Raw genomic sequence first — 46,682 nt, 5'->3', positions numbered from 1 at the left:
TGCGCAACCGAGCGGGAGCAAGCTCCCTCGCCACGACAGTGTCACACCCAAGCATTTCTTGAGCCGCGACAAATCTCACCCCAACATCAACAACTGCCGGATCAGCTTCGGCGTACTGCCGGTCCAGCGCTTGAACGAGCGCCGGAAGTTCGCCGTATCGTTGAAACTCAAGTACTGCGCCACTTCCTCGTTGCTGAACCCCTTGACCTGATACAAATACAACGCCACATGGGTGTGCACCCGGTCGACCTGTTGCTGGAACCCGGTGCGGTGCTTGTGCAGCTTGCGCTTGAGGGTCGCCGGGCTCATGGCGAAGGCCTGGGCGGTCTGTTCCAGGCTCGGCGTCTGTTGCACCTGGGCGTGCAGGTAGTCGTAGAGGCAATCCAGGAAGCTTGAAGCGAAGCCCAGTCGCTCGAGCTGGTCCCGGGCTTCGGTCCGCGCCACCTGGCCGGCGGTGGCCGAGACGTTGGGCCAGGGCTGGGCGAGGCAGTGGCGGGGCAGGCGCATCAGGTCCAGGGGGCGGTCGAACTGGGTGTGTTCACCCAGGTGCACCCAATATTGCTCGACGTAGCGTGGTTCGCTGTGGCGAAAGCTGCACTGCCAAGGCAGGCGTTCGCCGCTGAGCCAGGTACTCATCGCCACCATCGAGGTCATGCTCGCTTCCAACACGAAGCGCCATTGTTCGCCGGCGCCGCAGCTGTCCAACCAATGGACGTAGGCGTAGTGCTCGTCCAGCAACAGACGCGGGGCCGCCAACGGGCTAAGCAACGTCTGCTGGTCGATCAGGGTTTGCAGGGCCTGGTGCAGATTCTGCGCATGGCGCAAGGCATGGCTCGCGGGACCGTAATGCCCCGGCAACAGCCGCTGGCCAAACAGGAAACTGCTGTCGCTGGCGTCCAGCAGGCGCCGGCTGTTGTCGATCAGGCCGAGGAACTGCTGCGGGCTGATGCGGCTCTGCCCGGCGAGGATATCGTCGTGGAACAGCCCGGTGCCGCGCAGGAGGCGATGGCTGTCGATGTCCCGCGACAGCGCCAGGTCGATCAGCGCGGCAGGCTGATAGTGCCCCGGAATGAAGCGGCTGTCGGTTTCGTACCAGCACGTCTTGAGCGTCATGCGCTTTTCGCCAACGTGGTCCGGGACTGGGCCAGCGCCAGGTTCAGGCGTTTGAGCAAGGCCTCGGGGGACTCGTCGAACGCCATCACCACCGCCGTACTGGCGACCAGTTGCAACCGTTCGCTGTGTTGCCGGGTCTTGTGGGCCAGGCTGCGCACCGCAATTTCCAGCTCCAGGGCCAGGCGTCGGGCCTGGCTCTCGCCGGTGTCGGGCAGCAGCACCACGAAGCGATCACCGGCCAGGCGGCACAGCAGGTCCTGGCGGCGCAGGTTCAAGACCAGCAACTGGCTGACCGCCTGCAACACCGCATCGCCTTCGCCGTGGCCGAAGCGCTGGTTGATAGCGGTGAAGTTGTCCAGGTCCAGGGCTAGCAGCGACAAGGGTTGCTGGCGGCGTCGACTGTCTTCCAGGCTGGCGGACAGTTCGTGCTTGAGAAAGTCGGCGCCGCCCAACGGCGTGAGTTTGTCGAACAGACGATGCTCACGGAACAACCGCTCGCGCTTTTCCATTTGCCCGTTGATTGCCAGCTGTTCGCGGTGCCAGTGATAGATACCCAGGGTCAGCAGGATCATGCCCACCGGCATGGGCCCGGATTCGAGCCAGTGATCCCAGGTGATGCTGTCGGGCAGGCGGATGAATTCATCGAGGCTGTCGATCCACCAGGAAAAGAAGATGCAGCCCAGGCCCAGGATCAGGTAGTTGGTGACCCGTCCGGCCGGGCGGCTTTTCAGCACCAGCCCCAGCCAGACCAGCGCCAGCAGCGCCGAACCACCTTCGCCGAGGATGTCCAGCCAGACCCATTCGGCGACGGGTTTGAGTTCGCCGCAGGCCAAGTGCAGGATCAACCCGAGGTTGGCCGCCAGCAGGAGCAGGGCGAGTTTGAGGCGGTGCGGGCGCAGCACGGAGAACATGGCCGGAATCCTTTGCCAGAAGCGGAATGCGGCCCAGCACAGCAGATGGATGTGACAGTGCGGTGACGGCGGGTAATGGGGGTGGGGAGGTCGAATCAGCTCATCGGTCATTCGGATTTTTTTGCGGCAACACCGCCCTGTGGCGAGGGAGCTTGCTCCCGCTCGACTTTGTAGGAGCTGGCGAAGCCTGCGATCTTTTGATTTTTCGCTTGAGATTCAAGTGACTGGGGAAAGATCGCAGCCTCGTTGCACTCGACAGCTCCTACGAACGCACCCCAGCGGGAGCAAGCTCCCTCGCCACGAAGTTTCCGAGCACGGTTCCAGTAGGTCATTTCAGCTCATTCCGGCTCGCGAGCCCCCCTAAATCGGCCGATTGCAGCCCCTCCAGCCAAACCCTGTCACAGAACCGTCATTCCCCACCCCTAGCGTGCCCTCCCAGTTGCCGGGCCATTGCCTGGCGGATTTGCGGATTCCTGGGGAGGACCACCATGTACCACCGCACAAGCACTGCCGGGCTCGTCGGTTTCACCTTTACCGCGTTGGCCATGGCCATTGCCAGTGAGCGACTGAGCGCCGCCGAGCAAGCGTCCGGCGCCACTGAACACGTTGAAGTGGTCGGCCAGGCGGCGAGTATCGATCAGGCCCTCAAGGAGCAGCGTAGCGCCGACAGCATCAAGAGCGTGGTGCATGCCGACGGCGTGGCGCAGTTGCCGGATGAAAACGTCGCCGAAGCGGTGCAGCGCCTGCCCGGTGTCAGCGTCGAGCGTGACCAGGGCGAAGGCCGGTTTGTCAGCGTGCGCGGCCTGGGACCGGACCTCAACAGCGTGACCATCAACGGCACCCTGGTGCCGGCCCCGGAAAGCGAGCGTCGCGCCGTCGCCCTGGATGTGTTGCCTTCGGAACTGGTGCAATCGTTGTCGGTGATCAAGACCCTGACGCCGGACATGGACGCGAACTCCCTGGGCGGTACGGTGGATGTCAAAAGCCTCTCGGCCTTCGATCACAAGGGCCTGTTCTATACCGGCAGCAGCGAAGCCAGCTATGACAAGAACACCCGCCAGACCAGCCCTAAATTTTCCGGCGCCATCAGCAACCGTTTCAGCCTCGGCGACGGCATCGACAACTTCGGCGTGGCCGCGGCACTGAGCTGGCAGAAGCGTGACTTCGGTTCGGACAACGTCGAAACCGGCGGCGCCTGGGATTTCGAGCAGGGCTCACGCCTTGAAGAGTTCGAACAGCGCGACTACGACATCCGCCGGGAGCGGGCCGGTGGCGGCTTGAACTTCGACTACAAGCCCGATGATGTCAGCAGCTATTACCTGCGCACGCTCTACAGCCGCTACAAGGACAGCGAAACCCGCAACGCCGCCAGCCTCGCCTTCGAAGACCCACAGGCCGTCGGCGAACTGGGCGACGCCGAGGGCGAGCGCAAACTCAAACAACGGGAAGAAACCCAGGAAATCCAATCCTACGTGCTCGGCGGCGAGCGGATGTTCGGTCTGTGGACCCTGAGTGGTCAGGGCGGCTACAGCCAATCCAGCGAAGACAGCCCCGGCCACATCGCCGGTGCCACCTTCGCAGGCATCGATGGCTTCGACGGCGGCTTCTACGGCAACGACAAACCTCGGCCGATCATCGGCTCGGGGTTCTACGATCCGGCCAACTTCAGCCTCGACAAGGTGGACTGGGAAGAACAGAAGACCACTGACACCGAGAAAAACCTTCGCCTCGATCTGGCCCGGGATTACGACCTCAGTGGTTATGCCTCCCAGGTCAAGTTCGGAGGCAAAGTCAGCCGACGCGAAAAGGACAACGACTTGGACGCCTGGGTCTACGGGGATTTCGATGATTTGGGTTTCACCGACGAGCAGCTGAACCTCGGGCAGTTCCAGAAAGGCAACGTCGACTACCGTCTCGGCCGCTTCGGCCCGGGCATCAGCGCCGATGCCATCAAGCAGTTGTTGGGCGGCCTCAATCGCGATGATTTTTTTGACGAGCAAGAGTCGCGCGTCAACGACTTCAAGATGAGCGAGGACATCAACGCCGGGTACTTGATGAACACCATCGACATCGATGACTGGCGCTTCATCGCCGGCATGCGCTACGAAGGCACCGAGTTCGAAGCCAAGGGCACCGGTGCCACCGACGGGGTATTTACCGGTACCGAGACTCGCCGCAAGTACCATCACTGGTTGCCGGGCCTGCACGCGCGCTATCAACTGGACAAGAACACCCAGGTGCGTGCGGCCTGGACCAAATCCGTGGTGCGTCCGACCTTCGGGCAATTGGCGCCAGGCTTTGTCATCGACGATGACGAGGCCACCTTCGGCAACCCTGACCTCAAGCCGCTGGAGTCGAGCAACCTGGACCTGGGCATCGAGCACTTCATGGGCCACGCCGGCACGGTTTCGGCCTTCGTGTTCTACAAGGACATCCAGAACTTCGTCTACAACACTGACCTGGCCGGCACCGGCGCCTGGACCAATTTCGCCGAAGCCCACAGCTACGCCAACGGCGACAGCGCCAAGCTGTATGGCCTGGAATTGGCCTACTCGCAGAAGTTCGACTGGCTGCCGGCGCCCTGGAACGGGCTGCTGTTGGGCGCCAACACCACCTTCAGCCGTTCGGACGCCGAGATCGAGGGCTTCGACCAGGCCAGTGGTACCCAGCGCAAGCGCAGCATCGATCTTCCGAACCAGTCGGACACGGTCGGCAACCTGATGCTGGGTTGGGAAAACGACAAGCTGAGCCTGCGGCTGTCGGCCAACTACAAGTCCGCATACCTGTTCGAGCTGGCGTCCATCAGCGACCGCGACCATGACCTGCACGTCGACGCCCAGACCTTCGTCGACTTCAGCGCGCGTTATTCCCTGACCAAGAACCTGCAAGTCAGCCTCGAGGCGCAGAACCTCACCGACGAGTCGTATTTCGTCTACACCGGCCACCGCTCCTACAACGGCCAGTACGAAGAGTACGGCCCGACGTACAAGCTGGGGCTGACGTTTACCCATTTCTGATCAGCGATGCCAATCCCTGTGGCGAGGGAGCTTGCTCCCGCTTGGGTGCGTAGCACCCACAACAGAGGTCTGCTACGCAGCCCAGCGGGAGCAAGCTCCCTCGCCACAGAAATAATGGACCTGCGATTTGTGAGTTCGGCCCAATGACAAGGATTTTCCCGTTGAACACGATGTTGTCTTTACCCAAGTGCGGCCTGCTGGCGATGCTGATCAGCCTGGCATCGGCCGCTGCCCTGGCGGCTTCTCCGACGCCCAAGCTGAAGCTGCAACCTTGGTCTCATCCCCAGCAACTGTCGTTCAACGCTCTGGGGTTTCTTCCAGGTGCTGCAACCACCGAACGACTGGCCAGTGCCCGGGAGGGCTTGTTTTTGCTCGATGAGCAGGGTCGCGAATTGACGCGCCTGGAAGGCGCTTTCGACGGCCTCGACAGCCGTGCCCTGGGCGCCAACGTACTGGTCGCCAGCCTCGACAACACGCGGCAGCAAGCCACGCTGGTCAGCCTTGATCCAAAAAAACGCCAGTGGGGCAAGCCACTGTACCTGCCCCCGCGGGACTTCCCGGTAAACGGCCTGTGCCTGTACCGCGACGAGGCGAGCAACCTGTTTGTGTTCCTGGTGGGTGAAGAAGGCAAGGGTGAGCAATGGCTGGTCGGCGCGGGCGAGCACCTGAGTGCGGCTGCCCAACGAGTACGTGGCTTGCCGCTGCCACCCGATGCGAAGACTTGCCAGGTGCAGGACGACAGTCAGCAATTGTTCGTCAACGAAGAGCGGGTCGGCTGGTGGGCCTACCCCGCATCCTCCGAGGCCGAGACTGTTCGGGTGCCCGTGGCGATGCACGCACCATTCGGCGACATCCAGCACACGGCCGGCGCCCTGGCAACGGTGTCCGGCGGCGTGCTGGGCCTCGACCCGAAGGCCGCGCAGTTGCACCTGTATCAGCCGGACGGCGAAACCTGGACACCACGCGCCAAGCTATCGCTGCCGGGCCTGAAGGAGCCGGAAAGCCTTGCGACACGCCGGACGAAAACCGGCATCGAAGTGTTGCTGCGCGACGATGACGACGGACGCCTGTACCAGGGTGAACTCGACTGGCAACCCAGCCCCGTGCCATTGGCGCCGGTCCTGCCGAGTGTCGCCGCCATCGCCCAGAGCGAGCCGGTGGCCCGTCAGGGCGACGCCGCGGATGACCCGGCGATCTGGGTGCATCCGACCACGCCCGGGTTGAGCCGGGTGCTGGGCACCAACAAGAAGCAAGGCCTGCTGGCCTACGACCTGCAAGGCAAGTTGCTGCAGGAGCTGCCGGTCGGACGCCTGAACAACGTCGATGTGCGGGCGAATTTCAAGCTGGGCACGCAGACCGTCGATCTGGCAGTGGCCAGCAACCGTGATCGCAACAGCTTGAGCCTGTTCAGCATCGACCGCGCCAATGGCGAATTGCGCGAAGCGGGGGAGATTGCGACGTCCTTGCAGGAAATCTACGGCATCTGCCTGTTCCAGCCGGCCGACGGTGAACTGTATGCCTTCGCCAACGGCAAGGATGGGCGCTTCGAGCAGTACCGCCTCAGCGCGCCGGGCGGCGTAGTGCAAGGCCAGTTAGTGCGCCAGTTCAGCGTCGCCAGCCAGCCCGAAGGTTGTGTGGCCGATGAGCAGCGCCAGCGTTTGTTCCTGGGTGAGGAAGACGTGGGCGTCTGGGCAGTGGATGCCCGGGCCGACCAGCCGGCGACCTTGAGCGCTGTGATCAAGGTCGGTCCGCCGCTGCACGCTGACGTCGAAGGCATGGCGCTGTATCAGGCCAAGGGCCGCGACTATCTGGTGATCTCCAGCCAGGGCAACGACAGCTACCTGGTGCTCGACGCCGAGCCGCCCTTTGCCGTGCGCGGTGGCTTCCGGGTCGGCCTGAACGCGACCGCGGGCATTGATGGCGCCTCGGAAACCGATGGCCTGGAGGTGACCTCGGTGAACCTCGGCGGGCCGTGGAGCCAAGGCATGCTGGTGGTCCAGGATGGTCGCAAGCGCATGCCCGAGCAGACCCAGAACTTCAAGTTCGTGCCTTGGGCCGACGTGGCGAAAGCGCTCCATCTGCCTTGAGCGTCGCTGTCATCAACCGGTCACGAACATTTCATCGAATAACCGCCAGACAGGAGTTTCAACCATGCAAGCCACTTTGGAACACATGACGATCTGGGGCCTGATCAGCGACGCGAGTCTATTGGTCAAGGCGGTCATGCTCACCTTGCTGCTGGCCTCGCTATTGAGCTGGTACCTGATCATCCAGCGCAGCGCCGTGTTGCAACGCAACGAGCGTCAGCTAAACGGTTTCATGCAGCGCTTTCGCAGCAGCCAAGACCTGTTGCCCCTTTATCGGGAACACGCGCAAGTGCGTGAAGAGGAAGGCGGTGTCACACCGATTTTCCAGGCCGGCCTGCTGGCGTTCACTCAGCTCAACCAAACTTCCAGCACGCCGGAGGTGGTACTTGAGGGCGTCGAGCGTTCGCTGCAGGTGGCGATCAGCGAACAGGAAATCCAGTTGGAGAAAGGTTTGCAGTTTCTCGCCACCGTCGGCTCGGTCAGCCCTTACATCGGTTTGTTCGGCACGGTATGGGGGATCATGAATGCGTTCCTCGGCCTGTCCCAGGTGCAGCAGGCCAGTCTTTCGACGGTAGCGCCGGGCATTGCCGAAGCGTTGATCGCCACGGCCATCGGCTTGTTCGCGGCGATCCCGGCGGTGATTGCCTATAACCGTTTCGCGGCCCGTGGCCAGACCTTGCTGACTCGTTACTACGCGTTTGGCAATGAACTGCAGGCGCGTCTGCATCGCAAGCTGCACGGTGCCCCGGTGACCCTGGCCACGGCCGCTTGAAAGGAGAGGGCAGATGCTCGTCAAGCCACAACGCAAGCACGGCCCCAAGGCCGAAATGAACGTGGTGCCCTACATCGACGTGATGTTGGTGCTGCTGGTGATTTTCATGGTCACCGCGCCGATGCTGACCCAGGGTGTGAAGATCGAACTGCCCAAGGTCGCGAGCGAAGCGCTGGCCACCGACAGTCGCCAGCAAATCCTCACTCTGTCGGTCAAGGCCGAGGGCGGTTACTACTGGAACCTGGGCGCTGAACTGGACACCCGGCACCAGACCGACAGCGCCGTGGATCTGGAACAGATGCGCGCCAAGGTGGCGCAGGTGGTGGCCGAGCGCAGCGATACCCAGGTGTACATCCGAGCCGACGATCACGCCGATTACGGTCGGGTCGTCGCGGCCATGGCTGCGTTGCAGCAGGGCGGCGTGACCAACCTGGGGCTGGTGACCGAGGCACCGCAATGACGGCGATGATCATGCACAGTCCTTCCTTGAGTGCGCCTGCGTTGGGTCGCAGCTTCTGGAAAAACAGCCTGGCGGCGGGGCTCGCCGTGGCCCTGCACGTGGGTGTGGTGGCGTTGTTGGTGCTGGGGTGGAGCGTGGAGAAGCCAGTCGCCGAGGCGCCGCGGGAGCTACGCACGCAACTGGTGATGCTGCCGGCGGCACCGGTGCCCGAAGCGCCTGCTCCGACGGCTGTCATCCCGGTTGCACCACCAGCGGTCGAGCCCGCCTCGCCGCCCAGGGAAGCGCCGCGTCCCGCGCCCACCAAGCCGGTCGTGGACCCGCGCGTCCAGGCGCAGAAACTGGAACAGGCGGCCCTGGCCCGCAAACGGGTCGAGGAGCAAAAGCGTGAGCAACAGGCCCAGCAGCAGCGCGAACGCCAGGAAAGCGAACGACGCCTGCAAGCCGCCGAGCAGCAGGCCGCCGAACAACAGCGCCAGGCCAGGCAGGCGCAAGCACTCGCCGAGCAACGCCACGCCGAGCAGGCGCGCCAGGCCGCTGCCGACAGCCGTAGCTACCAACCGCTGAGCAAGCAAGCCCCGGATTATCCGCAACGCGCCTTGGACAAGGGGCTGGAAGGCGATTGCACGGTGGAATACAGCGTGACGCCGGACGGGCGGATCGATAACCCCAAGGTCATCGACGGTTGCCACCCCTTGTTCATTCGACCGTCCCTGGCTGCCGCCCAGACGTTTCGTTATCAGCCACGGGTCGTCGATGGCAAAGCGGTGACGGTGCCGGCGGTGCGCAATACGTTTCACTACCGGATCAAGTAAGCGCCGTATCACGACATTGGCCAAGAACCCCATTGTGGCGAGGGAGCTTGCTCCCGCTGGACCGGGCTGGCGCTCCAGCGCGCAGCGGTCCCAAAAATCTTGCGGTCGCTGCGCAACCGAGCGGGAGCAAGCTCCCTCGCCACACGGGATATGTTGTCCTTACTTGCGGTAATGACTCGGCGCCACGCCCACTTCACGGCGGAAGATCTGGGAAAAGTGACTGGCGCTGCCATACCCGACTTCCAGGCCGATATCGATGACGCTGCGCTCGGTTTCCATCAACAGTTTCCGGGCCCGGGCCATTCTCAGTTGGATGAAGTATTGCGAGGGTGAGCGCCCGGTGGCGCGCTTGAATTGGCGACTGAAGTGGTATTCGCTCAGGTCGATGGCCTGGGCCAGGTCAGCGAGGCAGAAGGGTTCGGCCAAGTGTTGTTCCATCAGGCCGATGACGCGCTTGAGCTTGAAGGCGGGCAGCGCGTTGCGTCTGGACATGTCCTCGGCCCCGGCATCCACATAATGCCGCGCCAGGTGCACCGCCACGCATTGCCCCACACCCTGGATCAGCAAGGCGCTGGTGCCGCCGCGTCGGGTCAACTCTGCCCGGATCTGTTCGAGCAAGGCCGAAAGCACGTCGTCCCGCCCACCCGAGACCTCCCGCAGCTGAATCGCACCGCTACCGCCGGCTTCGGCAATGGCGCGTTCCAGCAACGCCAGGCCCAAGTACACATGCATGACCACGAACGGCTCAGGGCTGGTCACTTGCCAGCGCATCTCATAAGGATCAGGGGAGGTGGTCAGGAAAAAATCCGCACGGCGCACCGTATTCGCTTCCCACTCGCCGTGGGCGGCGCGTTCCTCGACAATGGCTTCCCCCGACAGCACCCAGACGAGCAACGGCTCGGCCACCGCCGGCACGACGATGTGGGCTTCGTTGCGCTCGCGGACAAAGATCTCCATCAGGATCTCCTTGCTCGATACGCCGTCAGAGGTGGCCAGGCGTTCGCCGCGGATGTGCGCTTGCAGGCCGTTTGCCGATGTTCGTTCGGTGACTTCCATGGGTCGATGACCTCGATGAATCGGCCGCCAGGCTAGGCCGGGTCGACGGCGGGACGGTGCTGGCGCAACAGTTCGATCTGCTGGGACGGGATCAACTCGCGCAACGCCTTATAGAGCGCACGGGTTTCCAGCAGGTTCCAGATGCGCAGCATGGTTTCCAGCGCATCCAGGGGTTTGCTGATGAAATCCCGGGCACCGAGGGCCAGGGCCCGCAGGCGCGTGTCTCGGGTCGCGTCGGCGGTCAGCACGAGGATCGGCAGGTAGTCGTTGGCCGGGATGCGTCGGTTCAGTTGCTCCAGCACGGCAAAGCCGTCGAACGCCGGCATGTGCAGGTCGAGGATGACCAGGTCCGGCTCGAAGCTGTTGAACAGGTCCAGCGTGCGCAAAGGCTCGGTGCTGCTCAGGACGTTGTGCAACCCTTCGCGGGCCAGCAGTTGTTCCATCAGGTCCAGGTTGGGGCGCTGATCGTCGACGATCAGAATGCGCAAATCGCGATTCATGCGGGCTCCGGTAGATAGTGCTCGAGGTGGCCGAGGAAGGCCTGGATATGGATAGGTTTGGTCAGGATCGCCGTGGCCCCGGCGTCGCGCAGGGCACGATGGGTCAAGTCGCTGGCATCGGCGGTGATCATCAGCACCGGCGTGGCTGCGGTGGCCGGGGACTGGCGCAGGCGCCGCAAGACTTCCAGGCCTTCCAGGTCCGGCAGGGTGACGTCCAGCAGGATCAGTTGCGGGCTGTGCTGGCGGGCGAGGTCCAGGCCCATCTGGCCTTGCATGCTCGACAACAACTGGATGCCGGGCCGGCGCTGCATCAGGGTTTCGATCAGTGCGAGGCTCGACAGGTTGTCTTCGATGCAGAGGATCTTGCCGTGATAGTCCACGGGGGCACGCGTCACGGCCAGGGCGGCGATGGGCGGCAAGTGCGTGCCGACCACCTGGGTGCCAGGCAATTGCAGGGTGAAACAGCAACCCTGTCCAGGTTCGCTGTGCACTTGCAGGTTGCCCTGCATCATCTCCAACAGGTTTTTGCTCAAGGACAAGCCAAGGCCGGTGCCTTCGACCTGCGGATCGGCGCCCAGGCGTTCGAAAGGCTTGAACAGTTGGCCCAGTTGTTCCGGGGCGATGCCGTGGCCGGTATCGTGGACAGCGATGCTCACCTGATGGGCCTGGACGCTCACTTCGATGCGCACCTCACCGCCGGGCCGGTTGTACTTGATGGCGTTGGACAACAGGTTGAGCAACACCTGCACCAGCCGCTGGCGGTCGGCAAGTACACCGCTGTCGTCGGGCAGTGCCGGCAGGTCGACCAAGTGGATCCCGGCGTCGGCGGCCATGGGGGAAACCAGCGTCAAGGCTTCGTGCAGCACGCTCGCCAGGGCGATCGGCTCGATGTTCAGCGGCAGGCGCCCGGCCTCGATCCGGGCGATGTCCAGCACCTCGTTGATCAATGCCAGCAAGTGCTGGCCGGCCCGCAGGATGTGACTGACCTGGGGGCGTTGGCCGGCGGGGGAGTCCATGTCCAGCAATTGAGCGAAACCGAGGATGGCGTTCAAGGGCGTGCGCAGTTCGTGGCTCATGCGCGACAGGAATTCGCTCTTGGCCCGGCTCGCGCTTTCCGCTTCCTCGCGGGCGGTGCGCAGGGCGATTTCAGCGGCGCGTCGGTCGGTGATGTCGCGGGTGATCTTGGAAAACCCGCGCAAGGCACCCGTGCCATCGTATTGAGCAGTGATGACCACGCTGGCCCAGAAGCGGCTGCCGTCCTTGCGGCAACGCCAGCCTTCCTCCATGTAATGGCCGTCGCGGGTGGCTTCGCGCAGGGCCATGTCCGGGTGTGCGGGGCATTCCTCGGGCAGGTAGAACAGGGAGAAGTGCTGGCCGAGGATTTCCTGCTCGGTGTAGCCCTTGATCCGTTGTGCGCCGGCGTTCCAGGTGGTGACGTAGCCCTGGGCATCCAGGGCGAAGATCCCGTAGTCCTTCACCCCGTCGATGATCAGCCGCAAGCGCTCTTCGTTATCGCGCAGGGCCCGCTCGCGTTCGGCGAGCAACTGCCCGGCCTCCACCAGGCGTGTGCCGAGCTGGCCGATTTCGTCCTGCTCCGGCGGTTGTGGCAACAACGGCTGGCCCAAGGCCAGGCGCTGGGCGTTGCCTTGCACCTGCTGGACTCGGGCGACAATGCCCTTGGACAGGAACAGCACCGCGACAATAGCCCCGAGCAACCCGCACACTGCCGCCAGCAATGTGGCGAACAACAGGCGCATGCGTGTGGCCGAGGCGGCGGCGCTGCGCTCGGCGAGCAAGCCATCCTCGCGTATGCGCATGGCACTGATCTGCTCGCGCAGCACGTCCAGCACCTGCTTGTTTTCGATCAGGATCGCAGTGATGGCCTCGGGGTCGTCACGCTTGCCGTTGCGCAAGGCGAGCAAACCGTCGAGCTTGTCGGCGATCAGCGGGGTGATGGTCTTGAGGTGCTCGCGCATCCTGGCGTCGCGAATATTGTGGTCCAGGCGCTGCAACGCAGCCTGGATCAGCGGTGTCGCCTGTTCGTAGCTGGGCAGGAAATCTTCGCGCCGGGTCAGCAGGTAACCGCGCACGCTGGCCGCGGCCTCGGCCAGCAAGGTATGGACCGTCTGGATGTCACCTTGGACGAGCAGTACCCGGCGCACATCCTCTTCGGCCCGTGCGGTCTGGCGTTCGGTGATATAGATCAGCACCAGCGACAGCAGCAGCACCACCAAGGGCAGGGAAATCACCACCAGGGCCTTGCCTCGCAATGGCAGGTCGGCCCAGCGGCGGGCGGCGAGAAACCTCATGGCCATTGCCCGCCGGGTTGCGCCACCAGGCCCAGGGCCACACCGCGCACGGCGGCCTGGGTCCGGTCGGCGGCGCCCAGCTTGCCGATGACGCGCTCGACGTGGGCCTTGGCCGTGCCGGGCGCAATGCCCAGCTTCTCGCCGATTTCACGATTGCTGAAACCGCCGGCCACCAACCCCAATACCTGGCGCTCGCGGGCGGTCAGGGCCTGGACTTGGCTGGCGCCACTCGCACTGCGTTCGGCCATGCGACGCAACAGGCGCGCACTGACCGAACTGTTCAGCGCCTCGTCGCCCTGGGCGACCCGCTTGAGCGCGTCGAGCATTTCATTGCGGCTGGCATCCTTGAGCAGATAGCCGACCGCGCCCGCACTGATGGCGGCTTCGAGGTGATCGGGGCTGTCGTCCATGGTGAAGATCACCACTTTGATCCCGGGCTGGCGCTGCTGCAGGATCCGCGCCGCGCCAAGCCCATTGAGGACCGGCATGCGGATGTCGAGGATGGCGATGTCCGGTTGTAGCCGCTCGCACAGGTCGAGGGCCTCCTGGCCGTCCCGGGCTTCGCCGACGACTTCAAATCCCGGGTTGCCGGCGAGCATGCTGATAAATCCGGTGCGAGTGACTTCGTGGTCATCGGCCAGCAGCAGGCGTAATGGGCGATTCATGGCTGTACTCCGGGGGCCGGTAGCGGCACGCTGGCTAGCAGGCGGGTGCCACCGCCGGGTTGGCTGCAACAGGCCAGGTGGCCGCCCAGCAGGTTGGCGCGCTCCTGCATGGCGGCCAGTCCCAGGTGACAACTGCCGTTGGTCTCGATGGGTTGTTCCAGGGCAAAGCCACGCCCATCGTCTTCCACCCGCAGGCTGGCGTGGCCATCTTCCACCGCCAGCCCCAGGCCGACGTGGCGGGCCTGGGCGTGCTTGAGAATGTTGTTGATGCCTTCCTGGGCAATGCGAAACAGGGCGATCTCGGTGTGGCCCGGCAGGCGCGCGCTGCTGTGTTCGGCCCAGCTTACGCTCAAGCCCGCGTCACGCAGGCGATCGGCTTCCTTGTCGACGGCTTTGTACAGGCCGAAATCATCCAGCACATGAGGGCGCAGGCCGCCGATCAGTTGCCGACCCTCGCCGACGCAGCCTTGGGCCAGGTCGAGGATGGCCTGCAACTCGCTCGCCAATGCAGGCGGCAGCGACGGGCAGCGACCGGCGAAACCCTGCAAGCGCTGATGCAGCCCGGCGAGGTTTTGCGCCAGGCCATCGTGCAGGTCGTAGGCCACGCGCTTGCGTTCGTCTTCCTGGGCGCTGAACAAGCGGTGGACCAGCTCGGACATGGTCCGCTCCCGGGCCTGTAGCGCTTCGAGCAGGCGGCTGTTCTCCAGGTGCGCCGCCAACAGCGTCGCCAGCAATTGCAGCGACTCGATGTCTTCGTTGTCTGGCGCGCCGAGAGCGACGCTGTTGCCCAGCAGCAACGCCCCGAACGCCGCGCCATCGGAGCTGCGCAGCGGTATGCGAAGGACCTGGGGCAGGGCGCTGCCGGGTGATTCCAGCCAATTCGGGCCAAGCGTCTGCGGCTGGGCCAGGTTGGCGAGGAAGTCGACGCGTTCCGCGCTGCCGTGGCTGGCGAGGGTGCGCAACGTGTTGTCCGGCGCCCACTCCAGCAGCAGGCCATGGTCCATCGCCATGAACGCGCACGCCCGTTGCAGCGCTCGCTGACGCATGGCCGGCAGTGGCAATTGCGTCAGTTCATGGCCGGTGCCCAGCAGCAGTCCCAGGCGCGCGGCACGGCTTTGCGACTGGCGATACTGGCTGCGGATGGCCAGGGCACTGCCGGGGTCATGGGGTGGGCTTTGCATGGGGAGCTCCAGCGTGAATAAGATCGGACGGTTCGCGGTGACGTCATTAGAGCGTGTCACCGGCACCGGGCCTATCTGCCGAATGGCATAGGCGATTGGCACCGGTTGGCCGATGGCGAAGGTTGGGAAGGCCGGCAAAGTGGGCTCATTGAAACCCAAAGGTGCCTTCCGATGAAAATGAAAACCTGTGCCATCGCAGCTTTTTTCCTGCTGAGCGCGCCGCTCGTCCAGGCTGTCGAGGCCACACCCTACGTGTATCGCACCGTGGCCGAGCAGCCCAAGAACGTGAATGACCGGGAAATCGCCGCACTGTTCGACCGCTGGAACGCCGCGCTGCAAACCGGTAGCGCCACCGCCGTGACCGGTCTCTACGCCCCGGATGCGATTTTGCAACCGACCGTTTCCAACAAGGTGCGCAACACGCCGGCGCTGATCCAGGATTACTTCGAGCACTTCCTGGCGGCCAAGCCGGTCGGGCAAATCAACTACCGGGAAATCCGCCACCTGGGGCCTGACGCGGCGATGGACAGTGGTGTCTATACCTTCACCCTGACCCAGGCTGACGGTTCCAAGCGCGAGGTCCAGGCGCGCTACACCTTCCTCTATGAGCGCCTCGATGGCCAGTGGAAGATCATCAACCACCACTCTTCGGCCATGCCGGAAGTGCCGAAGACGTTGCATGCCAGTCACTGACGGCACCGCTTGCAAAAGACCTAATGTGGGAGCGAGCTTGCTCGCGATGGCGGTGTGACAGACCGCAGAGATATTGACTGGAAGGGCCTCATCGCGAGCAAGCTCGGCTCCCACAAAAGCTCCCACAGGTAGGTGTCTCTGACTTCACCTGTGGCGAGGGAGCTTGCTCCCGCTGGGCTGCGTAGCGGCCCCCAGCAATCTCTTTTTAGACCTACTCTGCACAAACAACTTGGATTCATGCGCGAACATTAATTAGAATCAGTCTCATTTAAGACCTTGCGCAGGCTTCTGGACATGTGTGATGCAGTTACGCCGACGGAGCAATCCCTCCATGCGTTGTACCGTGACCACGGCAGTTGGCTGGAAGGCTGGTTGCGACGGCGCATGGGCAATGCCTGGGATGCGGCGGACCTGCGCCAGGATACCTTCCTGCGGGTGCTTTCCAGCGCCCAGCCATTGGCTGACCTGCAAGAGCCCCGTGCTTACCTGTTGACCGTCGGCAAGCGCCTGCTGAGCAATTTCTACACCCGGCGCAATCTGGAGCAGGCGTACCTCGACGCTTTGGCGCACCTGCCTGAAGCTTGCGCACCGTCTCCGGAACAGCGTTGGCTGCTGCTGGAAACCCTGCAAGCCCTGGACGAACTGCTGGATGGCCTGCCGCCTCTGGTGCGGCGGGCTTTTCTCTGGAGTCAGCTCGAAGGCCTGGGCTATCGCGAGATCGCCGAGCGTTTGCAAGTCTCCGAGCGCACCGTGAAACGCTACATGGCCCAGGCCTACGAGCATTGCCTGTTGGTGGATTTCTGATGTCTTCGACGCCATCAGCCGAGGCCCGTGAAGCGGCACGGGCAGCTGCCCGCTGGTTGACCTTGATGGAGTTCGATGGCGACGCGTTCGACTCGGCGGCCCTGCAACGCTGGCGCGACAGCAGTGCTCACCACGAGGCGGCCTGGCAGAAGGCGCAACGATTGCGCCAGCGCTTTGCCGGGGTGCCAGCCTCCCTGGGCATGGCCACCCTGGACCGTCCGGTGCTGGCCCGGCGCGCGGTGCTCAAGCGCGCATTGGGCGTTGCTGCATTGGTCCCGGCTGCCTGGCTGCTGGGGCGGGAGCTGCCGCTGGAGGTCTGGCGCGCTGACCTGCACACCGCCACGGGCGAGCAACGGCGCTGGACGCTGGTCGATGGCAGCGCGTTGCAATTGAACACCGACAGCGCCGTCGACCTTGACCTCAAGGCGCGGCGCCTGGTGTTGGTGCGCGGTGAGATGGCTATCAAGCTCGCCGGGCGCACGCCGCTGTCCGTTCAGTCTCCCTATGGGCTCATCACCATCAATCGTGGTGAAGTCTGTCTGCACTTGGGCAAGGACGATTGCCGGGTGTCGGTGGTTAGCGGTTCGGCGCAATTGCAACCGCTGCGCGGGCCATCGCTGAGTTTGGAAGAGGGCCAGCAGGTCAACGTCCAGGCCTCAGGCGCGGGGCCGGTGCGGGCGTTCGACGTGGCCCAGCTGGGTTGGCGTGATGGGGTGCTGGTTGCGCAGGACCAGCCGCTGGGGCATTTCCTACGGGAACTGAACCGCTACCGCCCCGGCGTGCTGCGCTGGGATGAAAGCCTGGAGCCGCTGCGGATCACCGGCAGCTTCCGCCTGGACAACACTGATCGAATCCTCACGCTGCTTGCGGCCAGCCTGCCTTTGGACGTGCACATGCGCACTCGTTACTGGGTCACGTTGACGCTTCGTAAAAATCTGGCCTGAGGCCGGTACGCAATAAAGACGAGTAGTCATACCCCTGTGGCGAGGGAGCTTGCTCCCGCTGGGTTGCGCAGCAACCCCAAACCAGCCCCCGTGGTGTGTCAGGTTGACGCTATTCGCTTCATTTTGGGGGCGCTTCGCACCCCAGCGGGAGCAAGCTCCCTCGCCACAGATGGGGGTGGCTTTGCACGTTTCGCCAGGAATCGAGCCTGAGCCCTGTCCCCTTTTTTTGTCTCGCTTGTCATTCAAGGCAACTGAACAAAAACGAGAGCGCTTTCCAATGTCCGCAGTTGTACCTTTGCGTTTGCGCCCGGCCTTCGCCGGCTGGCGTCCGCTGCTGAACCTGAGTCTCATGCTGAGCCTGGGGGCCAGCCCTTTCTTCATCTCATCGAGCCTGGCCGAAGAAGCCACCCGGCGCAGTTATCAGGTGCCGGCCGGCAGCCTCAGTGCGGCGTTGACCCGGTTTGCCGGGTTGGCGGGGGTCAACTTGTCCGTGGATCCGGCCTTGGTGAGCGGGCGCAACAGCACAGGGCTCTCGGGGGAGTTTGGGGTGGAAGAGGGGTTTGTCCGGCTGCTGCGCGGCTCCGGCCTGCAATTGCAGCCAGTGGGGGAGCAGGCCTACATCCTGATGCCAGCGCCGGACGGCAGCAGCCTGCAACTGGCACCCACCTCGATTCTTGGCGCCACGGCGTCGACGGACAGCCCGGTGTATGCCGGCGGTCAGGTGGCACGGCGTGGTTCCCAAGGCTTGCTGGGCTCGCGGGATTTCATGGAAACCCCGTTCAGCATGACCACCTACACCAGCACGACGGTCAAGAACCAGCAAGCGCGCACCCTGGGCGACCTGATCGCCAGCGACCCTTCGGTCCGCGCCACCAACCCGGCGGGCGGACGTTATGAGCAGTTCACCATTCGTGGGTTCAGCCTGTTCAACAGCGATGTCGCCTACAACGGCCTCTACGGCATCCTGCCGACCTACACCATCGACATGGAGATGGCTGAACGCGTCGATATCCTCAAGGGCCCGAGCCAGCTCATCAACGGTATCTCGCCGCGAGGCAGCGTGGGCGGCGGGATCAATGTGGTGCCCAAGCGCGCCACCGACAAGCCCATCACCTCGTTCACCGGCAGCTATGCCTCCAATAACCAGATGGGCGGGGCGGTGGATGTCGGTCGGCGCTTTGGTGAAGAAAACAAGTTCGGTATTCGCTTCAATGGTGTGAAGCAGGCGGGCGACACCGAATGGGATCACCAGAGCGTGGACCGCGAGATGGCGGTGCTGGGCCTGGATTTTCGCGGTGAGCGCTTGCGGCTCTCGACGGATATCGGCCACACCGAGCGCAACACCGACGCCCCCCAGGAGCGTGTGCAGGTCGGCGCCAACGCGCAGGTTCCTCACGCCAGCGATGTGCGCGACAACTATGCCCAGCCTTGGAGCAAGGCGCGTACCCAGGATACCTTCGGTACCGTGAACGCTGAGTTCGATCTCAGCGACTCCGTCATGCTGTATGGCGGTGTCGGCGCGCGTAAAAGCGACCATGACTTCCTTCGGCACAACGTTTCGGTGACCAACGACGCGGGTGACTTCACCGTCCAGCCCCGTGACTTTACCCGGGAGGAAAATGTCCGCACGGCCACGGCCGGGGTGCGCAACTGGTTCCATACCGGTCCGGTGAGCCATGAGGTCAACCTGGCGGCCAGCTATTTCTATATGGATTTCGAGAATGGCGGCGCCCGTTACGCCAACGGCCGCAGCAACCTGTATGACCCGGTGCCGACCCCGACGCCAAGCAACCCGACGCGGCAGGACGACAAGGTCTACACCGAGAACCGCTTCAGCGGCGTGGCGTTGTCCGACACCCTGGGGCTGTTCGAGGATCGCTTGCTGCTGACCCTCGGCGCCCGCTGGCAGCGGGTGAAGGTTGATGACTGGACGAATAACGTCAAGGGCGACACCGCCTACGATGAGGAAAAGGTTTCGCCGTCGGGCGGCATCCTGTTCAAGGCGACTGACAAGCTGTCGCTGTATGCCAACTACATGGAAGGCCTGAGCCAGGGCAAGATCGCGCCGTCGACGTCGGTGAACGAGGATGAGATTTTCCCGCCGTTCATCAGCCGTCAGGTCGAGGTGGGCGCCAAGTATGATGCCGGCCCGTTCGCTGTCACCGCCGCGGTATTCCGGATCAAGCAACCGGCCTACGCGACCGACGCCACGACCCGTGTATTCGGCCCGAACGGCCAGCGCGAAAACACCGGCGTGGAGTTGAGTGTGTTCGGCGAACCGCTGAAGGGCACCCGCTTGCTCGGCGGTGTGATGCTCATCGACAGCGAACTGACCCACACCACCAATGGCACCTTCGATGGCAACCGAGCACCGGCCACACCGAAGTACAACGTAAACCTCGGTGCCGAATGGGACGTGCCGACCGTTCAGGGCCTGACATTGACCAGCCGTGGCATCTACTCCAGCTCACAGTACCTGGATCAGTCCAACACCAAGGAAATCGACGCCTGGACGCGTTTCGACGTGGGTGCTCGCTACGGCTTCAAGATCGACGAGAAGAACATCACCCTGCGGGCCAACATCGAAAACGTGGCCGACAAGCGCTACTGGAGTTCGGCGGGCGCGTCGGATGACAGCGAGCCAGGCTTGACGCTATCGACCCCGCGCACCTACCTGCTGTCCGCGACGGTGGATTTCTAGGCCGAGGTGCCGCTCCAGGGAAGGAGCTGCCCGGGTTTCAGGTATCGCGAAACAGGTCGTGGGCATCCAGCAGTCGCCAGGCGATCTCCGGGCGTTTTTCAAGCCCTCGGCGGATGGCGGCGGGGATGGACTGGCGAATCTTTCGGCACAGGCCGGGCTGGTCCTGGAATTCGATGGCGATGCCGCGCATGGTCCGCACTTCGTTGTAGCCAGGCTCGACGCTCAGGCCGATCCCCAGGTTTTCATACAGGCGTTGTTGCAGGCGCTGGAGTTCGTCGAGGCTCTGGATGTTCTCCAGGCGCTCAAGCAGGCGTTTTTCTTCCTGGCGGTTCAGGCACAGGATACGCAGGTCGCTGCCAGGCGCTTGCAGCAAGGCATCACGCCCGCAATCGCAGACGCCGGGCGGGCAGGGGGGGCGGATCGGGATCGACGCAGTCATGGGCTCCACAAAGTCTGCTGCACAACGAAACAGCGAGCTTATCGCCGGCCCAGGCAATGTGATGCCTGGCGGCATGTGGGTCAAGCCTGTTGGAGGGGCCGCTGGTCTGGCGCTGCTGTGGGGGGCAGCTTGCATCTCTGTTGGATTTACCATCGCCATCGCGAGCAGGCTCGCTCCCACAATGGGTCTGTGGTGAACACAAGACTCCTGAACACCCAAGATCCCCTGTGGGAGCGAGCCTGCTCGCGATAGCGGTGGTTCAGCCGAAAGCGTTACAACCCCAACTCAGACAACCCCGGATGATCGTCAGGCCGACGGCCGAGCGGCCAGCGGAATTTGCGCTCGCTTTCCTTGATCGGCATGTCGTTGATGCAGGCGTAGCGGTTATACATCAGGCCTTGCTCGTCGAACTCCCAGTTTTCATTGCCGTAGGAGCGGAACCAGTTGCCCGAGTCGTCGTGCCATTCGTAGGCGTAGCGCACGGCGATGCGGTTATCGGTAAAGGCCCAGAGCTCCTTGATCAGCCGGTAATCCAATTCCTTGGCCCACTTGCGAGTCAGGAATGCCTTGGCTTCTTCGCGGTTATGGGCGAATTCCGCGCGATTCCGCCATTGAGTGTCCAGCGTGTAGGCCAGGGATACTTTTTGCGGGTCGCGAGCGTTCCAGCCGTCTTCGGCCAGGCGAACTTTATCGATCGCCGATTCACGGGTGAACGGCGGCAACGGCGGACGAACTTCAGAAGAGGCAGACATGGCGAATCTCCAATGAGTTGATGAAGGGCTCAGGTTCAACGGTCAGGCATGTAGCAATATCTTCAGCATGTCCTGGGCGTGGTCGGCCGCGCTGTGGTCGCCCATGACCAGCGCCACGGTAATGGCGCCGTCGATCAGAATCAGCAGCTGGCGGGCCAGGGCGTCCGGGTCTTCGACACCTTGTTCGACGCACAGCCGGGTCACGTAATCGAGCAGCTTCTGTTTGTGCATCTTCGCCACCTGGCGGACCGGATCCTGTGGGTCGCCGGTTTCGCCGCTGGTGTTGATGAAGGCACAGCCGCGAAAACCTTCGCTGTCGAACCAGCCCTTGAGTACGGTGAACAGGTTGAACAGCCGCTCAGTCGGTGACGACGCCTTATCCACTTCGCTGCTGAACCAGTGCATCCAGCGCTCGTCCCGCCGCTTGAGGGCGGCCACGATCAGGTCGTCCTTGTTGGTGAAGTAGCGATAGACACTTTTCCTGGAGACGCCGGCGGTTTTCACCAAAAGGTCCATGCCGGTGGCGGCGATGCCACTTCTATAGATCAACTTTTCGGTGACATCGAGGATGATGTCTCGTGTTTCATTACCAGTGATTTCGTTCATGGGGATGAAAGTAGAATGACCGTTCTCCTTGGTCAAGTCTTTTTTTCTTGACGACGGGAAGACCCAAGCCCATCCATGGTGTAAGCTCATCCGTTCTTCGGAATCGACCTTTTGCGAGCCCTATGCCGTCGCTCTTCAAACGCTCCCTGCTGCCTAAGCTGCGCAGCTTTGCACTGACCGCCGATGCGGTGACCATCCTCGATGGCGCTGCCCAATTTCGCCGTTGCCTGCTGGAGAAAATCGCCCAGGCCACCCAGCGCATCTACATCGTCGCCCTGTACCTGCAACAGGACGAGGCCGGCCAGGAAATCCTCGATGCCTTGCATGCCGCCAAAGCGGCGCGTCCGGAACTGGACGTGGTCGTGGTGGTGGATTGGCTGCGGGCCCAGCGTGGGCTGATCGGCGCCAAGAAGCAGCCGGGCAACTCGGCGTGGTATCAGGAGCAGACCCGCAGTCATGCCAGCGAAGTGCCGATCTACGGCGTGCCGGTGCAGACCCGCGAGTTGTTCGGCGTGCTGCATTTGAAAGGTTTCGTGATTGACGATTGTGTGCTCTACAGCGGCGCCAGCCTGAATAACGTCTATCTGCACAAGTTCGACAAGTATCGCTACGACCGTTATCACCTGTTGCAAAACGCGGCACTGGCCGATTCGATGCATCACCTGGTGCAGCATGGCCTGGTCACGTCCAGGGCCGTGCATCGCCTGGACCTGCCGAACCTGCCCAGCACCCGCAGTTTGCGCAAGGACATCGGTGACCTGCGCAGTCGCTTGAAGTACGCGACCTATGACACCAGCGCCGGCAGCCTCGACAAGAGTGGCCTGTCAGTGAGCCCATTGCTGGGCGTGGGCAAGAACAATCCGCTGAGCCGAGTGATCGGTGAACTGATCGCCAGCAGCCGCCAGCAACTGACCATCTGCACCCCGTATTTCAACCTGCCCCTGGCCGTGACCCGGGAGCTCAACCGCGCGCTGGCCCGCGGGGTCAAGATCGACATCATCGTCGGCGACAAGACCGCCAACGACTTCTACATCCCGCCAAGCGAGCCGTTCAAGATCATCGCGGCGCTGCCATACCTCTACGAAATCAGCCTGCGCCGCTTCGCCAAGCGGCATCAGCGCGCGATCGACAGCGGTCAGTTGAACCTGCACCTGTGGCGTGACGGGGACAACACCTATCACCTCAAGGGCATGTGGGTCGACGAGCGCTACACCTTGTTGACCGGCAACAACCTCAATCCGCGGGCCTTTCGCCTGGACCTGGAAAACGCGCTGCTGCTGGACGATCCCAAGGGCGAGCTGCTGGCGCCGCGCCAGGCCGAGCTCGAACAGATCTACCGCCACACCCACCGGATCGAGCGTTACCTGGACCTGGAAACCCTGCCGGATTACCCCGACGCAGTGGCCAGGTTCCTGAAACGGGTCAGCCGGGTGCGGATCGAACGGCTGCTTTACCGGATCCTGTGAACACCCGCGCCATGTCGGAAAAAGACACCATCTCCATCCAGCTGGTGCGTGAGGCGTTGCTGCAAAGCTGCGCGCCTGGGGCGGCTACCGATGAGGTCCTCAGCAAGGTCGGCATAGCCCCGGCATGGCTCGACGATCCCCTGGCGCGGGTCCCGGCCCATGCCTACGCGCGGCTCTGGCGTTTACTCGCCCGGCGTCTGGATGACGAGTTTTTCGGCATGGACCCGCGCAAGCTCAAGTCCGGCAGCCTGGCGTTTCTCTGCCAGTGCGCCATGGCCCAGCCCACGTTGGCGAGCGGCCTGACGGCAGGGCTGGGGTTTCTGTCGCTGATGCTCGAACACCTGCCGGCCCAGTGGGTCCGCCAGCAAAGCCTGGCGGAGATCGTGCTGCTGGAAGATGACCAGGCGCCGCGCCGGGCCTTTACCTATTTCACCTACTGGATGATCGTCCATGGCGTGGCCTGCTGGCTGGCCGGGCGACGGATTCCCATTCTGTCCGTCGAACTGCGCTGCCCAGCGCCGGATTTCTGCGACGACTATCGGGTGATGTTCTCCCAGAACCTGCGTTTTGACCGGCCCCGTACGCGGATGATTTTTTCCGCCGAATGCCTCGACCTGCCCATCCGGCGCAACGCCGATGAGCTCAAGCGCTTTCTGGCCCAGGCCCCGGCCAACATCCTGGTCAAATACCGCAACCCGCAAAGCCTGGCCAGCCGTATTCGGCACGACCTACGGCAGCTGCCCGCCGACCAGTGGCCGGAAACCGAGGCCCTGGCCCAGCAGTTGTGCGTGTCCGCCTCGACCCTGCGTCGACGCCTGGCGGAAGAGGGCCAGACTTACCAAGGCCTCAAGGACAGCGTGCGCAAGGACCTGGCGATCACCTGGCTGGCCGAGCCTTCCATCAGCTTCGTCGAAATCGCCTCGCGCCTGGGCTTTGCCGATGCCAGCTCCTTCTACAAGGCGTTTCGCAAGTGGTCCGGGTCCAACCCGGGGCATTATCGCAGCCTGATTCTCAACGACCCTGACTGATCACGCTGAGTCCGCCACCGAAAACCCCTGTGGGAGCGAGCTTGCTCGCGATAGAGCCATTCCAGGCGACACATTCCCCCCAGACCATGGCCAAACCAGTCAAGCAACTTGATGGCTTTGACCATTGCCGCCACCGCCCTTCGGCGCGAGTATTTGCCTGCTCTTCACGGTTCCCCCACCCAATAAAAAGTACAGAGGGATTCTGGTCATGCGCGATTATTCGTCCGCCACGTCGCAGTTCGATTACCTGCACACCGTCAACGCCGCGCTGCACGGCTCGCTCGAGGCGCTCAATGCCTGCGTCGAGTGTTGCGACCGCCATGCGTTGCCGGGGCGCATCGCCTTGTTCTGGGAGGGCCGTGACGGCAGTGAAGCCACCTGGACCTACCGTGACCTGCAGGACAACGCCGCGCGATTCGCCAATTTCCTGCGTGCCCAAGGCGTCGGCAAGGGCGATAAAGTGGCTGGCCTGTTGCCGCGCACCGCTGAACTGCTGATCGTGGTCCTCGCCACCTGGCGCATCGGCGCGGTGTATCAACCGCTGTTCACTGCGTTCGGGCCCAAGGCCATCGAGCACCGTCTCGGCAGCTCAGGGGCGCGTATTGTCGTTACCGACGCCGTCAACCGTCCCAAGCTCAACGAAGTCGCTGGTTGCCCGACGGTCGTTACGGTCGGCGGCGAAAAGGGCCAGGGCATCGTGCGCGGCGACTACAGTTTCTGGGCCGAAGTGGCGAATCATTCCAACCAGTGCGAACCGCTGATGCTCACCGGCGAAGACCCGTTCCTGCTGATGTTCACCTCTGGCACTACGGGACCGGCCAAGGCGCTGTCGGTGCCGCTCAAGGCCATTGTGGCGTTCCAGAGCTACACCCGTGACGCGGTGGACCTGCGCCCTGAAGACGCCTTCTGGAACGTCGCCGACCCGGGTTGGGCCTACGGCATCTATTTTGGCGTGACCGGGCCGTTGGCCATGGGGCATCCCATTACCTTCTACGATGGCCCGTTCACCCTCGAAAGCACCTGCCGGATCATCAACAAATACGGCATTACCAACCTGACCGGCTCGCCCACGGCCTATCGCCTGTTGATCGCCGGCGGCGAGCAGTTCGCCCGCTCGATCAAGGGCACGCTGCGCATCGTCAGCAGCGCCGGCGAGCCGTTGAACCCGGAGGTGATCCGTTGGTTCGCCGATAACCTGAACGTGGTGATCCACGACCATTACGGCCAGACCGAACTGGGCATGGTGCTGTGCAACCATCATGGACTGGAACACCCGGTGCACCTGGGCGCAGCCGGTTTCGCCTCGCCGGGGCACCGGATCGTGGTGCTGGATGAAAACCAGCGCGAGCTGGGCGTGGGCCAACCGGGCATTCTCGCGGTGGACCGCCGCCAGTCGCCCATGTGCTGGTTCGCCGGTTACGAGGGCGCGCCAACCAAGGCTTTCGTCGGCGATTACTACCTGAGCGGCGACACCGTCGAGCTGAACCCGGATGGCAGCATCAGCTTCGTGGGCCGGAGCGACGACGTGATCACCACCTCCGGCTACCGGGTCGGTCCGTTCGACGTGGAAAGCGCGCTGATCGAGCACGCGGCCGTGGTGGAAGCAGCGGTGATCGGCAAGCCTGACCCGGAACGCACCGAACTGGTGAAGGCCTTCGTGGTACTCAGCGCCCAATACCGTGCCTCACCGGAGCTGGCCGAGGAATTGCGCCTGCACGTGCGCCAGCGCTTGGCGGCCCATGCCTATCCCCGTGAAATCGAATTTGTCAGCGACTTGCCGAAGACCCCAAGCGGCAAATTGCAGCGCTTTATCTTGCGCAACCAGGAAATCGCCAAGGCTCAAGAGGCCGCAGCGCACAACGTTTCAGCTTGAACCCAAGGAAACCATGATGCAGATCGACAACAAGATTTTCCTCGTCAGCGGCGGTGCTTCCGGCCTCGGCGCGGCCACCGGTGAAATGCTGGTCAAGGCCGGCGCCAAGGTGATGCTGGTGGACCTCAACGCCGACGCCGTGGCCGCCCAGGCGCAAAAACTGGGTTGCCAGAGCGTGGTGGCCGACATCAGCGACGAGGCAGCAACTGAAGCGGCGGTCAAAGCCACGGTCGATGCGTTTGGTGGTCTGAATGGCCTGGTCAATTGCGCGGGTATCGTGCGCGGCGAGAAGATCCTCGGCAAGAACGGCCCCCACGCGCTGGCCAGCTTTAGCCAAGTGATCAACGTCAACCTGATCGGTAGCTTCAACCTGCTGCGCCTGGCGGCTGCGGCCATTGCCGAAACCGAGGCCAACGCCGACGGCGAGCGCGGGGTGATCATCAATACCGCCTCGGTGGCAGCCTTCGACGGGCAGATCGGCCAGGCGGCTTATGCCGCATCCAAAGGTGCTATCGCCAGCCTGACACTGCCGGCCGCCCGTGAGCTGGCGCGCTTCGGTATCCGCGTGATGACCATTGCGCCGGGGATTTTCGAAACCCCGATGATGGCCGGCATGACCCCGGAGGTACGCGATTCCCTGGCCGCCGGCGTGCCGTTTCCGCCGCGCCTTGGGAAACCTTCCGAGTACGCGGCGCTGGTCAGGCATATCATTGAGAACAGCATGCTCAACGGCGAGGTGATCCGTCTCGACGGCGCCTTGCGCATGGCAGCCAAATAAGTCAGGAGGATTCATGATGTCCAACGATCCTATTGTCATCGTCAGCGCCGTCCGCACCCCCATGGGCGGCTTCCAGGGCGAACTGAAAAGCCTCACCGCGCCGCAACTGGGTGCCGCCGCCATCAAGGCCGCCGTGGAGCGTGCCGGCATCGCGCCGGGTGCGGTTGAAGAAGTGCTGTTCGGTTGTGTGCTCGCCGCCGGCCAAGGCCAGGCACCGGCACGTCAGGCTGCGCTGGGCGCCGGGCTCGACAAGTCGACCCGCTGCACCACGCTCAACAAGATGTGCGGTTCGGGTATGGAAGCGGCGATTCTCGCCCATGACATGCTCATCGCCGGCAGCGCCGAGGTGGTGGTGGCCGGTGGCATGGAGAGTATGTCCAACGCACCGTACCTGCTGGACCGTGCCCGTGGCGGTTATCGCATGGGCCATGGTCGGGTGCTTGACCACATGTTTCTCGACGGCCTGGAGGACGCCTACGACAAAGGTCGGTTGATGGGCACCTTCGCCGAAGATTGCGCCGAGGCCAACGGTTTCAGCCGAGAGGCCCAGGATGCCTTCGCCATTGCGTCCACCAACCGTGCCCAGCAAGCGATCAAGGACGGCAGTTTCGACGCCGAGATCGTGCCGTTGCAGGTCATGGTCGGCAAGGAACAAGTGACCATTCGCCACGACGAGCAGCCGCCTAAAGCGCGGATCGACAAGATCGCCTCGCTCAAACCGGCGTTCCGCGAGGGCGGCACGGTGACGGCGGCCAACGCCAGTTCCATTTCCGATGGCGCCGCGGCGCTGGTGCTGATGCGCCAGAGTCAGGCAGCCGAGCGTGGTCTCAAACCTTTGGCGGTGATTCACGGCCATGCCGCGTTCGCCGATACCCCAAGCCTGTTTCCCACCGCGCCGATTGGCGCCGTGAAGAAACTGATGCAAAAGACCGGTTGGTCGCTGGATCAGGTCGATCTGTTCGAAGTCAACGAAGCCTTTGCCGTGGTGGGGCTGGTGACCATGGACAAGCTGGAAATCGCCCATGACAAGGTCAACATCCACGGCGGCGCCTGTGCGTTGGGTCATCCGATTGGCGCGTCTGGGGCGCGGATCCTGGTGACACTGTTGTCGGCCCTGCGTCAGAAAGGCCTGAAGCGCGGCGTCGCGGCGATCTGCATCGGCGGCGGCGAAGCCACGGCCATGGCAGTTGAATGCCTGTATTAAGGAACCACCATGCTCCCGACTGAAGAACAGACCCAAATCCGCGACATGGCCCGGCAGTTCGCCCAGGAGCGCCTGAAACCGTTCGCTGCCGAATGGGACCGTGAGCATCGTTTCCCCCGGGAAGCCATCGGTGAAATGGCCGAACTGGGCTTTTTCGGCATGCTGGTGCCGGAGCAGTGGGGCGGTTGTGAAACCGGTTACCTGGCCTACGCGATGACGCTGGAGGAAATCGCCGCCGGTGACGGCGCGTGCTCGACCATCATGAGCGTGCACAACTCGGTGGGTTGTGTGCCGATCCTCAAGTTCGGCAACGATGAGCAGAAGGCGAAGTTCCTCACGCCCCTGGCCAGCGGCGCGATGCTGGGTGCTTTTGCCCTGACCGAGCCCCAGGCCGGGTCGGACGCCAGCAGCCTCAAGACGCGGGCGCGGCTGGAGGGCGATTATTACGTGCTCAACGGTTGCAAGCAGTTCATCACCTCCGGGCAGAACGCCGGGGTGGTGATTGTGTTTGCGGTGACCGATCCGAGCGCCGGCAAGCGTGGCATCAGTGCGTTCATAGTGCCAACCGATTCGCCGGGCTACAGCGTGGCGCGGGTGGAAGACAAACTCGGACAGCATGCTTCCGACACCTGCCAGATCCTCTTTGAGGAGGTGAAGGTGCCGGTGGGCAATCGCTTGGGCGAGGAGGGCGAGGGCTACAAGATCGCCCTGGCCAATTTGGAAGGCGGCCGGGTGGGTATCGCGGCGCAAGCGGTGGGCATGGCCCGCGCTGCGTTCGAGGCGGCCCGGGACTACGCGCGGGAGCGTTCCAGTTTCGGCAAGCCGATCATCGAGCACCAGGCCGTGGCGTTCCGCCTGGCGGACATGGCTACCCAGATCGCCGTGGCTCGGCAAATGGTGCATTACGCCGCTGCCCTGCGGGACAACGGCCAGCCAGCGTTGGTGGAAGCGTCCATGGCCAAGCTGTTCGCCTCGGAGATGGCCGAGAAGGTCTGCTCCATGGCGCTGCAGACCCTGGGCGGTTACGGTTACCTCAACGACTTCCCGCTGGAGCGCATCTACCGCGACGTGCGGGTCTGCCAGATCTACGAAGGCACCAGCGACATTCAGCGCATGGTCATTTCGCGCAATCTTTGAACAGGAGTCCTGCATGAGCTACGAAACAATTTTATTGGAGATCAAGGACCGCGTCGGCCTGATCACCCTCAATCGTCCCCAGGCGTTGAACGCCTTGAATGCGCAGATCGTCAGCGAGCTGAACCAGGCGCTGGATAGCCTGGAGGCGGATCCGAAGATTGGCTGCATCGTGCTGACTGGCTCGAAAAAAGCCTTTGCCGCCGGGGCCGACATCAAGGAAATGGCTGAGCTGACCTACCCGCGGATCTACCTGGACGACCTGTTCAGCGACAGCGATCGCGTGGCCAACCGCCGCAAGCCGATCATCGCCGCGGTGAACGGTTTTGCCTTGGGCGGTGGCTGCGAGCTGGCGTTGATGTGTGATTTCATCCTGGCCGGTGATAATGCCAAGTTTGGTCAGCCGGAAGTCAACCTTGGCGTGCTGCCAGGCATGGGCGGCACCCAGCGGCTGACCCGGGCGGTCGGCAAGGCCAAAGCCATGGAAATGTGCCTGACCGGGCGTTTCATCGACGCGGTGGAAGCCGAGCGTTGCGGCATCGTCGCGCGGATCGTACCGGCCGATGAATTGCTGGGCGATGCGTTGAAAACCGCAGCGCTGATTGCCTCCAAATCGCTGCCTATCAGCATGATGGTCAAGGAAAGCGTCAACCGCGCCTTCGAGGTCAGCCTTTGCGAAGGCGTGCGTTTCGAACGCCGGGTATTCCATGCGGCGTTTGCGACGCAGGATCAGAAGGAAGGCATGGCGGCGTTCGTGGCCAAACGGCCGGCGCAATTTCAGGACAAGTAATGCAGAGTCCTCCCCGTGGCGAGGGAGCTTGCTCCCGCTCGACTGCGCAGCAGTCGCAAAACAGGCCCCTGCGGTTCACCTGAAGAACCGCAGGGGCCTGCTGCGCAGGCCAGCGGGAGCAAGCTCCCTCGCCACAGGGGATTTGGTTACACCAGGTAGTGCTTGAGTTCCCGGGCGATGACCATGCGTTGTATTTCGCTCGATCCTTCATAGATCTGGGTAATCCGCGCATCGCGGTAGTAGCGCTCTACCGGATAATCCTCGAGGTACCCGTACCCACCGTGAATCTGTATGGCCGAGGAGCAGACCTTCTCGGCCATCTCCGAGGCGAACAGCTTGGCCTGGGAGGCTTCTGACAGGCATGGCTTGCCGGCGCTGCGCAGGCGGGCGGCGTGGAGGATGAGCAGGCGGGTGGCGTTGATACGGGTGTGCATGTCGGCCAGCAGGTTGGCGATGCTCTGGTGCTCGATGATCGGCTTGTCGAACTGGACCCTATCACGCGCGTAAGCCAGCGCCGCTTCAAATGCTGCACGGGCGATGCCCAGGGCTTGCGCCGCGATGCCGATGCGGCCGCCTTCCAGGTTGGACAGGGCGATGGCCAGGCCTTTGCCCCGCGCACCCAGCAGGTTGGCCTCGGGGACGGTGCAGTTGCTCAAGGTCACCGCACAAGTGTCCGAGGCGCGGATGCCCATCTTGTGCTCGGTGCGATCGACGATGAACCCCGGCGTATCGGTGGGCACCAGGAACGCCGAAATGCCTTTTTTACCCAGCTCCGGGTCCGTCACGGCAAACACGATCGCCAGTTTCGCCCGCTTGCCGTTGCTGACGAACTGCTTGGCGCCGTTGATGACCCACTGACCATCGCGCAGTTCGGCCCGGGTGCGCAGGTTGTGGGCTTCGGAACCGGCTTGGGGCTCGGTCAGGCAGAAGCAGCCAATGGCCTGGCCACTGGCGAGGTCGGCCAGCCACGTCTGCTTCTGTTCATCGGTGCCAAAATTCAGGACCGGTCCACACCCCACCGAGTTGTGGATGCTCATCAGGGCCCCGGTCGCACCGTCGCCCGCGGAGATTTCCTCCACCGCCAGGGCATAGGCCACGTAATCGACGTAGGTGCCGCCCCATTCTTCCGGCACCACCATCCCCAACAGGCCCAGTTCGCCCATCTTCGCCACCAGGCCGTCGTCAATCCAGCCGGCCTTTTCCCACGCCTGGGCATGGGGGGCGATTTCACCACGGACGAAGTCCCGGGCCATGTCGCGGATCATCACTTGTTCTTCGGTCAGTTCGAGGTCGTGCATGGCTCAGTTCCCGTGGTCGTCGAAGCCGTCGAAGAAACTCGCCACATGGTCGGCGTCCAGCGCCTCCAGGGTCGGCGGGTTCCAGCGCGGGTTCTTGTCTTTGTCGATCAGCAAGGCGCGCACGCCTTCGATCAGGTCACCGCGTTCGAACCATTGCCGGTCCAGGTGCAGCTCCAGGGCAAAACAGTCTTCCAGACTCAGATGCCGGCCGCGCCGGAGCATTTCGACGGTCACGGCCATGGCCAGGGGAGAACGGCTGTCCAGCACGTCGGCGGTCTTCAGCGCCCATTCGTGGCTGTTGGCGACGGTGACCTGGCGCAACTGCTCGACCATGCTGGGCACGTCGGGCAGGGCAAAGAAGTGGTCGATGGCCGGCCGCAAGTCGGCCAGGGGCGGGGCGGGAAGCTGTTGCTGGCCGAGTTTGGCCAGCAGGCTTTGCAGGTCCTTGAGCGGCGTGTCGTGCCATTCCAGTTGATCGAGGCGCTCGTCGAGCTGCTTGAGCTTGCGGCTGTCGAGGTACCAGTCGGCGAGCCCGCAATACAACGCGTCGGCGGCGCGGATCTGTACGCCGCTGACGCCCAGGTAGATACCCAACTCACCGGGAATGCGTGGCAGGAAATAACTGCCGCCCACGTCCGGGAAATAACCGATGGCGACTTCCGGCATGCCCAGGCGACTGCGTTCGGTCACGACCCGCAGGTCGGCGCCTTGCACCAGGCCCATGCCGCCGCCGAGCACGAAGCCATCCATCAGGGCCAGGATCGGTTTGCGGTAGTGGTGGATCGTCAGGTCGAGGGCGTATTCCTCGACGAAGAAATCTTCATGCAGGGTGTCGCCCTGCTTGTGGCTGTCGTACAGCGAGCGGATATCGCCGCCGGCGCAGAAGGCTTTGTCGCCCGCGCCACGCAATACCACGGCGCGGATCTGTGGGTCGAGTGCCCACGTATCGAGTTGTTGCTGCAAGCTGCGCACCATGCCCAGGGTGAGGGCATTGAGGCCGGCGGGGCGGTTCAGGGTCAAGTGGCCAATGTGATTGCGAACGTCGACCAGCACCTCATGGGCCACGGCTTCGATGGTGTCCGCAGCTTGGGATGAAACCTGAGCTGTCATCGCTAACTCCCTGCTTTTATTGTTTTTTATGAATTGTATCGCGCGTACCCGATCAGGATCGTACCAGTGCAAATTTGCCTTGCACAAGCGGGATACGTGCAGGTCCTGTCTGCATATTTATAGCAGCCACAGGCTCAACCGCGACTGGAAAGGACCTCGGTGATGCTGCGGCGCTTGGCATTTCGCTCGCTGACGTGAATCAATTGCTCGAGATCTTCCGGGGTGACGTCGAAGAAGGCTTCCATTTCCGCCAGGGCCAATTTCAGGTCTTCGGCGGTGATGGCCTGGCGGTCGACAGGAGGGTGGTCAGCCGGTATGACGGCCACCGGTTCGCTGGCGCGCTTGGGATAGCGCACCCGCGTCAAGTTGTTGTAGGCCAAGGCAAAGGCGAGCAACCCGGAGCCGGCCAACAGGGCAGCGCCGACCGCCTGCCAGTCCAGGGCAATGATGGACGGATCTGCCAGCACCAATGTCGCCGCCAGGGCGCCTGCCGGCGGGTGCAGGCAACGCAGCCAGCACATCAACACCAGTGCCATGCCGGCCGCCAGGCAGGCGCTGCCCAGCGTACGGCCCAATACATGGGCCACCAGCAACGCAACGACCGACGCACACAGGTAACCGCCGACAATCGACCAGGGCTGGGCGAGGGCGCCCGATGACACGGCGAACAACAGCACGGCGGAGGCGCCGAGGGGGCCGATCAGGTGTTGTGCCACCTCAAGCCCAAAGACCTGGCCACATAGCCAGACACTAAACATCGTCCCCAGCGCCATGCCGATGGCGGCGCGGCTCCATTCGGTGGGACGGGTATTGATAGCGGCGGGGATCCAGCGAGAAAACATTCAACGAAAATCCAAAAAACGAACAAAAAAAGGGGCTTACGGAGAAGTCCCAGAAAGCCCTTTAAGTGTTCCAACAGTTGGGGGAGGAACGGTGCACAGTGTGCCGATCCCAACCCTAGCTTACAAATTCATATTAATGCTGGTTGAGTGCATTAATTTTGAAGTAACGGCCCGGCTCAAGCACTTCTTGAGGCAGGGAACCACGTTTGCTGGGCAATGGGCAGGTTGCGCGACTGCCCGCGGCCCATCGGGAAATAGGTGAAGCCCTTGTCGGCCATGCGCTCTGGGTCGAACAGGTTGCGACCGTCGAAAATGACCGGGGCCTTGAGCCGTTGTCGGATCAAGTCGAAGTCCGGCGCCTTGAAGGGCTGCCATTCGGTGCAGATGACCAGTGCGTCCGCCCCCGGCAACACCGATTCCGGCGTGCCCATCAGCATGAGTCGGGTCTCGTCGGGGTAGAGCAATTGCGTCTGCTGCATCGCTTCCGGGTCAAACGCACGGACGCTGGCACCTGCGGCCCAAAGCGACTCCAGCAGGGTGCGGCTTGGTGCGTCGCGCATGTCGTCGGTGTTGGGCTTGAAGGCCAGGCCCCACAGCGCGAAGGTCTTGCCGCGTAGATCGCCCTGGTAGAACGCGTTGATCCGCTCGAACAGCTTGTGTTTCTGCCGCCCGTTGATGGCTTCCACCGCTTGTAGCAAGTCGCTGGAACAGTGGGCCTGTTCGGCGGTGTGGATCAAGGCGCGCATGTCCTTGGGAAAGCACGAGCCGCCGTAGCCGCATCCAGGGTAGATGAAGTGATAGCCGATGCGCGAGTCAGCGCCGATGCCCAGGCGCACGGACTCGATGTCGGCCCCCAGGTGTTCGGCCAGTTCGGCGATCTGGTTGATAAAGCTGATCTTGGTCGCCAGCATGCCGTTGGCCGCGTATTTGGTCAGTTCGGCGCTGCGCAGGTCCATGAAGAGAATTCGGTCATGGTTACGGTTGAAAGGGGCGTACAGGTCGCGCATGGTTTCGCGCACTTCATCGCGCTCGCAGCCGATCACGATGCGATCCGGACGACGGCAATCGGCGACTGCCGAGCCTTCCTTGAGGAATTCGGGATTGGAGACGATATCGAACTGCAGCAGGCGACTGGCCTTGAGCAGGCATCTGTCGATGTGCGTCCGCAGAACGTCGCCGGTGCCCACCGGCACGGTGGACTTCTCCACCACAATGAGCGGTTGCTCGCGATAGCGGGCAACCGCCTCGCCAACGGCCAGGACCTGGTTCAAATCTGCGCTGCCATCGTCCCGGGAAGGCGTGCCCACTGCGATAAACAGCACCTGGCCGTGTTGCACGGCAAGCTGTTCGTCACCGGTGAAGTGCAAGCGCCCGGCCTCCAATCCTTCACGCACCAGCGCGGCCAGGCCGGGCTCGAAAATGCTCACCTGGCCTTGCCGCAGGCTGTCGACCTTGCGCTCGTCGATGTCCATGCAGACCACGTCATGGCCCACTTCAGCCAACACGGCGGCTTGCACCAGCCCTACGTAACCACTTCCGAATACACTGATCTTCATGGCGGACTCCCTGGATCATTCCGAGTGGGCGACATGCACAACCAGCGTTCGCCGCAGTGCGCTTGGCTCAGAATAAGTCGGGGATATTGCAGTTCACTTACAGCCCGCTGAAGTCTTGCGTCGCCAGTCGGTACGCCGCTGGCAACTGCGCGACGAACTCGTCGACCACTTCCCGGGTCAGGCTGACGATGTCTTCCACCCGCTCCATGCCGGCGCCGGTCCGCCAACTGGCGACGATGTCCATGACCGAGGGCAGCGGCACGCCATCGACCAACGTCAAGGTGCCTTGGGCCAGTTCACCGACCACCAGCGCCGCCGGCATGGCGCCAATGCCAAAGCCGTCGCTAACCAGGCGGGTGATGACCGATGCCGAGTTCACGCAGTTGATGCGTGGCGAGACGATGTTGGCCGAATGCAGCAGGTTGAGAATGTCCTGGTGGGGCCGTGAGTTGCGCGAGAAGGTCACGATACGCTCTTGGGACAAATCCTCCAGCGACCCATAGGCGCGGTCATAGGCGGAGCCGGTGCGCACCACCCAATGCATCGGATAACGGGTCAGCAGTGCGTTGCGCACGCTGTCCAGGCGCAGGATGTCGGTCTGGAAAATGATGTCCTGGTAGCCTTTTTCCAGCTGTGAGCAAGGCTTGCCCGCGATGAGGATAACTCGGTCGCCCTGGAAATCGAGGCGCCTGCGTCGCGAGCAAGCGTCGCTCCCACAGAGAAGACCCCTCGCGCAATGGCTAGGCAGGCTTCATATTCTTCACTGCTCGGCATCAGCCATGTACAGGACTACTTCTCGCAACTCGCCGAAATCCGGCACGTTACTGATAGCCGCTTCAGGCTGGCACCATGGATAGTCCAGCCTCGATGCCCAGGCCATGATCATCGGCAGATCGGTCGCCGGCAGGGTCTTCATGTGTTCGATGGTGATGGTCAATCCCTCGGCCAGTCGCGACTGCGGATCGAACTGCCAGTCATACAGGCCACAACCGACACGTGCCTCGCCGCTGTTCTTGTCTGACATCGCCACCAGCCATTTGCACTGGAACGCTTCGGCGTCTGCTGGCGGCGGGGCGGCCAGGCAGAAGGTGTAGACATTTTCGAAAGTCTGGCCGAAGCGGCTGACCAGCACATCGCCAATGGCGGAACGGCCCTCCACGTGCTCGGGAAAGGTGATGGAACCGGTGTGCACGACCATGTCCAGAATAGCCGTCGGCGTAAAGGCCTGGTCCAGCAGGTGCGGGCGGTTGCCGTCCTTGGCAAGGATGTACTGTTGAATCGATCGCTGAGCTGTGTTCATCGTGTATCCCTTCAAATTTAAAAAGCCGCCTCGTTCGAGGCTTACAAATCACTGTTCCATAAGTCCGTCACCAGCATGCAGCCCGGGGCGTGGGTGATGCACAGCGGTGGGCGCGAGGCCTGGACCACCGATTGCGGTGTCACGCCGCAGGCCCAGAACACCGGAATCTCGTCCGCTTCCACTGGCACGGCGTCGCCGTAATCCGGCGTGTCCAGGGATCGGATGCCGATCAGTGATGGATCGCCGATGTGCACCGGGGCGCCGTGAACGTTGGGCATGCGCCCGGTGATCTGGATCGCCTGGATGGCCGCGGCGGCTTTCATCGGTCGCATGGTCACCACCATCTTGCCAGACAGGCGGGCGGTAGGTCGCGTGTCGATGTTGGTCTGGAACATCGCGGCTTGCTCCCGCTGGGCTGCGCCGTAGGACGTAGGAGCTGTCGAGTGCAGCGAGGCTGCGATCTTTCCCCGGACACTTGAATTTCAAGCGAAAGATCAGAAGATCGCAGGCTTCGCCAGCTCCTACAGCCGAGCGGGAGCAAGTTCCCTCGCCACGGGTTTATTCCCCTGATAAAACAGCATGGCACTCGATGAATGCCGTCGTTGCCTGTATACAGGTGCGCTTCGAAAGGGATTTACCGAGAAAACAAGGAGCTGTTGCCGTGATTTACCTGATACGCCATGCCACGCCGTTGATCGATTACAAACCCTGCAATGCGCGTTCAGCCAAGTTGCTATTAGACGAATACAACCAGACTTCATCCATCGATGAGGCTGAAATTGCCGCCTTCCTGAGCCAGTCGGGCGTGTCCCAAGAGCTCCTGGCGAGCGAAGCCAGCATCATCTCCTCGCCCGTCAACAGAGCCTACGCGACGGCGTGCAGGTTGTTCGACGTAGGGCGTATCCAACAGGATGCTCGATTACGTGAGTATGACCTGCGGTTGAGCAGCATTCCCGTCCTGAAGATGGGCGTGAGGCATTGGTTCGCGTTGCACAGGATCTTGTGGTTGCTTGGGATTTCACTGGGGGCGGCCAGCCGAAAAGCCGAACACCAGCGGGCGCTCGGTGTGGCGGATGAGCTTTACAACGGTTGCAGCGAGCCTGGGAAGATCACGATCGTTATCTCCCACGGCATGTTCCTCAGAACTGTCCGCAAAACCCTGCAAAAGCGCGGCATGCAGGCGCGCCGGGTTTATCGCTCGGGCTGTTTTACCGTCGAGTCGCTAACGCCATGACGGGGATTGCTCGGCCAGCAGCAGCAACGACTGCGGCACCGGGCTTTGTGGGTGCTGCGGTTCTTGCAGGCCCACCAGTCGAAAACCGGCCATGTCCAGGGCATTGAGCCAACTGGACAAGGTGCGGAAGTACCACGGCATGGGCTGCCATCGGCCTTTGAACCCATCGAAGGTTTCTTCTCGCCAGCCGTCCTGATAATCGCCCGCCGCGACCGTCCAGGGATGCAGCGTCTGGACCACCAGCGCGCCGCCTGGGCTGAGCAGGGCGTTCATCGCGGCGAGCAACGGGATGATGTCCTGGTGCAACAGGGCGAAGTTGGCACAGATCAGGTCATAGCCGCTGCCGACGTCCACCTTCGTCTCCACCAGCGCTGCATAGCTGGCCAGATGCACCGGCGAGGAACCCGACGCCCGGGCCGCCTCGATCAGCGTTGCATCGCCATCCACGCCCACCGCCTCGATGCCCCGTTCGCCCAGCGCCCGCAGCAGCCAACCTTCGCCACAGCCCAAATCCAGCACGCGTTCGGGTTGACGACTCAGTACCGCCAGCAGGATGGCCTGGTCGGTAACCGTTTGACGGCTTTCGATGGCCCCCGTGCGGATGGCCTCGATCCAGGCCTGAGCGTTGTGGTGCCAGCTTTGGAGGAGGGTGGTTTCGGGTGACGACATTGATCCAGCTCCGCAGTGGATGGGGTAAGCATAGGCCAACCCTGAGGCGTCGCGGGTCAAAGCGGTCGGTCAAGAAACAACAGGCGTGCCGCCAGCGCAGCCATGACCCCGGCAAAACCGTACGTGCCCAGGCGTCTTGAAATCCCACCGTTCGCCAGTTTCGTCCTGAGCTGCGCGGCACAAACACCCAGCAGCGTGTGAAAGACAAGGGCAATCAGTGCCAGCAACGCGCCGAGGAAGATCAACTGCAGGCTGACGCCGCCGGCCTTGACGTTGACGAACTGGGGCAGGAACACCATGAAGAACAGTAGCGCCTTGGGATTCAAGAGGCTGTTGAGGGCGCCTCGGCAGAAGATTTTCCACAGCGAAGCCGCCTGCAGCTGGTTGTCCTGAGTCGCGGCCGGCGTTCTCAGCGCTTGCCAGGCCAGCCACAGCAGATAACCGGCCCCGGCCAGGCGCAGCACGTCGAACGCCGGCGCCCAGCTCATCACCAGCGCGCCAATGCCAGCACTGACCATCATCGTCATCAGCATGTCCGAAAAGGAAATGCCGAGGGCCGCAGCGACGCCGGCACGCCAGCCGTGAGCCAGCGCATGGCTGGTGACAAAGGCCATGTTGGGCCCCGGAACGATCAGCAGGAGCACGACAGCAACCACGAACAGGTAGAGATTGGCAGTATCCGGCATGGGGATCACTCCTTGGGATGAGCCACGACAGTAAGCGAAGGGCGAGGAGGGCGTCAGTTACAGTCCGGGCCTATCTGATAGCAACAGTCGTCTCTCGCGGTGAATCATTGTTGTCGCTAAACTGCGGCCCCGAATTTCAACAAGGAAGTGCGTGGATGCGTTCGTTCGTCAGCAGTGTGCTTCTTTCCACGGTTCTGGCCGCTCCGGCCGTGGCCGAACCGCGGGCGTTTTCGGTGAATGATCGCAGCGGCCAATACCTGGTCGAAGTGCTGTTTGCAGCGCCGCCGGAAGATCCGCATCAGTTGGCACAAGCCTTTTTCACCGTGCGCGACAGCAAAACCCTCGAAGTCCTGCAGCAATTGCAGACACCCGCCGGCAATGTACCCGTGGACCGCAACGGAAAGGTCGATAACTGGCTACTCGGCCCCCAGAGCCTGTTGTACTTCGACGACTTCAACTTCGATGGTCGCCAGGACTTGGCGATCCGCAACGGCAATCATCCCGATGCGATCTACACACCGACGTTCGACGTCTACCTGCAAGACCCGCAGACAACCCAGTGGGTCCTCAACCCGGCCCTGACGAGCCTGGCGAAGGAGGACAGCAAGGGCATATTCTCCGTCAGCCCGCTGGACGGCGTCCTGCTTTCGCAAACCGACCGCGACGACCGCTGGAGTCGCGCCACTCACTGGAAAATGCGCGGCGATGAGTTGGTCCTGCTCTACTCGGACACCGAGGAGAAAATCCAACCCAGCGAGCCTGGCGAAAATACCAGCATGCCCAGCGGCTACACACTGCGCACCACAGGGGAATTGAAAGAGGGCCAGTGGCATGAACAATCGAGCCTGGAAGGCCCGGAAAATGAGGATCCAGTGATTCTTGCCGGAACCCTCGACGGCAAGACCCCGGTAGAACTCTGGTACCAGGCACAGGGCACCGTGATCATTGGCGAAGTGCGCTATACCCAGGCGGGCAATGGCGAACCGATCAAGCTGCTGGGCATTCGGGAAGACGTTGACGACGACCTCATCAGCCTCCAGGAATATGCCGACGATGGTGATCGAACGGGTACCTGGCGGATCTCCCGGGAAAACGGCGAGCCCTATTCTTTCACCGGTACCTGGACCAGCGATGCCAAGGACGACGGCCGGCAATGGGCAGTCCTGTTGCACGATGAAGAACGGGAATTGGATGTCGATAAAATCGACGACGTCGACGCAGACCAGCGCAGCGGCCATTATCGGATGCGTCAGGATGCCTTCGGGCGCGACGCGGATCTGGACTTGAAGATCCTGCCGGACCGTGACGCCAACGGAAAAGAAGTCGCGGAATTCACGGTGACACTGAAGGACAGGGGGACCGAGCGTCACACCGTGCCGATGGAAACCGACAACCTGATCATCGTGCGCGAACCGCAAGCTTGCGAGAAGAGCGGTCCGTATCACATTCAATTGGTGAAAGGTTTTGCGGTCATTGGCTACAACGCTGTGCCGGATCCACAGGACGGGCTGGCTGGGGTGTATCTGAAGCAGCGTTAATGCACGTCCTTTGAATGCCCACTCCGCAGTGCATGAGTGGTTACTGGCACGATTCCACGCGGTGGATGGTACGGACATCGAGGCCGCGGGTTTCTCGTCCATAGATGTGGTTGGCCTGGCGGCGGCGACCAGGGCGCCGAATGTCCAGTTCAACCTGGGCACTGCGGTGAGTTCGACCCTTCCTTGTCAACTGCTGGATGGCGCTGCGTATCTGGAGCGTTTGGAGCAGGAGGGCGGAGCGTTGCGCAAGCTATAGGGGCCTCGCTGCAGGCCCTTTCCGGACTACAGCGATGGCATGGTCAATATCACTCTGCAGGTGGTTTGTAGCCCGCAAGCATGTTCAATATCTCATTATGCGAGCCGCTCGCCTCAGCAAACCGCAAGGGTTTCGCGCGCTCAACGATAAGCTCCTGTGGGGTTGGAGAGATCTCGAACAGCTCGAAGATTTCATCCAAGAACTCATCCAGAGGCATGGCGTGTTCGTCATTTTCCTGCCCAAGCAACGTGGTGCGCACACCCGGCGGTGCAAGCTCGATCACCTCGACGGGCGAGGCCTCCAGCTGCACGCGAAGACTTTGAGTGAACGAATGAACGGCCGCTTTGGTTGCGCTGTAGGTCGGCGTTGCAGGCAGTGGGACGAATGCCAGAGCCGAACTGACATTGATGATCGTCGCACTGGGCTGCTTGATCAGCTGAGGTATGAATGCGTACACCATACGAATCGTGCCAAGCAGGTTCGTCGTCACGATAGCTTCGGCGGTGCTCAGGTTTTCCGGTTCAGTCAGATCCTCCCACTGCATGATGCCAGCGTTGTTTATCAGCACGTTCAGGTTTGGGTGACTGACCGCAAGCGCTTCGCTGGCGCGTTGGATGGAGTGTGGATCGCAGACGTCCAGCAATACCGATTCAATACCTGGATGTTCCGACACGATCTTGTCGAGCAGCGCCTTGCGCCGTCCCGCGATGATGATGGTGTTACCCGCCTTGTGAAGCCTCAGCGCCAGGCCAAGGCCTATGCCTGAGGTGCTGCCGGTAACCAGGATCGTATTGCCCGTGCTGTTCATAGTAAACTCCGGTAAGGGTACGCAAGCGGACAATTGTCCACTTGTCAAAAAAACTACCGGACAATTGTCCGCTTTGCAATGCAGCGAAGGAAAAAACTTTGCCCAGGAATGATGAATTGGCGATGCGTTCTGACGCCAAGAAAAACCGCGAACAAATTCTGAAGGTCGCTGTGGCAGAACTGACACTGGATCCTGCGGCCCCTTTGAGCACGATTGCGAAAAAAGCCGGCGTGGGGCAGGGCACGTTCTATCGCCATTTCGCCAACAGAGAGGAGTTGGTATTCGAGCTTTATCAATTCGAAATGCAGCAGGTGGCCTCGTTGGCGGAAGAGCTGCTCGCGACAAAACCCCCTAAGCAAGCCCTCCGGGAATGGATGGACTGCCTCGCTGAATACGCAATGACAAAGGCGGGACTTGCGTCCGCGATACGACAAGCCGCTTCCACTTACGAGTTCCCAGGGAAGTCGGGATACGCGCCGGTCCAGGCCGCTGCCGAGTCGCTTTTGAGGGCCAATGAAAAGGCCGGAACGATTCGTAGCGGGGTTACCCACGACGACTTTTTCCTAGCCACTGCCGGAATATGGCAAATCGATTCCCAAAGCGAATGGCGCTCACGTCTCGCCAGATTGATGGACTTGGTCATGGATGGTCTCTGCACTGGCAGTCCCGAAAGCCTGAAGGATAAACCGCCCGGCACTTGACTCCGTGGCTGGTGAGCAGATGGGCTATAACGAGCGATGCAAAGTCGCTAGCATGAAGGTTTACTCATAGAAGGGACCCTCATGCGAAACCTCCCGCCTTCTTCGAGCCTGCGCGCCTTTGAAGCCGCCACGCGGCACGCCACCTTCACAGCGGCAGCAGAGGAATTGCATGTCACGCAGAGCGCGGTGAGCCATCAGCTCAAGCATTTGGAGCAGCTCTGGGGATTGCAGTTGTTTCATCGCGGTAATGCGCTGCACCTGACCTCGGCAGGGGCAGCGCTCGCGCCCATCGTGCGCGAGTTCTTCATGAAGCTCGAGGCCACCCTGGCCGATTTGCGCGAGCAAAACGGGCGGCAGCGACTGAGCGTCAGCACGACCTATTCCTTGGCCTTGAAGTGGTTGTTGCCCAGGCTCCCGGATCTGGCGCAAGCGCATCCGGAAATCCTGCTGACCTTGGACAGTACCGACAACCCCATTAACTTCTCGACGGCAGACCCAGACGTTGCTATCCGTCTGGGCAACGGTCATTTCCCTTCGCTGTTCTCGGAGTTTCTGTTCCGCGAGCAGATTTTCCCCGTCGCAAGCCCGGCGTTGCTCGCACGTTTTGGTAAGCCTCAAACAGCCGCCGAATTGCTGCGCTATCCGCTGCTGACGCGCGATGGCGCAGCGTTGGTGCCGAAATGGGAACAGTGGTTTGCCCAGGTGGGTGTCGAGGTCACGACCTTGAAGGAAAGCATTCGCTACGCCGACACCAATATGACCATCGAGGCGGCGCTGTTGGGGCAAGGTATCGCCCTGGCACGCAGCGGGCATGTCGAAGCCGAGCTTAATGACGGCCGCCTTGAAAGGCTTTTCGAACTGCCGGTCGCATCGCCCCTGGCGTATTACTTTGTCTGTCCCAAAGGGATCGAGACTCAGCCGCACATTGCCAGCTTTCGCCGTTGGCTGGTGACCCAGGCAGTTGACGCTCAGCAGGCTTATGCATGAGCTTTTCTTCATGCCTGGATGAAGAGACTTTGCTTTTATAGCGCAACTTGATCGGTCTAGGATGATGCATGCACTTACACATCATCTGCCTCGTCTTGTTCGCCGCGCTGTTGCACGCCAGCTGGAATGCCATGCTGCGCGGGGGCACCGACCGTTTGTGGTCCATGACCATCATGTGCATGGCGATTGCCGTGGCGAGCTTCATCGTGGCGGCGCTACTGGCGCCGCCTGCCCGTGCAAGCTGGTTTTACGCCGGGTTCTCCGCTGTATTGCACGTGGGTTACAACCTGTTCCTGGTGCGCAGTTACAAATCCGCAGACCTGGGCCAAACCTATCCCATCGCCCGCGGTGTCTCCCCAATTCTGATTGTCCTGGCCGCTTCGCTGTTCGCCGGTGAGCGAGTGGCGCCGAGTGGATTGCTGGGGATTGCGTTGGTGTCGACTGGAATCCTATCGCTGGCCTTTACAAGGCGCCGGCGAGCGTTGCCTAACTTGCCCTACGCACTGGGAACCGGTTTGTTCATCGCCGCCTACAGCGTTGTCGATGGCATCGGTGTTCGCCTCTCAGGGGCGCCAATGGCCTACACCGCCTGGATGTGCCTATTGTGGGGGGTGATGATGCCCATGGTTTATATCGGGCTGCGAGACACCCAAAGTCTCTTTGCCCTGCGGCCGGGTTTTGCCGTGGCCGTTGCTGGCGGGCTGGTTTCATTGCTGGCCTACGGGGTCGTGATCTATGCCATGGCCCATGCGCCGATGGGGGCGGTGTCCGCCCTGCGAGAAACCAGCGTCATGTTCGCCGCGTTGATCGGGTACGCCTTTCTTGGCGAAGCATTGACCCTGCGCAAGCTGTTGGCCTGCGCAGTCATTGCGCTCGGTACGCTGGTAATTGGCTGACATTGCTTTTTTTCATCCAGTCGTGAGGATTGACCATGAATGAACGTTCGCAAAAGCCCGTGATCCTGATCACCGGAGGCGGGCGCGGGATCGGGGCGGCGACGGCGATACTGGCCGCTGAGCTAGGTTACGACGTCGTGCTGAGCTACATTGCCGATGAAGCGTCGGCGTCAGCGGTGGTCGCTCAGGTCGAGGCCAGGGGTGGCCGTGCCTTGGCAGTACATGCCGATAACGCCGATCCAGCACAGGTCGCCGAACTGTTCGCCGCCCTTGACCTGCGCTTCGGGCGAATCGATGTGCTGGTCAACAACGCCTCGATACTCGCACAGCAGTGTCGCTTGGAGGATCTTGGCTTCGAGCGCATGCAGCGAATATTTGCGGTGAACACCTTGGGCCCGATGCTCTGCGCGCAGCAGGCTACTCGGCGCATGGCCTATCGCTATGGCGGAAGTGGCGGTGCAGTCATCAATATTTCCTCGGCCTCAGCTCGTCTCGGCAGCCCGAATGAATACGTGGACTACGCGGCGTCCAAGGGCGCGGTCGAAACGTTCACGACCGGCTATGCCAAGGAAGTCGCTCGGGAGGGTATTCGGGTCAACTGCGTTCGACCCGGGCATATCTATACCGAAATGCACGCGAGTGGGGGAGAGCCGGGCAGAGTCGACCGGGTGAGGGATACGATCCCCATGGGGCGTGGGGGCCAGCCGGAGGAGGTCGCGCGTGCCATTCTCTGGTTGGCGGGGGAAGAGGCTTCGTTTGTGACGGGAACGTTCCTGGATGTGACTGGAGGGAAGTAGGCCGGTTATCCAGATCGTCTGTTAAAAAGCGCAAGCGGGCTAGCCAAGCTTGCGCGGAGCGTTACCCTACGGGCTATAGCTTTCCAGCCCAGACCTCAGGTTTGCGTGCTGCCCATGGCAAGGCTCGTTCCAACTGACCGGCCAGACGCAGTAGCAAGTCCTCTCGACCGAAGCCCGCAGAAAACTGCATGCCTAAAGACAGACCACTTTCTGGATCAAATCTGGTTAAGCGTGACGTCGTTCAATTAGCTCACGTACGTGCTGGGCAATGGCCAGGCATGACGTCAGTCCGGGAGACTCTATGCCGAACAAATTGATCAGTCCCGGGACGTCATGCTCGCGCTGGCTGCTGATCATAAAATCGCGGGCAGGCTCCCCAGGCGCCGAGATCTTCGGGCGAATCCCGCTGTAGCCCGGTTGCAGGCTACCGTCCGGCAAGTCGGGCCAGTAGCTGCGAATGGCCGAATAGAAACTGTCTGCGCGAGCCGGATTGACCTGGTAATCCTCGGTTTCGACCCATTCGGTATCCGGACCGAAACGTGCCTGTCCACCCAAATCGAGGGTCATATGCACCCCGAGACCGTCGGCTTCCGGTGCCGGATAGACCAGATGGGTGAAGGGCACTCGCCCGGACACGCTGAAGTAACTTCCCTTGCACAAATAGCCACGCGGCACCGCGTCAGATGACAAACCGTCTATGCGCCGCGCCAATGCCGGAGCATGGAGACCCGCAGCATTGATCAGCCGGCGACATGAAAGCGCCATGGGGGCGTCCCCACCCACGTGAAGAAGAAAACCGTCGGCTGTCGCCCTTGCACCGAGCAGCGGGGCATGGAGCGCGATGCTGGTGCCGGCCGTCTCGGCGTCCCCCTGCAACGCCAACATCAGCCCATGGGCGTCGACGATGCCGGTCGAAGGTGAATACAACGCAGCGATGCACTCAAGCGCCGGTTCCAGAGTGATGGCCTGATTACGATCAAGCAGACGCAGATCATCCACACCGTTTTCATGCCCTCGCTTGAGCAAGAATTGAAGCTGGCCTACTTGCGCGTCAGTGTTGGCGACGATCAGCTTTCCAGTTCTGCGCGTATTGACCCCGTGGCTATCGCAATACGCATAGAGTGCCTGTCTGCCCTCGACGCACAGTCGGGCTTTCAGGCTCCCGGGAGGGTAGTAGATCCCAGCGTGGATGACCTCCGAGTTACGCGAACTCGTGCCAATACCGATTGCCGCTCCAGCTTCAATCACCAGGACTTCGTGACCTGCCAGGGCCATTTCGCGTGCGATGGCAAGACCTACAACCCCTGCACCCACGACTACGCAATCGATATCGACACTCACCGTCACGGCTCCAATCGTTAGATGACACCGAGAAGGTACCTCCAGGGGCTGGAGTCCGCCACCCGAGATGACCCGTTTTGATAGCGGCGAGAATAAATGAGGCCGCAAAAGCGGCCTCATTCCGGGCTTATTCCTGACGCAACAGCACCCTGGTCACCCGACGCTCTTCAACCGCCATCACGGTCATGCTCCATCCTTGGCAACTGAGTGTGTCTCCAATGATAGGCAAGCGATCCAGCAGGCTCATCACCAACCCGGCAAGCGTCTGGTAATCTTCCGTCGCTTTTGCCTGAAAGCCGATGTGTTCGCGGACCAGACTGAGATTCAGGGCACCGCTGACAAGGAAACCTTCTTGCTGGGGAACAATGTTCGGACCTTCGATTTCACTGGCATCCGGCAGTTCACCCGCAATGGATTCCAGGATGTCAGTCATGGTGAGGAGGCCGACGAAGTCACCAAACTCATTCACCACGAACGCGATGTGGGTCGACGCCTTACGCATTTGCTCCAGTGCATTGAGGATCGTGAAACTGTCGAGCAGGTTGATGGCTTTGCGCGCCATGACTTC

44 protein-coding genes and 1 pseudogene (1 of these 45 only partly in view) are annotated in these 46,682 nt (G+C 62.4%); 22 read left to right on the top strand and 23 right to left on the bottom strand.

The window, feature by feature from the left end:
* Nucleotides 1-75 precede the first annotated feature (75 nt).
* The 3 genes from AD659_RS11750 to AD659_RS11740 all read right to left on the bottom strand — a co-directional run bounded on the left by AD659_RS11750 (nucleotide 76) and on the right by AD659_RS11740 (nucleotide 2,356).
* Nucleotides 76-1,113, bottom strand: coding sequence for an AraC family transcriptional regulator (locus tag AD659_RS11750; RefSeq protein WP_053121324.1), 1,038 nt, complete (start codon nucleotides 1,111-1,113; stop codon nucleotides 76-78).
* Nucleotides 1,110-2,024 (bottom strand): GGDEF domain-containing protein, encoded by a 915-nt coding sequence (locus AD659_RS11745; RefSeq protein WP_018610429.1) that lies wholly within the window; start codon nucleotides 2,022-2,024, stop codon nucleotides 1,110-1,112. Before AD659_RS11745 ends, AD659_RS11750 begins: the two co-directional genes overlap by 4 nt.
* Before the next feature lie 107 nt (nucleotides 2,025-2,131).
* Complete coding sequence (locus AD659_RS11740) at nucleotides 2,132-2,356, bottom strand: hypothetical protein (protein ID WP_053121322.1); 225 nt, start codon at nucleotides 2,354-2,356, stop codon at nucleotides 2,132-2,134.
* Between the two features lie 156 nt (nucleotides 2,357-2,512).
* On the opposite strand from AD659_RS11740, the gene AD659_RS11735 reads away from it, so the two are divergent.
* From AD659_RS11735 to AD659_RS11715, 5 genes are all read left to right on the top strand, one after another.
* Nucleotides 2,513-5,041: a TonB-dependent receptor gene (locus AD659_RS11735; protein WP_053121320.1), complete on the top strand. Its 2,529-nt coding sequence runs from the start codon at nucleotides 2,513-2,515 to the stop codon at nucleotides 5,039-5,041.
* A 170-nt stretch (nucleotides 5,042-5,211) separates the two neighbouring features.
* Nucleotides 5,212-7,128, top strand: coding sequence for a phytase (locus AD659_RS11730; protein ID WP_162277318.1), 1,917 nt, complete (start codon nucleotides 5,212-5,214; stop codon nucleotides 7,126-7,128).
* Nucleotides 7,129-7,192: 64 nt separating this feature from the next.
* On the top strand, nucleotides 7,193-7,900 hold the full coding sequence (gene tolQ, locus AD659_RS11725; protein WP_053121316.1) for a protein TolQ: 708 nt from the start codon (nucleotides 7,193-7,195) through the stop codon (nucleotides 7,898-7,900).
* A gap of 13 nt (nucleotides 7,901-7,913) precedes the next feature.
* Nucleotides 7,914-8,360: a protein TolR gene (tolR, locus tag AD659_RS11720; protein ID WP_053121315.1), complete on the top strand. Its 447-nt coding sequence runs from the start codon at nucleotides 7,914-7,916 to the stop codon at nucleotides 8,358-8,360.
* Nucleotides 8,357-9,172, top strand: a complete 816-nt coding sequence (locus tag AD659_RS11715; protein ID WP_053121313.1) for an energy transducer TonB — start codon at nucleotides 8,357-8,359, stop codon at nucleotides 9,170-9,172. The genes tolR and AD659_RS11715 overlap by 4 nt, the downstream gene beginning before the upstream one ends.
* 159 nt (nucleotides 9,173-9,331) lie before the next feature.
* Here the strand turns inward: AD659_RS11715 and AD659_RS11710 are convergent, their stop codons facing one another.
* The 5 genes from AD659_RS11710 to AD659_RS11690 are packed head-to-tail and all read right to left on the bottom strand — an operon-like array spanning nucleotide 9,332 to nucleotide 14,883.
* Entirely contained in the window at nucleotides 9,332-10,228 is an 897-nt protein-coding gene (locus AD659_RS11710; RefSeq protein WP_053121312.1) for a helix-turn-helix domain-containing protein, read from the bottom strand.
* 32 nt (nucleotides 10,229-10,260) lie between these two features.
* On the bottom strand, nucleotides 10,261-10,728 hold the full coding sequence (locus AD659_RS11705) for a response regulator (protein WP_053121309.1): 468 nt from the start codon (nucleotides 10,726-10,728) through the stop codon (nucleotides 10,261-10,263).
* Entirely contained in the window at nucleotides 10,725-13,037 is a 2,313-nt protein-coding gene (locus AD659_RS11700; protein WP_053121390.1) for an ATP-binding protein, read from the bottom strand. The genes AD659_RS11705 and AD659_RS11700 overlap by 4 nt, the downstream gene beginning before the upstream one ends.
* A complete protein-coding gene (locus tag AD659_RS11695; RefSeq protein ID WP_053121308.1) occupies nucleotides 13,034-13,702 on the bottom strand; it encodes a response regulator in 669 nt (222 codons plus the stop codon). The genes AD659_RS11700 and AD659_RS11695 overlap by 4 nt, the downstream gene beginning before the upstream one ends.
* Nucleotides 13,699-14,883 carry a sensor histidine kinase gene (locus tag AD659_RS11690; protein WP_053121388.1) on the bottom strand — a complete coding sequence of 395 codons (1,185 nt, stop codon included), beginning with the start codon at nucleotides 14,881-14,883 and terminating at the stop codon, nucleotides 13,699-13,701. The genes AD659_RS11695 and AD659_RS11690 overlap by 4 nt, the downstream gene beginning before the upstream one ends.
* Nucleotides 14,884-15,054: 171 nt before the next feature.
* On the opposite strand from AD659_RS11690, the gene AD659_RS11685 reads away from it, so the two are divergent.
* The 4 genes from AD659_RS11685 (at nucleotide 15,055) to AD659_RS11670 (ending at nucleotide 20,025) form a co-directional block, all read left to right on the top strand.
* Nucleotides 15,055-15,576, top strand: a complete 522-nt coding sequence (locus AD659_RS11685) for an SgcJ/EcaC family oxidoreductase (RefSeq protein ID WP_053121306.1) — start codon at nucleotides 15,055-15,057, stop codon at nucleotides 15,574-15,576.
* Nucleotides 15,577-15,870: 294 nt separating this feature from the next.
* Nucleotides 15,871-16,380, top strand: coding sequence for a sigma-70 family RNA polymerase sigma factor (locus tag AD659_RS11680; protein ID WP_053121304.1), 510 nt, complete (start codon nucleotides 15,871-15,873; stop codon nucleotides 16,378-16,380).
* On the top strand, nucleotides 16,380-17,324 hold the full coding sequence (locus tag AD659_RS11675; protein WP_053121301.1) for a FecR domain-containing protein: 945 nt from the start codon (nucleotides 16,380-16,382) through the stop codon (nucleotides 17,322-17,324). The genes AD659_RS11680 and AD659_RS11675 overlap by 1 nt, the downstream gene beginning before the upstream one ends.
* Before the next feature lie 277 nt (nucleotides 17,325-17,601).
* Entirely contained in the window at nucleotides 17,602-20,025 is a 2,424-nt protein-coding gene (locus tag AD659_RS11670; protein ID WP_053121298.1) for a TonB-dependent receptor, read from the top strand.
* Between the two features lie 37 nt (nucleotides 20,026-20,062).
* Here the strand turns inward: AD659_RS11670 and AD659_RS11665 are convergent, their stop codons facing one another.
* The 3 genes from AD659_RS11665 to AD659_RS11655 all read right to left on the bottom strand — a co-directional run bounded on the left by AD659_RS11665 (nucleotide 20,063) and on the right by AD659_RS11655 (nucleotide 21,822).
* Entirely contained in the window at nucleotides 20,063-20,464 is a 402-nt protein-coding gene (locus AD659_RS11665) for a hypothetical protein (protein ID WP_053121296.1), read from the bottom strand.
* 272 nt (nucleotides 20,465-20,736) lie between these two features.
* Complete coding sequence (locus tag AD659_RS11660; RefSeq protein WP_053121294.1) at nucleotides 20,737-21,216, bottom strand: nuclear transport factor 2 family protein; 480 nt, start codon at nucleotides 21,214-21,216, stop codon at nucleotides 20,737-20,739.
* Nucleotides 21,217-21,258: 42 nt separating this feature from the next.
* Nucleotides 21,259-21,822, bottom strand: coding sequence for a TetR/AcrR family transcriptional regulator (locus AD659_RS11655; protein ID WP_053121292.1), 564 nt, complete (start codon nucleotides 21,820-21,822; stop codon nucleotides 21,259-21,261).
* Nucleotides 21,823-21,944: 122 nt separating this feature from the next.
* On the opposite strand from AD659_RS11655, the gene pssA reads away from it, so the two are divergent.
* From pssA to AD659_RS11620, 7 genes are all read left to right on the top strand, one after another.
* The gene (gene pssA, locus AD659_RS11650; protein ID WP_053121290.1) at nucleotides 21,945-23,288 is read left to right on the top strand and encodes a CDP-diacylglycerol--serine O-phosphatidyltransferase; all 1,344 of its coding nucleotides are present in this window, start codon (nucleotides 21,945-21,947) and stop codon (nucleotides 23,286-23,288) included.
* An 11-nt stretch (nucleotides 23,289-23,299) separates the two neighbouring features.
* A complete protein-coding gene (locus AD659_RS11645; protein WP_053121386.1) occupies nucleotides 23,300-24,316 on the top strand; it encodes an AraC family transcriptional regulator in 1,017 nt (338 codons plus the stop codon).
* A 208-nt stretch (nucleotides 24,317-24,524) separates the two neighbouring features.
* On the top strand, nucleotides 24,525-26,189 hold the full coding sequence (locus tag AD659_RS11640; protein WP_053121288.1) for an AMP-binding protein: 1,665 nt from the start codon (nucleotides 24,525-24,527) through the stop codon (nucleotides 26,187-26,189).
* A gap of 16 nt (nucleotides 26,190-26,205) precedes the next feature.
* The gene (locus AD659_RS11635) at nucleotides 26,206-26,967 is read left to right on the top strand and encodes an SDR family NAD(P)-dependent oxidoreductase (protein WP_053121287.1); all 762 of its coding nucleotides are present in this window, start codon (nucleotides 26,206-26,208) and stop codon (nucleotides 26,965-26,967) included.
* 16 nt (nucleotides 26,968-26,983) lie between these two features.
* On the top strand, nucleotides 26,984-28,171 hold the full coding sequence (locus AD659_RS11630; protein WP_053121385.1) for an acetyl-CoA C-acyltransferase: 1,188 nt from the start codon (nucleotides 26,984-26,986) through the stop codon (nucleotides 28,169-28,171).
* A gap of 9 nt (nucleotides 28,172-28,180) precedes the next feature.
* Nucleotides 28,181-29,308, top strand: coding sequence for an acyl-CoA dehydrogenase (locus tag AD659_RS11625; RefSeq protein WP_053121285.1), 1,128 nt, complete (start codon nucleotides 28,181-28,183; stop codon nucleotides 29,306-29,308).
* Between the two features lie 13 nt (nucleotides 29,309-29,321).
* Complete coding sequence (locus AD659_RS11620; protein ID WP_053121282.1) at nucleotides 29,322-30,095, top strand: enoyl-CoA hydratase; 774 nt, start codon at nucleotides 29,322-29,324, stop codon at nucleotides 30,093-30,095.
* A gap of 146 nt (nucleotides 30,096-30,241) precedes the next feature.
* Here the strand turns inward: AD659_RS11620 and AD659_RS11615 are convergent, their stop codons facing one another.
* From AD659_RS11615 to AD659_RS11585, 7 genes and pseudogenes are all read right to left on the bottom strand, one after another.
* Nucleotides 30,242-31,393: an acyl-CoA dehydrogenase family protein gene (locus tag AD659_RS11615; protein ID WP_053121281.1), complete on the bottom strand. Its 1,152-nt coding sequence runs from the start codon at nucleotides 31,391-31,393 to the stop codon at nucleotides 30,242-30,244.
* 3 nt (nucleotides 31,394-31,396) lie between these two features.
* Nucleotides 31,397-32,503 (bottom strand): enoyl-CoA hydratase/isomerase family protein, encoded by a 1,107-nt coding sequence (locus AD659_RS11610; protein WP_053121279.1) that lies wholly within the window; start codon nucleotides 32,501-32,503, stop codon nucleotides 31,397-31,399.
* 134 nt (nucleotides 32,504-32,637) lie between these two features.
* Nucleotides 32,638-33,345: an HPP family protein gene (locus AD659_RS11605; protein ID WP_053121277.1), complete on the bottom strand. Its 708-nt coding sequence runs from the start codon at nucleotides 33,343-33,345 to the stop codon at nucleotides 32,638-32,640.
* A 176-nt stretch (nucleotides 33,346-33,521) separates the two neighbouring features.
* Entirely contained in the window at nucleotides 33,522-34,901 is a 1,380-nt protein-coding gene (locus tag AD659_RS11600; RefSeq protein WP_053121275.1) for a UDP-glucose dehydrogenase family protein, read from the bottom strand.
* 97 nt (nucleotides 34,902-34,998) lie between these two features.
* A complete protein-coding gene (locus AD659_RS11595; protein ID WP_269457831.1) occupies nucleotides 34,999-35,532 on the bottom strand; it encodes a substrate-binding domain-containing protein in 534 nt (177 codons plus the stop codon).
* A gap of 129 nt (nucleotides 35,533-35,661) precedes the next feature.
* Nucleotides 35,662-36,201 (bottom strand): hypothetical protein, encoded by a 540-nt coding sequence (locus AD659_RS11590; RefSeq protein WP_053121273.1) that lies wholly within the window; start codon nucleotides 36,199-36,201, stop codon nucleotides 35,662-35,664.
* A gap of 41 nt (nucleotides 36,202-36,242) precedes the next feature.
* Nucleotides 36,243-36,614 (bottom strand): annotated as a pseudogene (locus AD659_RS11585) (D-glutamate cyclase family protein); the annotation flags it as partial.
* 176 nt (nucleotides 36,615-36,790) lie between these two features.
* Between AD659_RS11585 and AD659_RS11580 the strand changes: the two are divergent.
* Nucleotides 36,791-37,435 (top strand): histidine phosphatase family protein, encoded by a 645-nt coding sequence (locus tag AD659_RS11580; protein ID WP_169788900.1) that lies wholly within the window; start codon nucleotides 36,791-36,793, stop codon nucleotides 37,433-37,435.
* Here AD659_RS11580 and AD659_RS11575 read toward each other — a convergent pair.
* Both AD659_RS11575 and AD659_RS11570 read right to left on the bottom strand, forming a co-directional pair.
* Nucleotides 37,424-38,104, bottom strand: coding sequence for a class I SAM-dependent methyltransferase (locus tag AD659_RS11575; protein ID WP_053121269.1), 681 nt, complete (start codon nucleotides 38,102-38,104; stop codon nucleotides 37,424-37,426). The genes AD659_RS11580 and AD659_RS11575 overlap by 12 nt on opposite strands.
* Before the next feature lie 56 nt (nucleotides 38,105-38,160).
* Nucleotides 38,161-38,790: a LysE family translocator gene (locus AD659_RS11570; protein WP_053121266.1), complete on the bottom strand. Its 630-nt coding sequence runs from the start codon at nucleotides 38,788-38,790 to the stop codon at nucleotides 38,161-38,163.
* Nucleotides 38,791-38,945: 155 nt separating this feature from the next.
* Here AD659_RS11570 and AD659_RS11565 point away from each other — a divergent pair, with 155 nt between their 5' ends.
* Nucleotides 38,946-40,328, top strand: a complete 1,383-nt coding sequence (locus tag AD659_RS11565; RefSeq protein WP_053121264.1) for an XAC2610-related protein — start codon at nucleotides 38,946-38,948, stop codon at nucleotides 40,326-40,328.
* Nucleotides 40,329-40,633: 305 nt separating this feature from the next.
* On the opposite strand, the gene AD659_RS11555 is transcribed toward AD659_RS11565, so the two are convergent.
* Complete coding sequence (locus AD659_RS11555) at nucleotides 40,634-41,392, bottom strand: SDR family oxidoreductase (protein ID WP_053121260.1); 759 nt, start codon at nucleotides 41,390-41,392, stop codon at nucleotides 40,634-40,636.
* Between the two features lie 122 nt (nucleotides 41,393-41,514).
* Here AD659_RS11555 and AD659_RS11550 point away from each other — a divergent pair, with 122 nt between their 5' ends.
* The 4 genes from AD659_RS11550 (at nucleotide 41,515) to AD659_RS11535 (ending at nucleotide 44,773) form a co-directional block, all read left to right on the top strand.
* A complete protein-coding gene (locus AD659_RS11550) occupies nucleotides 41,515-42,093 on the top strand; it encodes a TetR/AcrR family transcriptional regulator (RefSeq protein WP_053121383.1) in 579 nt (192 codons plus the stop codon).
* A gap of 81 nt (nucleotides 42,094-42,174) precedes the next feature.
* On the top strand, nucleotides 42,175-43,080 hold the full coding sequence (gene gcvA / locus AD659_RS11545; protein WP_053121258.1) for a transcriptional regulator GcvA: 906 nt from the start codon (nucleotides 42,175-42,177) through the stop codon (nucleotides 43,078-43,080).
* Between the two features lie 68 nt (nucleotides 43,081-43,148).
* Nucleotides 43,149-43,976: a DMT family transporter gene (locus AD659_RS11540; RefSeq protein WP_053121256.1), complete on the top strand. Its 828-nt coding sequence runs from the start codon at nucleotides 43,149-43,151 to the stop codon at nucleotides 43,974-43,976.
* A 35-nt stretch (nucleotides 43,977-44,011) separates the two neighbouring features.
* A complete protein-coding gene (locus tag AD659_RS11535; protein ID WP_053121254.1) occupies nucleotides 44,012-44,773 on the top strand; it encodes an SDR family oxidoreductase in 762 nt (253 codons plus the stop codon).
* Nucleotides 44,774-44,998: 225 nt separating this feature from the next.
* On the opposite strand, the gene AD659_RS11530 is transcribed toward AD659_RS11535, so the two are convergent.
* Nucleotides 44,999-46,114: an NAD(P)/FAD-dependent oxidoreductase gene (locus AD659_RS11530; RefSeq protein WP_053121381.1), complete on the bottom strand. Its 1,116-nt coding sequence runs from the start codon at nucleotides 46,112-46,114 to the stop codon at nucleotides 44,999-45,001.
* Nucleotides 46,115-46,241: 127 nt separating this feature from the next.
* Nucleotides 46,242-46,682 carry the 3' end of a TerC family protein gene (locus AD659_RS11525; protein ID WP_053121252.1) on the bottom strand. It continues 1,107 nt past the right edge of the window, so 441 of the gene's 1,548 nt are visible here — the last part of the coding sequence; the start codon falls outside the window, past its right edge; its stop codon occupies nucleotides 46,242-46,244.

It is taken from the genome of Pseudomonas thivervalensis, from assembly GCF_001269655.1.
Taxonomy (GTDB): Bacteria; Pseudomonadota; Gammaproteobacteria; order Pseudomonadales; family Pseudomonadaceae; genus Aquipseudomonas; species Aquipseudomonas thivervalensis.
Note: the sequence above shows the minus strand (reverse complement) of the source record. Positions and strands in the feature narration are given on the sequence as shown.

Bases quoted from the DNA above. Each gene is read 5' to 3' on its own strand.
- AD659_RS11705 (WP_053121309.1), bottom strand. From the start codon at position 10,728: ATGAATCGCGATTTGCGCATTCTGATCGTCGACGATCAGCGCCCCAAC.
- AD659_RS11550 (WP_053121383.1), top strand. From the start codon at position 41,515: ATGCGTTCTGACGCCAAGAAAAACCGCGAACAAATTCTGAAGGTCGCT.
- AD659_RS11700 (WP_053121390.1), bottom strand. From the start codon at position 13,037: ATGAGGTTTCTCGCCGCCCGCCGCTGGGCCGACCTGCCATTGCGAGGC.
- AD659_RS11715 (WP_053121313.1), top strand. From the start codon at position 8,357: ATGACGGCGATGATCATGCACAGTCCTTCCTTGAGTGCGCCTGCGTTG.
- AD659_RS11615 (WP_053121281.1), bottom strand. From the start codon at position 31,393: ATGCACGACCTCGAACTGACCGAAGAACAAGTGATGATCCGCGACATG.
- AD659_RS11635 (WP_053121287.1), top strand. From the start codon at position 26,206: ATGCAGATCGACAACAAGATTTTCCTCGTCAGCGGCGGTGCTTCCGGC.
- AD659_RS11645 (WP_053121386.1), top strand. From the start codon at position 23,300: ATGTCGGAAAAAGACACCATCTCCATCCAGCTGGTGCGTGAGGCGTTG.
- pssA (WP_053121290.1), top strand. From the start codon at position 21,945: ATGCCGTCGCTCTTCAAACGCTCCCTGCTGCCTAAGCTGCGCAGCTTT.
- AD659_RS11610 (WP_053121279.1), bottom strand. From the start codon at position 32,503: ATGACAGCTCAGGTTTCATCCCAAGCTGCGGACACCATCGAAGCCGTG.
- AD659_RS11620 (WP_053121282.1), top strand. From the start codon at position 29,322: ATGAGCTACGAAACAATTTTATTGGAGATCAAGGACCGCGTCGGCCTG.
- AD659_RS11685 (WP_053121306.1), top strand. From the start codon at position 15,055: ATGAAAATGAAAACCTGTGCCATCGCAGCTTTTTTCCTGCTGAGCGCG.
- AD659_RS11625 (WP_053121285.1), top strand. From the start codon at position 28,181: ATGCTCCCGACTGAAGAACAGACCCAAATCCGCGACATGGCCCGGCAG.
- AD659_RS11740 (WP_053121322.1), bottom strand. From the start codon at position 2,356: ATGACCTACTGGAACCGTGCTCGGAAACTTCGTGGCGAGGGAGCTTGC.
- AD659_RS11570 (WP_053121266.1), bottom strand. From the start codon at position 38,790: ATGCCGGATACTGCCAATCTCTACCTGTTCGTGGTTGCTGTCGTGCTC.
- AD659_RS11540 (WP_053121256.1), top strand. From the start codon at position 43,149: ATGCACTTACACATCATCTGCCTCGTCTTGTTCGCCGCGCTGTTGCAC.
- AD659_RS11600 (WP_053121275.1), bottom strand. From the start codon at position 34,901: ATGAAGATCAGTGTATTCGGAAGTGGTTACGTAGGGCTGGTGCAAGCC.
- AD659_RS11730 (WP_162277318.1), top strand. From the start codon at position 5,212: ATGTTGTCTTTACCCAAGTGCGGCCTGCTGGCGATGCTGATCAGCCTG.
- gcvA (WP_053121258.1), top strand. From the start codon at position 42,175: ATGCGAAACCTCCCGCCTTCTTCGAGCCTGCGCGCCTTTGAAGCCGCC.
- AD659_RS11750 (WP_053121324.1), bottom strand. From the start codon at position 1,113: ATGACGCTCAAGACGTGCTGGTACGAAACCGACAGCCGCTTCATTCCG.
- AD659_RS11565 (WP_053121264.1), top strand. From the start codon at position 38,946: ATGCGTTCGTTCGTCAGCAGTGTGCTTCTTTCCACGGTTCTGGCCGCT.
- AD659_RS11640 (WP_053121288.1), top strand. From the start codon at position 24,525: ATGCGCGATTATTCGTCCGCCACGTCGCAGTTCGATTACCTGCACACC.
- AD659_RS11655 (WP_053121292.1), bottom strand. From the start codon at position 21,822: ATGAACGAAATCACTGGTAATGAAACACGAGACATCATCCTCGATGTC.
- AD659_RS11555 (WP_053121260.1), bottom strand. From the start codon at position 41,392: ATGAACAGCACGGGCAATACGATCCTGGTTACCGGCAGCACCTCAGGC.
- AD659_RS11735 (WP_053121320.1), top strand. From the start codon at position 2,513: ATGTACCACCGCACAAGCACTGCCGGGCTCGTCGGTTTCACCTTTACC.
- AD659_RS11535 (WP_053121254.1), top strand. From the start codon at position 44,012: ATGAATGAACGTTCGCAAAAGCCCGTGATCCTGATCACCGGAGGCGGG.
- AD659_RS11710 (WP_053121312.1), bottom strand. From the start codon at position 10,228: ATGGAAGTCACCGAACGAACATCGGCAAACGGCCTGCAAGCGCACATC.
- AD659_RS11590 (WP_053121273.1), bottom strand. From the start codon at position 36,201: ATGAACACAGCTCAGCGATCGATTCAACAGTACATCCTTGCCAAGGAC.
- AD659_RS11690 (WP_053121388.1), bottom strand. From the start codon at position 14,883: ATGCAAAGCCCACCCCATGACCCCGGCAGTGCCCTGGCCATCCGCAGC.
- AD659_RS11670 (WP_053121298.1), top strand. From the start codon at position 17,602: ATGTCCGCAGTTGTACCTTTGCGTTTGCGCCCGGCCTTCGCCGGCTGG.
- AD659_RS11605 (WP_053121277.1), bottom strand. From the start codon at position 33,345: ATGTTTTCTCGCTGGATCCCCGCCGCTATCAATACCCGTCCCACCGAA.
- AD659_RS11680 (WP_053121304.1), top strand. From the start codon at position 15,871: ATGTGTGATGCAGTTACGCCGACGGAGCAATCCCTCCATGCGTTGTAC.
- AD659_RS11675 (WP_053121301.1), top strand. From the start codon at position 16,380: ATGTCTTCGACGCCATCAGCCGAGGCCCGTGAAGCGGCACGGGCAGCT.
- tolR (WP_053121315.1), top strand. From the start codon at position 7,914: ATGCTCGTCAAGCCACAACGCAAGCACGGCCCCAAGGCCGAAATGAAC.
- AD659_RS11665 (WP_053121296.1), bottom strand. From the start codon at position 20,464: ATGACTGCGTCGATCCCGATCCGCCCCCCCTGCCCGCCCGGCGTCTGC.
- AD659_RS11660 (WP_053121294.1), bottom strand. From the start codon at position 21,216: ATGTCTGCCTCTTCTGAAGTTCGTCCGCCGTTGCCGCCGTTCACCCGT.
- AD659_RS11745 (WP_018610429.1), bottom strand. From the start codon at position 2,024: ATGTTCTCCGTGCTGCGCCCGCACCGCCTCAAACTCGCCCTGCTCCTG.
- AD659_RS11580 (WP_169788900.1), top strand. From the start codon at position 36,791: ATGAATGCCGTCGTTGCCTGTATACAGGTGCGCTTCGAAAGGGATTTA.
- AD659_RS11695 (WP_053121308.1), bottom strand. From the start codon at position 13,702: ATGAATCGCCCATTACGCCTGCTGCTGGCCGATGACCACGAAGTCACT.
- tolQ (WP_053121316.1), top strand. From the start codon at position 7,193: ATGCAAGCCACTTTGGAACACATGACGATCTGGGGCCTGATCAGCGAC.
- AD659_RS11630 (WP_053121385.1), top strand. From the start codon at position 26,984: ATGTCCAACGATCCTATTGTCATCGTCAGCGCCGTCCGCACCCCCATG.
- AD659_RS11575 (WP_053121269.1), bottom strand. From the start codon at position 38,104: ATGTCGTCACCCGAAACCACCCTCCTCCAAAGCTGGCACCACAACGCT.